Genomic DNA, 56,043 nt, shown 5'->3' on the forward strand with positions numbered 1-56,043 from the left:
TCCTGGGTGAAATGCCGCCTCTGTCGTGCCAACGACCTTCCCTTCCGGTTCTCCCCAACCCTAGTTGGGGACCTGTCCGGAAGATCCGGGGCGCCTCAGGGTGGTCGGCTTGGCGGTCGCCGGACTGGGTGGGGCGGCTGTGGCGGGGGCGGCGAAGGTCACGACCGCGCCGGTGGCCGCAGCCACCGCCAGTCCGACCACGCCCACCGTTAACGGCGCGCTGCGTAGGGGGGAGCTCACCCTGCTGGTCCTCGCTATTCGGTTAGGTTCGCCCGCTTTGTGCAGGCACGGCGAGTGACCATAACGGACTCAAGATCATCTTGACAACAGGTGTAACGTGCCGTCGATATATGCAGATATCTTCTTTTATCTTTTGTTGCTCCAAGGAGCCCGTCAGGACTCAGCCGACGGCCCTTCCCGCCGCACCCACGCGGTTGCTCAGAAGGGCGAACAGATAGGGGATAACCAGGGCCGCAGCATGCTGAGAGGGCACAAGTCCCGATACAGCACCGCTGCCGCTGGCCGCACCTGGCTGTGATCTCGGCCACAGGCTGCCGAGTGCTCCTGCAGATCGCGCCGCTGCTCCGCGGCAAGTACACGACATGGCGCGCTTCTTCCGGGGGTCGCCAGTGTGATCACAGGGTCGAACGGGCCGGTCGGCGGTCGACGGAGATCCTGGGCGGGACGGAGGCCAGAGTCGGATGTGAGTGGCCGTGAGGAGCCAGGTTCGGTGGGCGGCCGCCTCCGCTTCGGTCAGGTGGCGAGTGCGGCCTCGAGCATCCGCCGGACGACCGGGGTCAGTTCGGCCACGTCGGGCACCGGGCGGGTCGCGGCCGCCGCGCCGACGAGCCGGTCGTACAGCAGGCCGTCGGTCCAGGCCACGAGCAGTTCCGCAGCCGGATCCGGGCGGGGGGCCCCGAGCGCCGCCAGCAGGTCCGTCAGTCTTGACCGTGCGGCGAGCCCGGCGGCCTGCAGGTCGGCGCGCAGCTCCGGTCTGCGGGTCGCCTCCAGGCTGAGTTCGAAGCGGGCGAGCTGGCGGTCGCGCGCCTCCGTCAGCCAATGGTGCAGCAGTTCGGCCATCACGCCCGCGACGGAGTCCCGGTCCGGGGGGCCGGGGGGCGCCTCCCATCGGTCCATGTCGGCGACCGACAGTTCGGCCAGACGCAGGTAGCAGGCGCTGATCAGGGCGCTGCGGGTCCGGAAGTAGTAGGACGTGCTGCCGGTCGGCAGGCTCGCGGCGGCGTCGACCGCGCGATGGGTCAGGCCGCGCAGTCCGGCGGTGGCCACGGTGCTGATGGCGGCGTCGGCGATCAGTTCCCGGCGGCTGGGGGTGGACATGCCCGCACTCTATAGCTGTAGAGTGCGGGCCATTGGCCTCTACAAACGTAGAGGAATGAGATGGAGGGAGGCGATCGGCATGAGTGCTCGTCACGCTGTGGTGGCCGGAGGCGGCATCGGGGGCCTGACCGCGGCGGTGGCCCTGAGGCGCCACGGATGGCGCGTCACCGTGTGCGAACGGGCCGCCGCGCTCACCGGCGCCGGAGCCGGCATCGTGCTCGCGCCGAACGCCCTGCACGCACTGGCCTCGGTCGGCTTGGACCCCGGCCTGTGGGCGGGCGACGTCCTTCCGGGTCACGTCGGGCTGCGCACGCCCGACGGCACGTGGCTGCAGCGATCCGACGGCGATGACCTGTCCACCCGCTACGGGTTCCCCGCGCGCGCGGTGCACCGGGGCTTCCTGATCGACACCCTCGCGGCCGCCCTGCCGGGCGACGCCGTCCGCCTCGGCGTATCGGTGACCGGTGTGGACGACGCGGGGGACACCGTGGTCGTGCGCACGTCGGCCGGCGACCTGCGGGCCGACGTCGTCCTGGCGGCGGACGGCGTGCGCAGCGCGTTGCGCGGGCGGCTCTTCCCCGGTCACCCCGGGCTGCGTCACGCCGGTGAGGCCGGATGGCGAGCGGTGCTGCCCGGCGCGGGCCTGTCTGTCCGGCAGGCCGCCGAAACCTGGGGGCGAGGCGAGCGGTTCGGCGTCGTCCCCCTCGCCGATGGCCGTATCTACCTCTACGCCACCGCCGTTTCCGGCCCCGGCGCACGGCCCGCCGACCACCACGCGGAGCTGACCCGCCGCTTCGGCGCGTGGCACAGTCCGATACCCGAACTGCTCGAACGGCTGAACCAGCGTGATCCGGACCCGGTCGGAATCCTGCACCACGATTTCTACGAACTGGCCACGCCCCTGCCCCGGTTCCACGCCGGCCGGGTGGCGCTGCTCGGCGACGCCGCCCACGCGATGACCCCCAACCTCGGCCAAGGCGGCTGCCAGGCCATCGAGGACGCCGTCGTCGCGGCGCACCTCCTCGCGTCCGCCGGCGACGTACCGGCCGCGCTCGCCGCCTACACGAAGGCCAGACACCGGCGGACCACCCGGATCGCCCGCCGCTCCCGCCGCGCCGGCGAAATCGCCCGGCTCTCCCACCCCCTGGCCGCGTCCCTCCGGAACCTGGCCGTACGCGCCACGCCGCAGGCGCTGTCGCTGCGAGCACTGGACGCGGTCTTCGGCTGGCAGCCGCCTTCCGCCCCGTCGGCGTCCAGGAGCACCTAGCGTGAATCCCCGGGGAGCGGGGGCCGGTTGCTGTGATCGGCTGGGTCGGTGGTGTCGTCCGCGATCGTCTGGAGCCGGGCCATGTCCTCCGGGTGCAGGCCCGGCTCGGTCTGGACCGCTTCGAGGAGGAGCCGTACCTGGCGGCGCAGGGCAGGTACGCGCTCGGCGCGTCCGGCCTCAACTCGGGAAGCAGCCCCCGGCGTGTCCCCATCCCGTCATGTTCGCACCACCGGCCGTACGAACGTGGTGGGCGGGAGGATGATGTGCGCGCCGCATACGACGTCACCAAGGTCGTTCCCTGCCCCATCCCACCGCGTCGGCCGGTCCTATCCCCGTTCCGGTCATGACCCGGCGGCGGACGATGGTCTCGGCCTGATCCCCGCAGGGTTCGTCGCGGCCCGACGTGCTGGACGTCCTGGCCTCGGCGGGTATCTGGCCGGCCGGAACGCGAACGAGCCCTCTCAGAACTCGCTGAGAGGGCTCGGGTCGCGGGTCGCCGGTCAGCCGGTGGTGAGCCGGAAGGTGGTGACCACCTCGTGCAGGCGGCGGGCGGTGTCGGCCATCTGGTCGGCCGCCGCGCGGGCGGCGTCCAGGGACTGGAGCGTCCCGCCGGACAGGGTCGCGACCGTCTCGATGCTCTCGGCGATCAGGTCGCTTCCGCTCGCCACCTGGGTGACGCTGCGGTTCATCTCGCTCACGGTGGCGCTCTGCTCCTCCACCGCGGACGCGATCGTGACCTGGTAGTTGTTGATGTTCTCGATCACCGAGCTGATCTCGCCGATGGCGTCGACGGCCTCGGTGCTGTCGGTCTGGATCGCCTGGATGCGCCGGGAGATGTCCTCCGTGGCCTTGGCGGTCTCCTGAGCGAGGTCCTTGACCTCGCCCGCGACGACCGCGAAGCCCTTGCCGGCGTCGCCGGCGCGCGCCGCCTCGATCGTCGCGTTGAGCGCGAGGAGGTTGGTCTGCTCGGCGATCGAGGTGATCATCTTGATCACGTTGCTGATCTCCGCGGACGAGGCGCCCAGCTTGTTGACCGTCTGGTTGGTCGCGTTCGCCTTGGTCACCGCGTCGGCCGCGACCCGCGCCGCCTCGCTGGCGTTGCGGGCGATCTCGCCGATGGAGGAGTCCATCTCCTGCGCGCCGACGGAGACCGTCTGGATGTCGCTGCTGACCTGCTGGGCCGTGGCGGTCACGGCCTGCGCGCGGTCGGCGGTCTGCCGGGTGTCGTCGGTGGCCGCCGACGAGATCTCGCGGACCTGCTCGGACGCCGCCTGCACGGCCTCCGCGGTGGCCGTCATGGTGGCCACCGCCTCCCGGACCCCGTCGATGGCCGCGGTGACCGCGCCGTCGATGGCGGCGACCTCGTCGCGTCCCTCGCCGGCCCCGCCGCCCGTGTCGCCGGTGAGGTCCTTGGCGGCGAGCCGGTGCAGCCGCTCCATCGCCCGGTGCAGCGGACCGGTGATCGACCGGGTCACCGCCAGCGCGATCACGACGGCCGCGAGCAGACCGAGCGCGGTGACCAGCATCATGATCGTCCGAGCCCCTTCGGCCTCGTCGTCGACCGTCTGCATGGCGGCGTTCGTGCGCGTCTGCGCCGACGCGATCAGCGCACCCGTGTGCCCGAGGATCGCCTCGTAGGCCGGCACCGACTCGGAGCCGAGCACGGTGTTCCCGCCCTTGACGTCCCCGGCCGCGAAGGCGGCCCGGGCCTTGTCGAAGCCGGCGAAGTACGTCTGCCACGCCTTCTTCAGCTCGGCCAGCCTGGTCTTGTCGGCGGCGGTCAGCGCCCCCTCGTCGACCTGGCCGAGCAGCTTCTCCAGCTCGGTCTTGTACTTCGCGTACTGGACCTGGGTCTCGTTGGTCGGAGCCACCGCGTTCGCCGGTCCGATCGTCGCCACCTGCCACGCCGTGAGCGCCTGGGAGGTGGCGACCTGCGCGTTGAGGAAGTTGATCTCCTGCATCCTCTGCACGAGGTATCCCAGACGGCCGGTCGCGTGCGACGTGTCCTGCTGGTCCCGTGAGGCGTGGAAGCCCACCAGGACGCCGGATCCGACCAGTACCACCACCAAACCGAACCCGATTCCCAGCCGCGCGCCGATGCGCAGCCGCCGCACCGACCCCATGAGCCATCCCGACATGATCGTCCTTGAAGCGCGAGACAGCCGGATGCCGTCCTAGTGCCCGACCATCGGCTCGCCTCGTCCCCGACCTGAGCCTCCCGCCCGTGGCTCCCACCACATCGCGTCCGACCCGATCGGGGCTCGTCCCGGCCCCTACGCTGAGGCCATGCCGGACGACGAGAGCCTCCCCGCCCGCGCCTGCCGGTCTCGCCGTGGCCGGATAGCCGGCCGGCAGGCGGAACCCGCGCGAGGACGAGGAGGGGGCGGTGACATCCGACATGCCGTCGCGCATCCCCTTGACCGGCCGGGTGCTGAGCCGCGCCGCGTCCGGAGAGGTTCGACTGCGGGCGGCCGCGCCCCGCACGAGCCGGCGGCGCTGCTGCGCAAGGTCGGGCCCGGCGCCGGCCTGCCCGCCGACGTACTGGACGCGCTCGCCGCGCCCCGGCGTGCCGGGTCGGGGGAGAAGACCGGACGTGAAACGCGGACCAGGAACAGCCATCTGCAGAATCGGCAGGGACAACTCCGTGCAGAGCCGCACAATGCAGAGTCACGACCTCGCTTGCGGAAGGGGAACGTAGATGCTGCGCACGTTCTTCATCTACGTGGCCATGGCTCTCGGGCCGGTGGCGATGGCGGCGCCGCCGCTGATCACATGGGGCCACCTGAGGTTCAAGCGGACCGCCCTGCTGACCCGTGGTGTGGTGATCGAGCTGGAGTACCGGTCCCCAGCGCCGGACATCACGCGCCAGGTGCAGAAGATCCGCTTCCAAGTGCCGGACGGGCGGGAGTTCGTCCTGGAGGAGGAGGGCGGGAAGATGGCGGTCGGGGACGTCGTCGATGTGCTCTACGACCCGGCCGACCCGAGGCGCGCGATGCTGCCGTTCGAGAAGCGCTGGCTCGTCACGGGCTGCGTCCTGATGATGGGGCTGGGCGCCTTCGTCACCTGGCTCGTCTTCTTCGTCTGGCAGCCGCTCTCCCAGTGAGCAATGCGTCATCGGAAATGCCAGTGAGTCGCCCGACGGCACCGGGTGGCTCGGTGTTCCAGACCGATCCGGCTGCCGCCGTCCGTACCGCGACCGCCAAGGTCGAACGGATCCGCGCCCGCCGCAGCACCGGCACTGAACAACGACGACAGGACACGGCGCGATGACGACCGAGCCGACCACCGAACCGCCCCGGCCGGCGCCTGATCAGCCGCTGGAGCCCACCGCGATCTCGCGGGGCCGGGCTGCGGCCCCGACCCCGCACGCGGGCGGCGCGGCGGTGACCGGCCCGCCTGGCGCGGGGGAGCGGCCGCCGCCTCCGGCGCCGCTGGCGACCTCGGTCGGGGACATCCCCGGGCTGTCGCCGCGCCGGCGGCGGGGCGAGGGCGAGGTCGCGGCCGCGGTCGTGGACCTGGTCGACCGGCTCCCGCGACCGCAGCCGTGGAACACCGTCGCCGCGTGGCTGCGCTCGTTCGACTCGCTGGAGACCCGCCGGACCTACCTGGCCTCGCTGGCGGCGTTCCTGCGCTGGCTCGAGCTCGCCGCGCCGCAGTACGAGCTGTTCACGGTGACCGAAGACGTCCTGATCGCCTACAAGGACCAGATCGGCACCGCGACCGGCACCGCCGCCGAGCTGCTGCCCGGCGGCCGACCGCTCAGGCCGAGCACCGTGGCGCGCAGGATCGCGGCGCTGCGGTCGCTGTACGGCTACGCCGTCCGCCGCCACGCCCTGCCCCACAACCCGGCGAGCTTCGTCGACCCGCCCCGCACCCCCGGCAGCGGCACCACCCCCGCCCAGAGCAAGGACACCGCGGCCGCGCTGATGCGCGGCGCCGAGCACATCGCCGACCGGCACCCGGCCGACGCCGCCGCCGTGGGCCTGCTGCTGAACATCGGCGCGCGCGCCGCCGAGGTCATCTCCATGCCGGTGGGCGCGTTCACCAAGGACGGCGACCACCAGGTGGCGCGGTTCCGGATCAAGGGCGGCGCGGAGATCCCGGTTCCGATCACCCCGCGCGTGCACGCGCTGATCGAACCGCTGCTGCGGGGTCGCTCCCGGCACGAGTACCTTCTGCTCCGCGAGGACGGGCGCCCCTTCGACCGGTGGCGGCTACGGACCGCCCTGCGCCGCGCCGCCCGCGCGGGCGGAATCGACCCCGACACGCTGACCAACCACAGCCTGCGCGCCACCGCCATCACCCTGCTGCTGGCCGCCGGCGTCCCGCTCTGGGACGTGCAGGCTCTGGTCGGCCACGCCGACCCCCGCACCACCCAGCGCTACAACCGGACCGGCGCCCGACTGGACGGACACGCCTCCTACGCGATGGGCGGCCTCCTCGGCGACGAGTCCTGACCCCAGCTCGATGGCGATGGTCGCTATCACCCTGGTGACTTCAAGGGGTGAGAACCGGCCCGCAGTTCCGGCCCGCTTGGCAGGCTCGGTGGTCAAAGTGGCGCCAGGACCATGAGGACTTCGTCTCGGTCGTCGCCGGGAGCAAGGCGGAGTGCTCCCGGCCAGCGCCCGACCTCCGTCCAGCCGAGTCGGCGGTAGAAGGTCTCCAATCCGACTCCGGCTCGGGCGGCCAGGTGGAGTTGTTCCAGGCCCATCTCGTCTCGGGCGATCCGGCGAGCGCTTTGCATCAGGCTGGTTCCGATGCCGTGCCCGCGGAAGGCGGTGTGAGGGGCCCCTCACGGCGATGAGCTGGTCGGCGACCGGGCCGACGTGGGTTGCGTCAACGGGTGGGAACGGGAAGCCTGCGGCGCCACCGGCGTTGGTCACGGTGATCCAGCAGTCGATGAGCTCGTCAGTGAGGTCGGCGTCGATCTGATCAGGGCGGACGACTTGGTGGACGTCAGGGGCGCTGCTGCCGGTCATAGCGGGAGTCTGGCAGGCGAAGCCTGGCAATGGACGGGCAGATTAGGGGCAGGTCCGGCGTCGGCCCCGGCGCACCTGACCGGACGTCCACCTGCGGACGCAGATGGCGCACCGATCAGGTTTCCGGGCCGCGCCCGTCTGTACGTGTGAGATCGACTCACGGGAGGCTGGCACGATGCGGAAACTGTTCTTCGGCATGAACGTGACCCTGGACGGCTACATCGCCGCGCCCGGTGACGACATTGGCTGGAGCGGGGGCGAGGGACCGGACTCGTCGCCGAGCGCCGAGCTGTTCCAGTGGTGGTACGACCAGATGCGGGCGAGCGAGCTGTCGCTGTACGGGCGCAAGCTGTGGGAGACGATGAGCTCTTACTGGCCGACCGGTGACCAGCAGCCCGGCGCCACCCCGGCGGAGATCGAGTTCGCGCGCCTCTGGCGGGACATGCCGAAGGTGGTTTTCTCATCGACGATCGACAAGGTCGACTGGAACACCCGCCTGGTCACCGGCGATGCGGTCGCCGAGATCGCCCGGCTCAAGACCGAGGACGGCGGCCCGATGGACATCGGTGGCGCGACGCTCGCCGGGGCCGCCATGCGGGCCGGGCTGATCGACGAGTACGCGCTGGTCACCGTGCCGGTCCTGGTGGGCGGCGGCACGCCGTTCTTCACCGCGCTGGACAGCTGGGTGAACCTGAACCTGATCGAGACGCGGACGTTTCCCGGCGGCGTGGTGCTGACCCGATACGAGACGAGGCGATGAGCTCGGGCCTGCGGACACCAGATGCCCCGCCTGCAATGCCGACGGGGCATCTGGTGTCCGGCCGTCCGGCCCGTGCGCTGACTCGTCGATGATGAGGACTCGGTCGATCACAACGTCGGGGGCAGGCCCAGCCATGGTTTGTCGGTCACGTCGAATCCGGTGAGCTCGGCGATCCTCCCGTCGGGGATGTGCAGGACCGCGATGTTCAGCAAGCGGTATTCCGTGTCGTCGGGGGTGCGGAGGTACAGCGCGGCCGCAGGCATGCGGTTGACGGTCGTGGCGATGCAACGCCAGTCGTCCTTGCCGCGCTGGAAGAGCCCACCGGAGACCCAGCCGTCCACCGCGTCCTTGGCCGTGACGACCAAAGTGCCCGGATCGGGCAGCATCGTGAAGCGCAGGTCGGCGCGCAGCAGGGCCGTCAGCCCGTCGAGGTCGTTGCGCTCATGGGCGTCCATGTACGACTTCACCACGCCGCGTTCGGCGTTCGACAGCTCGTGCGTGGCAGGGCTCCGCCAGTCGAGGCGGCGGTCGGGCAGCTGCTCGCGCATCGTCACGCGCGCCCGCTGCAGTGCGCTGGTCACCGATGCGACGGTCAGCGCGAGGGCGTCGGCGGCCTTCGACGCCGGCCAGCCGAGGACGTCGCGCAGGATGAACACCGCCCGCTGCCGCGGCGGCAGGTGCTGGACGGCGACGATGAACGCCAGCTCGATCGTCTCCCGCGCCACCACCGATTCCTGCGGGTCCTCCGGGAGCATCCGGTCCGGGTAGGGCTGCAGGTGACGCACTTCCGAGCCCGCGCCCGGCAGCTCGGCAGGGACGGGCGTGCGGTCGTTGCGCTTCTCCAGGAAGTCGAGGCAGGCGTTCGTCGCGATCCGGTACAGCCAGGTCCGCAGGGCGGCGCGGCCCTTGAACGACTCCCGCTTGTTCCACGCCCGCAGGAACGTCTCCTGCGTCATGTCCTGGGCATCCTCGTAGTTCGCGAGCATCCGGTAGCAGTGCACCTGCAGCTCACGCCGGTAGCGCTCCGTGATGAGCGCGAACTGTGCCGTGCCATCTGAGCGGGCCGCCGCGATGAACGCGGCCTCGTCGTCGCCTGGCGGTCTGGCGGCGGTCATGGTCGTCCATCCTTTCGCGGGTGGCAAGGGGGCTACCAGAACCGACGATGTGGCGGAGGATTCCTGAGCGGTGAGCCGCTGACACCGGGCGGTTCGTCAAGCCGGATGGGTCGGGCCGATCCATGTGGACGATGTTCCACAGCACGATGCAGGTGAGCACGGGACCCAACGCGGACAGTTGGCTCTCCATGCCGTGTGCCTTGACAGAATTTCTCGCCGTGAGGGCGACTGGCGAAGGCGGAGTGGAGCTGTTGTTCCCGCAGCGATTCCGGTAGGTGGAGGCGAAGCGCCACCGGTGTCGGAGAAGTGTCGCGCGGCCATGGACGAGGCTTGGGCGCGGGTGACCTACCGGCACCATGCGCTGCGGATGGTGCCGGGAGCCGCGCCGCTCGGACCTTCGGTCACGCCGGACGCCGCCCGCCGGGTGGGATCGGGCGATCAGGCATCGAGGCGCTGCGGCCCGGGGCCGACCTCGCGGACGACGGTGTAGGTGGGAGCCCCGGTCATGCGGGGCTTGGCCTCCCCGGACAGGCCCTTCAGTGCCGTGTCGATGGCTGCCATCCGGCCGTCGGTGTCGGAGGTCTCCACGAAATGGCGGTAGTCCGCCTCGCTCGCCCAGTGCACGATGTTGTAGACGCGGCTGCCGTCGGTGCTCACATGGAAACGGGCCGAGCGGTAGCCGGGATGGAAGCGCACCCACCGCTCCTGGATCGCCGCGAACGCCTTCACGAGCTCGCGCTGCGTGTCAGGGCCGTCGACGGTGTAGTCGATGATCGAATAGAAACCGGGATCCGTGCTCACGGACACACTCCTCAAGGTCGGACGAGGCAACGCCCCCGGGCCGCATCCTGCAATCTCAACCGCAGTTGAGGTCAATGCCCGCGCGGGCCGACGCTTCTTCCGGCTGGATCGGGACGAGCGCCGGGCGCGCGGCGGAGTCCCGCGGTCATGTTGGGTTGGGTGTGCAGTGGGGCACCGTGCGGGTGCTGGGGGTCGTCCGGGTGGACTCGGATCGACGACTTTGGTCGGTGGGAGGTGGCCTGGTGGCCGTCGTGGTCAGGGGGGTGGAGGGGCGAGCCTTCGGATGGGACGACCGTCTGGAGGGTTGCTTTGTTGGATACGTCATCGGGTGCGCGGTCGGAGAAACGTGGATGGCCGGTCGCCGGGTTGGTGCTCGGGCTGGTCGTGGTGTCGCCGTTGTTCGCCGAGTCGCTGGCGGGTTATGACAGCACCACGGGGGATCCTGCGGCGCTGCTGGGCGGGCTGCTGTTCTTTGGTCCGCTGTACGGGTGTCCGGCGTTGCTCATCCGGGAGATCGCGCGGCGGTTCCGGGTGGGGTGGGGCGGGATCGCGGTGTTGTCGGCGGGGTTCGGGGTGCTCCAGGCGGGTGTCATCGACCAGAGCATGTTCGTTCTGACCTACCGCGACATCCCCTATTGGGACGACATGGTGCGGCCCACGCTGATCGAACCGCTGGGGTTCGCCGGTTACACCGCCATGGTGTTCATCGGCGGGCACGTGGTCTGGAGCTTCTGCACCCCGATCGTGCTGGTCGAGTCGTTGGGCGGGGCGCGGGCAAGGGTGCCGTGGCTGCGTTGGCGGGGGCTGATCGTGGCGGGGGTTCTCTACCTGGCGGTGGCCGCTCTGATCCTGGTCGACCACCTGCGCACTCAGGTCGACCACGCCTCGGGAGCACAGGTGGGCGGCGCTCTGACGGTGGTGGTGGTGCTGTTCGCGGGGGCGCTGACGCTGGGGCGCGAGCGCGGCGCGTCGCGGGGCGACCTGGCGGTGCCCTCTGTCCGGGTGGTGGGCCTGCTCAGCCTGGTGGCCGCGCTCGGCTTCAACTTCGTCCCGTACAGCTGGCCCGGAGTCGCCGGGGGGATGGCGCTGGCCGTCCTGGCTGCCGGCGATGCTGGTCGGCTCTCGCTCGGCACGCTGGACCGAGCGCCATGTCGTCGCGGTGGCCGGAGGGGCGGTGCTGGCCAGAGCCGTCACGGCGTTCTTCGCCACCCCGCTCGGTGACGTTTCAGCGGTCAGGCAGTACGCGCACAACACGGTGTTCCTGCTGGGCTCCCTCGCGCTGATCATCTGGGCCGCGCACCGCGCCGCCGGTCACCGAGCCGCCCCGGCGGGTTGCGAGCCTTCGCCAAGGTGAGGCCCGAACCGGCTCAGGCCGGCGGAGGGCGGGAAGGGTGTCTTGTGCCTGTTCGGGCGGGTATGACGTGACCTGACCGGGGGGTGAGGTTCGTGGGCACGGTTGATCGGGTGGCCGGTGACCGGGCGCACGTCGTCCCGGAGTTGGGGTGCCGGCCGAGCTTCCTGGCGGCTCTGCTGGACAATCTGGAAGACGCCGTGATCGCATGTGACGCCGAAGGGCGTCTGGTGTACCTCAACGAGCCGATGCGCCAGATCGTGCGGGCGGCGGAGTTGCCGGAGACGTCGCACGGCTGGTCCCGGGACTGGGGCCTGTTCGCCCCGGACGGGCGGCGAAGGCTGGAGGCGGAAGAAGTGCCGCTGGCCAGGGCCCTGGCCGGGGAGCAGATCACCGGGCAGGAAGTGGTGATCCGCCCGCCGGACGGAGCGGCCCGCCGGTACGCCATCAACGCTCAGCCGATCATCGACACCGATGGGCGGCGGCTGGGCGCGGTGGCCGTCGGGCACGAGATCACGGCCGCTCACCGCACGGCGGTGCTGCGCGCCGTCCAGCACGCCGTCACCGATGTGGTGGCCCAGGACGGCGGCGCCGCCGCCACGGCCCGCGGTGTGCTGGGGGCGGTCGCCGGTGTGCTGGGGTGGTGCTGCGGCGAGTACTGGCGGACCGACCCGGCGACCGCCACCATCACCCGGACCGCGTGCTGGATCAGACCGAACTCGGACCTGTCGCGGTTCACCGGCTCGCAACCGCTCACCTTCTCCCGCGGCCAGGGGCTGCCGGGGCGGGTGTGGGCCACCGGCCGCCAGATCTGGACCCGGGACCTGACCGCCGACGACCGCGGCCTGGTCCGCGCCCGGCAGGCTCGGCAGGCCGGCCTGCACGCGGCCATCGGCCTTCCGGTCCATCGCGGCGGCGCCGGGCCCGTCGAGGGCGTGCTGGCCTTCTTCAACGATCAGATCCTGTCCGTGGACGAGGATCTGGTGGATCTGCTGGAGGGCGTCTGCGCGCGCGTGGGTCAGTACATGGACCGGCACCGCGCCGACGAGCTGGCCCACGAGCTGGCCGTCAGCCGTGACCGCTTCGACCAGGTCATCGCTCAGCTCGACGACTTCATCTGGGTGTCGGAGCTCACCGCGGCGGGCCGGCTGCGTTCGATGTACCGATCCCCGAACTCCGCCGGGATCATGGGTGAGCAGATCGACCCCGACGACGACTTCACCCGCTACGTCCATCCCGACGACCGGCCGGTCTTCCAGGAATTCACCGCCGCCCTGGGCACCGGGGAGCCCGCCCAGGCCGAGTACAGAGTCATCGGCGTCGACGGCGTCACCCGGTGGATCTGGTCACGCGCCACGCCTCGCCGCGACGGGGCACGGCTGCTGGTCGACGGGATCTCCACCGACATCACCGAACGGCACGTCCTGGCCGACGAACGCGAACACACCCTGGCCCAGCAGCGCGAGCAGGTGCGCCGGCTCCGTCAGTTGGACGCGATGAAGGACGAGCTGATGGCGATGGTCAGCCATGAACTGCGCAACCCCATCGGCGTCATCCGGGGCTATACCGAGATGCTCAGCGAGGCGAGCGACCTGCCCGCCGAGTACTCCACCTTCGTCGAGGTCATCAACCGCAAGAGCGAACACCTGCAGCGCCTGGTCGACGACCTGCTGGACCTGGCCCGCCTGGAGGCAGGCATCGTGTCCGTCGACGCCCGCACCGTGGGACTGACCCGCCTGATCGACCAGGCCGTCGACGACCATCGGGCCGCCGCCGCCGACAACGACCTCACCCTGACCACCGAACTGCCCTCCCGCCTGCACGTCCACGCCGACCCCGTCCGGCTGCGCCAGGTCCTGGACAACCTGCTGTCCAACGCCGTCAAATACACCCCCGCCGGCGGCGCCGTCACCCTCACCGCCGCCCCCGCCTGCACCCGCTCCACCGGCAACAGCGACGTCATCGTGACCATCGCCGACACCGGCATCGGCATCCCGCCCGACCAGTACGACCAGCTCTTCCAGCGCTTCTTCCGCTCCACCACCGCCACCGAAGCCGGCATCAAGGGCACCGGCCTCGGCCTGGCCATCACCAAAGCGATCATCACCGCGCACGGCGGCGCCATCACCGCCGCCCCCCGCCCCGGCGGCGGCACCGTCTTCACCATCTACCTGCCCACCGAAGCCCCCACCCGCGAACACCCGCGACAGCGGTGATACCTGCCGATGTGCGCGAGGGCGAGGGGCCAGGATGAGACCTGGGGGACCGGAGGCCAGGGGCCGGTGTTCCCGCTCCCGGGTTCTCAGGACATGTCGAAGACGAGGCGGGCGGGGACCCGGCCGGCGAGCACCTCGGCGAAGCACTCGTTGACGTCCTCCAGGGCGCGCGACTCCGCGACGACCCGGGTGCGTCCCCGCGCGTGCAGATCGAAGCAGTCGGCGAGGTCGTTGCGGTTCCCGACGAGCGACCCCATCACCGAGATGCCGCGCAGGACGGTCTCGAAGACGGGCAGCTCGAGCCGGTTGTCCGCCGGCAGGCCCACGAGGACGAGCCGTCCGGTGGGGTTCAGGGCCGCGTGAGCCGCCCGCATGGCCGCGGGGGAGGGGACGGTGACCAGGGCGATGTCGACCCCGCCGAGGCTCTCCAGCTGCTCGGCCTGCCCGCTGCGGGCGTCGATGGTGTGGTCGGCCCCGAGGTCGCGGGCGAGCTGCAACTTCTCGTCCTCGACGTCGACGGCCACGGACGTGCACCCGAAGACGTTGGCGTACTGGAGCCCGAGGTGGCCCAGTCCGCCGATGCCGACGACCATCACGGTCTCGTTCGGCTGCGGGTGCGCCGCCTTCAGCGCCTTGTAGGTCGTGACGCCGGCGCAGGTGAGCGGGGCCGCGTCGAAGGAGCTGACACCGTCGGGCACCTTCACGGCGTGGCTGGCGTACGCGAGGGTGAACTGGGCGTAGCTGCCGTCCATCGTGTAGCCCATGTACGCGGGGGCGATGCAGTAGGTCTCCTCGCCCTTGATGCAGTAGCGGCACTGGCCGCAGGCGTGCCCGAGCCACGGCAGGGCGACACGGTCCTCCTCGCGGAGCGGTTCGGCGCCGTCCCCGACCGCGACGACCCTGCCGACGCCCTCGTGGCCGGGGATGAGGGGCATCTTCGGTTTGACGGGCCAGTCGCCGTTGGCCGCGTGGATGTCGGTGTGGCAGAGCCCGGCGGTCTCGATCTGGACGACGATCTGGCCGGGGCCCGGCTCCGGGACCGGGACGTCACGGATCTCCAGGCGTGCTCCGAGCTCGGGGACGACAGCGGCTTTCATGGAACTCCTTTTGTGGTGATGGGCCCCACGCCGCACTCCGGTGGAGCAGAGCGGCGTGGGCGCGGCGGCTGCGGGACATCGGGCCAGGCCGCGATGCCACCGCTTCGCGGCGATACCCGAGGACCCACGCGATCAATCTCTCGCCTCGGAGGTCCCTCGCGGTAGGGCCGAAGCGATCAAGGTTCGCGGGCCGTTCGTCCTGATTCCCGGCCGCCCGCGTCACGCGAGACGGCGCCAGGCGTCGTAGTGGTGCACGGCCAGCCCGGCGTAGGCGGTGTAGCGGGCCGCCTCGTCGTCCACGGTGCTCATCACCTGGTTCAGGGAGGCGGTGCCCTCCTCGAAGAAGGTGCAGTGGGGGCAGTCGGGCAGTTGTTCGGTCTCGACGGCGAGACGTACCGGCTTGCCGGCGTACTGCCCCCGGATCAGCATGTCCTTGCCCACGTCCATGAGCGAGTTCGGGCCGGTGGCGGTATCGCGGTAGCTCATGACGGTCACCGCGCCGACCCGGGCCAGGACGCGGTCGGCCAGGGTGGACGTGCCGACCGGGATCGTCCCGTACCAGAACGGCACATCGGCCTCCAGCGGCCGGGCGTCATCGTTCTCCAGTGCCTTGAGGACGCCGAGGAACGCATGAACCGTCCCGGAGCGGTCGATGTTCCAGGCCGGGAGCGCGTAGGGCTCGATGTCCACGTGGGTACGGGAGAACAGTCCCGTGGCCAGGGCGCCGCGCTGCCAGGCCAGGGCCGCGGCGGTGTCGAAGGTCCAGCCTGGATCCCCGCCCAGTGCCGACAGCCTGATGCGGGCGGCGTCGGCGAGGGTCTTGAGCTCGCGCAGCCTCGGCAGGTCGTCGCCGGCCGCCACGCCGGACGGCACATGGGCGAAGATCTCCTCCACTCCCCGGGCCGTCGCCCACTCGACCACGGCGGCCGGATCGGCCCGGCTCCACAACCACATCGCCCGCGGGGCCGTCGCGGCGTGCGCCCGCCCGTCCGGTACCCCTGTCAGTGCGGTCGCCAGTACGCAGGCGACCAGCGCCAGTCCCTTCCCGCGGCCGACCCATGGCCGCACCGGCCCTTCACTCATCGCGGTCTCCCCGATCGATCGCCGCCCTGCTCAACGGTTGGAATCTTCCTTCGGTCATTCCCTCACCGCGGTGAACATTCTCCGTGGTGTCTTCGGCCGGACCGGGGGACGAGATGCGCGCCCCGGGTCGCGGTGATGGCCATGTGTAGTTTTGTAGTGACAGAGAGTAGATTGTATGGGTTGGTTCGCGGTGATCGTCGAGCCGTGGCGGTGCCTTCGCCGCGACCGGTCAGGGCCGTCTCCCTGTCCGCCGCCGGCGCCGGGAGCGGGAAGGGTCCGGAGGGGAGCGGATGTGAGCGACAAGGCCCTGCTGCCGAGCATGCGGGTGGATGATCTTCTGGAGGAGCTGCAGGGTCGGCTGGACGCCTTCAAGTTCGCCCGGGACCGGGTGCACGCGCTGCTGGAGGCCGTCGTCTCGATCGGTGATCTGGATCTGGAGACGGTGCTGCGGCGGATCATCGAGTCGGCCACGCGGCTGGTCGACGCGCGCTACGGCGCGCTCGGCGTGATCGGTGAGGGCGGCACGCTCAAGCGGTTCATCACGGTGGGGATGAACCAGGAGGAGATCGCGGCGGTCGACCACTGGCCGCACGGGCTCGGGCTGCTCGGCCTGCTGATCAAGGAGCCGCAGACGCTGCGGCTGTCCGAGATCTCCGATCATCCGGCCTCCTACGGCTTCCCCGAGGGGCATCCGCCGATGCGCGGTTTCCTGGGCGTGCCCATCCGCGTGCGCGAAGAGGTTTTCGGCAACCTGTACCTGACCGAGAAGGCCGGCGGCGCGGACTTCGGTGAGGAGGACGAGGCCGTGGTCACCGCGCTGGCCGCCGCCGCGGGCGTGGCGATCGACAACGCCCGGCTGTACGACGAGACGCGGCGGCGCGAGGCCGAACTGCACGTGTTCGCCGGCGTCGTCGCCCACGACCTCCAGCGGCCGCTCAGCGTGATGCGCGGTTTCACCGAGCTGGTGCACGACGACCTGACCGGCCGGTCCGGCCAGGAGGACAACGTCGACTACCTGGAACGGGTGCTGAAGGCGACCTCCCAGATGAGCGTCCTGATCAACGACCTGCTCACCTACGCCACGGCCCGCGACGCCCAGCTCACGCCGATCACGATCGACGCGGCGCGACTGGTGCGGGAGATCGTCGATGAGCACATGTCCGCGGTCCGCGCCGAGCCGGCGGCCGCGACACCGGAGATCTACATCGGGTCGCTGCCGGCCGTCCACACCGACTACGCCCTGACATGCCAGCTGTTCAACAACCTGATCGGCAACGCGATCAAGTACACCCCGCACGGCCGGTCGGCCCGCGTGGACATCACCGGCGAACCGAGCGGTGAGGGCTGGGTGCGCATCATGGTCGCCGATCGCGGCATCGGCATCCCGCCCGGCCACCACGACAAGATCTTCAACAGCTTCCACCGCGCCGCCATCGACTATGCCGGCACCGGCCTGGGCCTGGCGATCTGCCAGCAGATCGTCCAGCGCCACGGAGGCACCATCACCGCGGGCGACAACCCCGGCGGCGGGGCGCGCTTCCTCTTCACCCTCCCCGCGCCGCCCCCCGGCGAGGAACCTACGAGTTTCCCCGGCGAGGAGTGCGCGGACTGAGCTCCGCAAGGCGTCCCACGAGCCGCGGGATCAGGGTGGAGCGGCGGCGGGGATCGTGAGGGTGAAGGCGGTGCCCTTGCCGGGCGTGCTGGTGGCGGTGAGGGTGCCCTCGTGGGCTTCGGCGATGGTCTTGGCGATGGTGAGCCCGAGCCCCACCCCCTGGATGGCCTGCTCGGCGGCGGTGCGGGCCCGGGAGAACCGGTCGAAGACATGGGCGAGTTCTTCGGGCGGGATTCCGATGCCGCGGTCGGTGACGGTGATGGCCACACCGGAGCCGGACTCCGCCGCGGCGGCGCCTACGTGCATGGTGATGGTGGTCTGGCGGGGGGAGAACTTGGCGGCGTTGGACAGCAGCGCGGCCAGGGCCCGGACCAGCAGCGAGCGGTCGGCGTCGATGGTGGTGAGACCGGCGTCGACGCGCAGGTCGAGGGGGTGGTGGCCGAGATCGGTCTCGGACGAGGCGCGCTGCACGGCCTCGTCGAACAGGTCGGCGACCGGTACCGGCGCGCGGCGGGGGGCCAGCGGATGGCCGGTGGCGGTGGTGTTGACGGCGAGCAGGTCCTCCACCAGCCGCTGCAGCCGCCGGGCGTTGTGGGTGACGGTGTGCAGCATCTTGCGCGTCGGATGGGGGACCGCGTCCTCGTCGTCCAGGACGATCTCCAGGTAGCCCAGGATGGTGGTGAGCGGGGTGCGGAGCTCGTGGCTGACGGTGGCCACGAACTCGTCCTTGGCGTGGTCGAGTTCCTTGAGGCGGGCGACGGTGGCCTGCTCCTGCCGGTAGGCCCGGCGCAGGGCCTGTTCGGCTCGGCGCCGGTCGGTGATGTCGTGGATGAACGCGTGGAAGACCCACGCGCCGTTCTCGTGGTTGGCCCACACCACGAGCTCGATGGGGAACTCGCTGCCGTCGGCGCGGATCGCGGCCAGTTCCAGCCGCCGCCCGAGGACGGTGGAGGCGCCGGTGGCCAGGAACCGTTCGCGGCCCGCCTCGTCGGCCGCCCGGAACCGCTCCGGCACGATCGTCTCGTGGACCATCTGGCCGATGGCCTCCTCCCGGGTCATTCCGAACATCCGCTCGGCGCCGGTGTTCCAGGCGATGATGCGGCCGCCGGCGTCCATGGAGACCAGTGCCTCCACCGACGTCTCGATGACGTGCTCCAGCCGCCGCCTCGCCTGGTCGGCGCTCTGCTGGGCGCGGTGCCGGTCGACCACCCGGCCCAGCTGGTGGCCCAGGTTGCCCAGCACCCGCAGCAGGATCTCGTCCGGAGTGATCACCTGCGGGTGGAAGAACTCCAGCACCGCGACCACCCCGTCGGAGGCGATGACCGGGACCGCCAGGGCCGTTCCGGCCTCCACCTCGCCCTGCTCGGCTCGGATGCCATCGGGATGGCGGCGCAGATCGTGCAGCCACACCGGCCGGCCCGACACCGCGGCCATGCCGACGCCGCCCACCCCCGGAGGGCACGAGACCCGCCCGCTCACCCCCCGCAGCACCGGGAACCGGTCGACGTCGCCCTCCCAGATCCCCGACGACTCGAACACGCCCGGCTCGTCGGCGGGCACGCACATGTGCCCGATCGGCCAGCCGATCATCTGGGTGACCACCCGCAGCGTCGGGCGCGCGGCCGCCTGGAGGTCGCTGCTGGTACTGATGACCTCGGCGACGCTCTCCAGCAGCGCCAGCAGCATGCCCTCCCTGCCGGTCTCCGGCACAACCCCTCCGCCCTGAAACACTCCGCCCGCCACCCATGTCCAGAGTAGTCATTCAACTACCCTGAGCATTCGGTGCCGCACCTCCGCCGTCCGGCGGCACGGTCGTGCGGATGGAGTCTCCGGGCGTCAGGAGAGGCGGAGCGTCGTCAGGCAGGTCGGCGCCTTCTCATCGGTGGTGATCTTCTTCTCGGCGGTCCTGCCGGCGTAGGTGATCCGCAGCGTCGCCTTGATGTCGCGGGGCAGCCAGAATCCGACGAACCCGTTGGCGTAGGTGGTGCGCGTCCCGTCGGCCAGGACGCGGCCGGTCGCGTCGTCGGTGATCTTCGCCTGCACCTCCTTGCCGCCCAGTTCGCCCTTGCACGTGGTCAGCGAGTGGTAGAAGCAGTCATGGGTGCGCTCGACGTAGGGCGCCACGGAGAGGTAGAAGCGGTCGCCGGGGATGTCCAGACCGGTCTCCGCGCCCCCGTTCGAGACCACGAGTTCGCCCGGACGGACCGACGCCCTCAGATCGGCCGGACGCTCCTGCAGACCCATCCGGTCGAGGTGGTCGATGACCTCCACGGCGGACTTGCCCGCCAGGCCGTAGGCGGCCAGCGGCGCCGGGCCGCCCGTGGCGGGCGCCGACCGCGCGGTGCCCGGCGCGGTGGCGGTCTCATCGGTCGAGGCCGCGCACCCGGCCAGCAGCAGCGCGGAGGCCGCGGTCGCGAAGACGAGTCGCTTCATGGTCGTGTCCCTTTGGTATCCGGTGCCGTGGGCGGGCGCATCGACCGCTCGCCGGCTAGGTGCTTCGGCGCCGTCTCGCGCGTGCGGAACGGCGTGGTCCTCAAGTCCGTCGATTCCAGTCTCCGTGAGCGGGAAGCGCGCCCACAGGGACGCAGGCCCCGGCCGGACAGGACCTTCGGCACCGGCCTCACCTGCGGGTTCTCAGCGGCCGGTGTAGTGGGGGTGCGTTTCTCCAGGAAGGAGCGGACGCCTTCGCGGTGGTCCTCGGTGGCGAACAGGTCGCCGAGGATCGTGCTCACCCAGGCGCCCAGATCGTTCCAGTGGCCTGGCGGCGGCTGTCGCCCCGCACATGGGGTGGGTCATCTGAACAGCTTCATCGACCACAGGAAGCCGACCAGGGCGATCCCGGCGGACCAGGCGACGGCCTGGTAGGCGCTGGTGCCGATGGCGGCGCCCATCAGCAGGCCGCGCAGGGTCTCGATGGCGGGGGTGAACGGCTGGTACTCGGCGAACCAGCGCAGGGCGGCCGGCATGGAGCCGGTGGGCACGAAGCCGCTGCCGAAGAACGGCAGGAGCATCAGCAGCAGGGGCGCGTTGCTGGCGCCCTCGGGGTTCTTGGCGGCCAGGCCCAATGCGACCGCCAGCCAGGTGAGCGAGAAGACGAACAGCGTCAGGAAGCCCGCGGCGGCCAGCCACTCGAGGGGTTCGGCGTTGGGCCGGAAGCCGATCGCCAGGGCGACGCCGATGACGACCGCGATGCTGATCGCGATGGAGATCATGCTGCCGACGACGTGCCCGGTGAGGATCGATGATCGGGAGATGTCCATCGTCCGGAAGCGGGCGACGATTCCCTCGGCCGTGTCCATGGCCACGGAGATGGCGGTACTGGTGGCGGCGCCGACGGTGGTCATCAGGATGATGCCGGGGGTGACGTAGTCGAGGTACCGGCCGCGGCCTCCTCCTCCGAGCCCGTTCCCGAGCGTGCCGCCGAAGACGTACACGAACAGCAGCAGGAAGACCACCGGCATGCCGATGAGCTGCACCGTCATGGCCGGGTAGCGGAGCATGTGCTTCAGGCGCCGGCGGATCATCGTCGCCGAGTCGGCCAGGGTGTGGGAGACGCGGACAGCGCCCATCGAAGCGCTCACCGGACCGCGCTCCCGTCCTTGGGGTCGCCGGTGAGAGTGAGGAAGACGTCGTCGAGATCGGGGGTGTGCACGGCCAGATCGGCCGGTTCGACGCCGGCGGCGTCCAGCCGGGCGAGCAGGTCGCGCAGCGAGGCGACACCGCCGTCGGAGGGGACCCGCAGTGTGAGGCGGTCGTCGTCGGAGGTGTCCAGGAAACCGGTGCCGAGCGCGCCGAGCGCGCCGGCCAGCGCGGTCTCGTCGGTGAACCGCAGGGCCACGTGGCCGCCGGGGATGAGCCGCTTGAGCTCCTCGGGGGTCCCTTCGGCGACCAGCGTCCCGCGGTCGAGGAGGGCGACCCGGTCGGCGAGCCGGTCGGCCTCCTCCAGGTACTGCGTGGTGAGGAAGATCGTGACTCCGTTGCCGGCCAGGTCGCGGATGATCCGCCACATGGTGCGGCGGCTGCGCGGGTCCAGGCCGGTGGTGGGCTCGTCCAGGAAGATGACGCGCGGGTCGCCGACGAGCGTCATCGCCAGGTCCAGCCGGCGGGCCATGCCGCCCGAGTAGGTGGACGCCGGCTTCTTCGCGGCCTCGGTGAGGTCGAACCGCTCCAGCAGCCGCGCGGCGAGCCGGCGGCCCTCGCGCCGCCGCAGGTGGTGCAGGTCGGCCATCAGGAGGAGGTTCTCCTCGCCGGTGAGGAGCTTGTCCACCGCCGAGTACTGGCCGGTGACGCCGATGGACGCGCGGACCGCCCGGGGGTTCGCGGCCAGGTCGTGGCCCGCCACCCGGACGTCGCCGCCGTCGGCGCCGATCAGCGTGGACAGGATCTGGACGACGGTGGTCTTGCCGGCCCCGTTGGGGCCGAGCAGGGAGAAGATCGCTCCTTCGGCGACGGCCAGGTCGATACCGTCGAGCACGAGGGTGTCGCCGTAGGACTTGCGCAGGCCGGTGACGGCGATCGCCGGGGGGTTCGCGCCGGTCATGGCTTGCCGATGGACTCTTGGTAGATGTCCGCGTAGGTGCGCGAGTCCTTGATCAGGTCGTCGCAGAAGGCGGCGACGTCGTCGCCGAGGAGTTCCCTGACCCCGCGGCCGGAGGCGACTCCCTCCTCGAAGAAGTCGACCATCTCCGACAGCAGGTCGCCGCCGAGCAGGTCGACCGGTCCGACCTTGAAGAGGTACTTCTGGATCTCCTTGTAGACGATCTGGTAGTCCGGCGGAAGCGCCTTGACCCGCGCCGTGTGCGCCCGCCACTGCTTCTTGCCCTCGATGATGTCCCGGATCCCCATGTCAGCCTCCCAGCCTGTCCAGTTTCCTCGCGACGTTCCTGTTCAACTGCTCGCGCCACCGGTCGCGATAGCCGCGGGCCCCTTCCCCGCCCGCCAGCGCCGCGCAGAAGCCCCCGATGTCGTCGCCGAGCACCTCGCGCACGCTCTGCCCGTCGGCCGCCGACTCTTCGAGCAGCCCCAGGGCGCCGTCGAGAATCGGCATCAGGTTCCGGCCCGTGAAGCCCGAGTAGGGGAGGAGATGTCCCTTCATCTCCTCCCACGCCGCCCGGTGGCCGGTCGGCAGCTTCTCGGCCCGGGTTTCGAACGCCTTCCATTCCCGGGTGAGATCGCCGCCTGTCACGGTCTCCCAGAACTTCATCTCCCGCCCTCCTTGAGCTTGTCGATCCGTGATGTGATGTAGTCCCATTTCGCCCAGAACGTCGCGAGTTCCTCGCGTCCCGCGTCGTTGAGCGCGTAGAACTTGCGCGGCGGGCCCAGCTCGGAGGGTCGTTTCGTCACCTGGACGAGCCCGTTCTTCTCCAGCCGCTGGAGGATGGCGTAGACCGTCCCCTCGACGACATCGGTGAAGCCGAGTTCGTTCAGCCGGCGCGTGATGGCGTACCCGTAGGTCTCCTCGCCGCCGATGATTTCGAGCACGCAGCCCTCGAGCGTGCCCTTGAGCATCTCCGTCAGCTGTTTGTCCATGAACCCCCCTGCTACTCAATGGCACTGACTACCACTACAAAGTAGCACTGACTAGCAGTACATAGCAACACTGACTAGCAGACCTCTGCCGGGGCCGGTACGGCGAGCGCGTGAGGGCGGGATGAGCGGCCGACCTGCGGCGCTAGGCTCGTGGTGATCACTTTGGGCTGATAATGGGGAGTTCAGGCATGAGCGGGGCGGTTGGAACACGTATTTCCGAAATCCTGGAGGATCGGGAGGCCGTACTCGGACGGTGGGTCGAACTGGTCACCGAAGGGGTGCGCGGGCGGATCACCGAACGGGAAGTGCGGACGGAGCTCGGCGAGCTCTACGGGCTGGTCCAGCGGGAACTCGCGGACGGCGACGAGTCGGCGGCCGGTGAGCTGCGGGCCGCGCTCCAGGAGATCTCGCGCAGCCGGGCGCGGCAGGGGTTCAGCCCGAGCGAGACCGCGGTGAGCGTGTTCGCGCTCAAGCAGGCCGTGCACGAGCGCATCGGGGCGGCGGGCGAGGAGACGGCGTACGCGCAGTTCATCGCGTTCTCCGGTTACGTCGACGAGCTCGGGCTGATGACGTTCGAGACCTACAGCGCCACGCGTGAGCAGGTCATCGCCGACCAGGCCGAGCAGCTGCTCGAGCTGGCGACGCCGGTGGTGAAGCTGTGGGACGGGATCCTGGGGGTGCCGCTGGTCGGGACGCTCGACTCCGCCCGGACGCAGGTGGTGATGGAGACGCTGCTGCAGATGCTCGTGGACACGGGTTCGCAGTTCGCGGTCATCGACATCACCGGGGTGCCGGCGGTCGACACCGAGGTCGCGCAGCACCTGCTGAAGACGGTGATGGCGGCGCGGCTGATGGGCACCGAGTGCGTGATCTCGGGGATCCGGCCGCAGATCGCGCAGACGATCGTGACGCTGGGCATCGAGTTCGGCGACATCGTCACCAAGGCGTCGCTCGCGGACGCGCTGGCGTACGCGCTGGCCGCCAGCGGTGTGCGGCTGGTCGAGGGGGCGGGCGCCTGATGGAGCGCGTGCCGATTCTGAAGATCGGTCAGATCCTGCTGGTGTCGATCCAGATCGATCTGCAGGACCAGACCGTCCAGGTGCTCCAGGAGGACCTGGCCGAGCGGATCGTCCGGACGGGAGCCCGGGGCGTCATCATCGACATCACGGCCGTGGACATCGTGGACTCGTTCATCGGCCGCATGTTCTCCACCATCGCGTCGATGTCGCGGCTGATGGACGCCGAGACCGTGGTGGTCGGGATGCGCCCGGCGGTGGCGATCACGCTGGTGGAGCTCGGGCTGTCGCTGGGCGGGGTGCGCACGGCGCTGGATCTGGAGAAGGGCATGCGGCTGCTCGGCGCGTCGCTGCCCAGCCTCGCGGACGGCCGATGACGGCCCCGCCGCAGGAGCCGGTGCCCATCACCTCCGGCGACGATGTGGTGCGGGTGCGGCAGGCCGTGCGGACGGCCGCGGCGGCGGCGGGCCTCTCCCTCGTCGACCAGACGAAGATCGTGACAGCGGCGAGCGAGCTGGCGCGCAACACGCTCGTGTACGGCGGGGGCGGTCACGCCCGGGTGGAGCGGGTCACCGACGCGCGCGGGCGGGCGGGGGTGCGGATCGCCTTCGGCGACGATGGACCGGGCATCCCGGACATCGATCTCGCGCTCACCGAGGGCTGGACGAGCGGGTCGGGGCTGGGGCTCGGGCTGACGGGCGCCCGCCGGCTGACCGACGAGTTCCACCTGGACACCGAAGTGGGCGGGGGCACGACGGTGACGGTGACGAAATGGGCGCGGTGACGGGCGCCGGCTGGATGAGCAGCCCCCCGGTCGGAGACGCGGCGTGGATCCGGGTGGAGGAGCCCAGCGCGGCGGCGGGCGTGCGGCGCCGGATCACGGCGCTCGCCGGCAGGCTGGAGTTCGCCGGCGAGCGGCTGGAGCAGGTCCGCCTGGCCGCGACGGAGGCCGCGACGAACCTGGCCGCGCACGCCGACCGGGGCGAGATGCTGGTGCGGATCGTCCGGGACGGGGACGCCGCGGCCCTGGAGTTCGTCTGCGTCGACCGGGGGCCCGGCATCGCGGACGTGGCGGCGGCGCGGCTGGACGGGCGCTCCAGCCGCGGGACGCTGGGGATCGGGCTGGGCGCGATCGAGCGGCTCGCCGACCGCAGCGGACTGCATTCGGTGCCGGGGACCGGGACGGTGCTGTTCGCCCGGTTCCGGCGGCCGGGCGATCCGGGCGACCTCGATCCGCCGGTCGCGGGGCTGACCCGTCCGATCGACGGGGAGGACGAATGCGGCGACGCGTACGCGGTGCGCCGCGCCGCCGGGACCGTCTACGCCGTCCTCTGCGACGGCCTCGGGCACGGGCCGCTGGCGGCGCGCGCGGCGCGGGAGGCGGTGCGGGCGTTCGAGGACGCCGTGCTGCCCGCCCCGCCCGGCGAGATCCTGCGCCGGGTGCACGAGCGGATGACCGCGACGCGCGGCGGCGCGGTGGCGGTGGCGGCGGCAGACCCGGCGGCGGGGACGGTGCGCTTCGCGGGGCTGGGGAACGTCGCGGGCTGGGTCGTCGGCCCCGAGCGGCGGCAGGGGATGATCTCGGTGCGGGGCATCGCGGGGACCCGCACCGGCCGGCTCCGGGAGTACTCCTACGAGCTTCCCCCGGGAGCGGCGGTGGTACTGCACTCCGACGGCCTGACCGGCCGCTGGGACACCGCCGGCCTCCCGCGCGGCGACGCGCTGCTGATGGCGGCGGCCCTGTTCCGGGACGCGGGGGACCGGCACGACGACCGGTCCGTGCTCGTGGTGACGACGGCGGGCGGCGCGGGCGGATGATCGACGACCTGCTGGCGCTGGAGATCGCGGCCGAGGACGACGTGTTCGCCTTCCGGCAGGCCGGCCGCCGGGTCGCCGCCGAGATCGGCTTCGAGCAGCCGGACCAGGTGCGGGTCGCGACGGCGCTCAGCGAGGCCGGCCGCGAGCTGCTCGCCTGGTCCGGGAGGGTCGAGGTCGCCTTCCTGGTCGGGCGGGGGGCGCGTCCGGCGCTGATCGTCGAGCTGCTGTGCGCGCCGCGCGCCGACGGGCTGCCGTCCTCCGAGGGATACCGGGCGGCCTCCCGCCTGATGGACGTCGTCCATGAGGAGCGGGGGGACCGCCTGCTGGTACGCCTCCGCAAGGAGCTGCCCGGCGGCGCCCCGGTCGACCGGAACGCGCTGGAGCGGCTGCGCGAACGGCTCCGGCATCTGCGTCCGGTGTCGGCGCTCGACGAGCTCCGCACGCAGAACGCCGAGCTGCTCATGGCCCTGGAGGACATCCGGCGCCAGCGGGAGGAGCTCCAGTCCCTCAACACCGAGCTGGAGCAGACCAACCGGGGCGTGATGGCCCTGTACTCGGAGCTGTCGGAGGAGCTGGAGCAGACCAACCGGGGGGTCGTGGCGCTGTACGCCGAGCTGGAGGAGAAGTCGGACCAGCTCCGCGAGGCGGCCGAGGCCAGGAACCGGTTCTGGGCCAACGTCAGCCATGAGCTGCGCACCCCGGTGAACAGCGTCATCGGACTCGTCCGGCTGCTGCTCGATCCCCACGCCGAGGCCCTCACCGGCGAGCAGCGCCATCAGATCGTCCTGATCGGCGAGTCCGGGCAGACCCTGCTGTCGCTGGTGAACGAGCTGCTCGACCTGGCGAAGGCGGAGCGCGGCGGGCTGGAACCGCGGCCGGCCCCGGTCGAGGTGCCGGCGCTGCTGCGGCTGCTGGCCGACCTGCTCGGCCCGATGGCGAAGGAGGCCGGGGCGGTGCTCGCCGTGGACGCCGCGCACGCCCCGCCCGTCCTGGTCACCGACGAGGTGATGCTGACCCGCGTCCTGCGGAACCTGGTGGGGAACGCGCTGAAGTTCACGCCCGGCGGGCGGGTGTCGGTGACGGCGCGGGCGGTGCCGGACGCGGTCGAGTTCGTCGTGTCCGACACCGGCGCCGGGATCCCGCCCGCCGATATCGACCGGGTCTTCGAGGAGTTCTACCAGGTACCGGGCACGGCCGCGGGCGGTACGGGCCTCGGGCTGCCGTACGCTCGGCGGCTGGCCCGCGCGCTCGGCGGCGACCTCGTCCTGGACAGCGTCCTCGGCGAGGGGACGACGGTCACCGTCCGGATCCCGCCGGACCCCCGTGGCGGCGGTGCGGACCCGGCCGGAGGATGAGGGACGTGAAGGCGAGCACGACACTGGTCGTCGACGACAACGACACCAAGCGGTACATCATCGGAAGCTGGCTGAAGCGCGCCGGGCACACCGTCGTGGAGGCGGCGTCGGCGGCGCAGACGTGGAAGGCGCTCGCCGCCGCGGACGTCGACCTGGTGGTCCTGGACGTCCGGTTGCCGGACGCCAGCGGGATCGAGGTGTGCGCGCGGCTCAAGTCGGAACCGGAGACCGCGTCCCTGCCGGTCATCCACATCTCGGCGACGGCGGTGCAGGTGGCCGACCGCGCGTACGGGCTGCGGCGGGGCGCGGACGCCTACCTGACCGACCCGATCGACCCGGAGGAGTTCCTCGCGACGGTCGAGGCGGTGCTGCGCTACTACCAGGCGCGGCGGCACGCCGAGCGGATCGCGGCGCTGCAGGCCGCCCTGACCCGCACCTCCCTCGCCGTCAACGCGGCCGAGACCTTCGAGGGCCTCGCGGCGGTCACCGCGCACGGCGCCTTCGAGATCTTCGGGGTGCCGGCGGCGGCGTTCATCCTGCCGCCGGACGGCCAGGCCCGCCGCACCGTGGAGCTCGGTGAGGGGGTGTGGCATCGCGTGTGCCCGCCGTCGCTGTTCGAGCGGCTCGCCGCGATGACGGGCCTCGGGGACGCCACCGGCACCGAGGTCGCCCTGTTCTCCGAGCGCAGATGGCGGGACCTGCTGCCCGACCACGCGGCCGAGGGCGACATCCTCGTGACGATGTCGCGGATCAAGCGCGGCCGCCCGCCGATCGCCGTCGCGATCGAGGCGCGGGGCGCGGCGGGCGAGGACGAGATCAACCTGCTGCGCCAGCTCGGCCAGACCCTCGCGCTGGCGATGGAGGCGCTGCGCTCCTTCACCGAGGAGCACCTGATCTCACTGACCCTGCAGCGCAGCCTGCTGCCCGCGGCCCTTCCCGCCGTGCCGGGGTGGACGTTCGCGGTCCGGTACGAGCCGGCGAGCGACCAGGCCGAGGTGGGCGGCGACTTCTACGAGGTCATCGACCTGGACGGCCGGGTGCTGGTCGCGATCGGCGACGTCCAGGGCCACTCGCTGCACGCGGCGACGGTGATGGCGGAGATCCGGCACGCGCTGCGGGCGTACGCCCAGGAGGGCCATGACTCCGTCACGATCCTGCGGCTCCTGAACGGCGTCATGCAGCGCTACCACGGCGACCAGACGGTCACCATGTGCCTGATGACCCTGGACCCGGTGACCGGCGCCCTGCACGTCGCGAACGCCGGGCACCTCGCGCCGCTCCACATCGCGGACGGCCGGGCGCGGTACGGCCCCGGCGGCGGCGTCCTGCTCGGCTTCCCGGTGGAGGAGGTCGGCATCGAGGAGACCGTCGTCCCGCCGGGCGGCACCGTCGTGCTGATCACCGACGGCCTGATCGAGGACCGCGGCGTCTCGCTGTCGGTCAACCTGGAGCGGCTCCGCACCGTGGCGGCGGACGTGGACGCCGACCTCGAGTGGTTCAGCGACCGCATCCTCGCCGAATTCGGCCATCGCGAGGACGACGTCGCCCTCGTCGCCCTCCGCCGCGAGCCCTGACCCGCAAGCGGGCGGCGGCGTCGCGTCCGACTGGAAAGGGTGTCAACAGGAGAAGGGCGTCCAGTACCTGCGCAGTACGCGAGGTATCCCCCTGGTGCAGTCGTAGCCGCCGTCCCACTCCAGCACCCGCCACTCTCCCTGCCTGCCGACCTTCTTGAACACCGCTCCGCAATCGGTGTCCTTGGTCTCGAGGTCGTCGTAGTAGACGCAGACGAGCGCGTAGTACCTGTTCTCGACCCGCCCGTAGTGGGCGTCGGACTTGCGTTCGATCCGCTGGTGGCCGCGGGTGCCGAAGTAGGTCCTCTCCCACAGTCTTCCGAGGTGATGGCGCAGGTCGTCCGACATGTGGAGGTTCGCCTCGACTCGCGGCCGCGCGCCGGCAGGTGCCGCCACCAGAAGGCCGCCGGCGGCGATGACGGTGGCAATGCCCATGCTGAGAAGTCGTTGCATCGTGCCCCCCGAACGCTCCGCCGTCGGCAATCAGCGGAACACTCCAGATCGATACCCGTCGCAGCGACACGGCGCACACCACGATCCGCTGTCCGTCCATGACCACGAGCGGGACCTTTCACCTCCGCCCGCCTTTGTCACATGCCGCGGGCGTGGCGGTCAGCGGCCCTGGATCCGGACGGGCGCCCAGCGGTTGGCCAGCAGCCGGATGCGGCCCTTGCCCTTCGGCGGGACATAGGCCAGAACCTCGTACCGTTCCACGGTGGTGAGGCCGCGGCGCACGCTGGACCGGCCGATGGTCGGACGCAGCATGTCCCCCCAGTTCGGATGCCGCCAGTCGAAGGCACCGCCCCTCCCGGTGTTGCGGTAGGCGCGGTGGCTTTCCACCGCCGACCACACCAGGGCGCCCCCGGACGTGGTGCGCACCGCGTACACCGGCAGGGTGGAAGGCCGGTAGGCCGCCGCGAGGTTCCAGCCGCTCCTCCTGAAGTCGGCCCGGTCGCGCCGCATGCCCGCGGACGCGGAGGCGACCCACGAGGGGACCGCGAAGACCCTGGCCCGCGGCGACCGGACGCCCTGATTGAGGACCTGCACGAGGGCGGCCGGCACCTGGGCGGGCGGAAGGGCCAGCGTGGCGTCCTGGAGGGGGACGACGTCGGGTTCGTCGGCGACGTCGATGCCGGGGCCGAGCGGTCCGCGGACCGGCTTGGTGGCGAGGGTGGTGTAGGCGGCCCGCCAGGGCCCCCCGGGCGCCTGCTGCTCGAAGAGGATGATGTCGCGCGTGACGGGCCTGGTGCCGGTGTCGGTGAGCGCGGCGAAGAACCAGCGCGGGTGCCCGCTGAACTTGGGGGACGCCCCGAGCGCCTGCGTGTACCTGACCTTCCCGATCCGGATCCGGTTGGCCTTGAAGATCCTGTACTTGGTGGTCTCCATGCCGAGCGAGGAACCGGTGAAGACGGACGCGGCCATCACCGGGTCGAGGCGCGCGCGGACCTGGTCGGCCCCCCGCATGTACGCGGCCACGACGGCCTTGGCCTCGGCCTGGGTCAGCGCCGGCGTCGGCGGAGCGGGCGGCGGTGTGCTCGCGGTGACGCCCGTCCCGCCACCGGCGGGGGAGGAGCAGGCGGCGGCCAGGCAGGCGACCAGCGCGAGGGCGCCCGACCGGGCGGACGGGGACGGGGACATCGTCGGCACGGTGACTCCACGGAAGGAAGGGATCTTCACCTCGTCAGCGAACCGATGATCATTTGCGTCACACCCCAGGCGTTCCCCGGTCATCGACCTGGGCGCTCAGAGGGAACGGTGGTTCAGGCTCAACGGGACTCACGCCGACCATGTGGGCTGAGCACTGTGCACGCAGGCTAAAGCTCCGTGCACTCACGCGTAAGACACCCATCCGGGGCGGCCCGCACACTGTGGTGAGCACGACTGAGACCGAAACTCCCAGGAGAGGGGATCACCCGTGCGCACGTCACGAAAGATCGCTGCCGTGGTGGCGGGAACGGCGCTCGCGACCCTGACCACGGTGACGCCCGCTCATGCCGAGCCGCCGCCGCCCAACTGCCCGCGCGGCTACTTCTGCCTGAGCGGCGAGCCCGGCGCCCCGACCACATGGAAGACCGGGGGCAACTGGACCGGCCGTCGCGCGGCCATCTACATGTTCAACAACGGCTACCCGCTCCAGGGCCTGGACCACGTCTACGTCACCTACTACCGAGGTGTGGACAATTCCGGCCCCTACACCACGTGCCTGCACTACTACCCCGGGCCGGGCGCCTACTCCTCCTACACCCCGAACGACCCCATCATCATCACGAGAATCCGCTGGGGCGGGGAGTGCTGATCGCGCAAGTGCAAGGACCTCCCCCGGTGTCCTGGCGTTCACGGAGTGAGCGACGCTGCGGGCCGTCCGGCCGGACGGCCCGCAGCGCGGCCGTGGCTCAGAGCGTCACGGAGACTTCCGAGCAGTGCTCCTCGTAGGGCGGGTCGTTGTCGTAGGCCCTCATGCAGAGCCGGTACTTGACGGTCTGGCCGCCGAAGACCATCGGTGCGTCGGTCCAGCGGATCCGCTGGGGACTGCCGGACAGCACTGCGAGAGGTGGCCCCTCGATGGCGGGGACCGCGGGGAGCGGGGAGGCGCCGAGCAGCATCAGCGGGAGCGGTGTCCAGTCCTCACCCGGTCGCTGACGGGCGATGCTGGTGTCGACGGTCGGGCCCTTGTAGTCCCAGTAGATGCGGGCCTTGAGGCCCTCGGCGTCGGTGTAGGGCTCGGCGGTGAGGTGGTTGTTGTTGTTGACGTTGAGCCCGCACGTCGGGGGGTCACCCGGCAGGGCCCTCGGGATCCAGTTGATGCTGCCGACGGGGATCGGCACGGACGCCGCCACGGCGGCCCGCACCGTTCCCGGGGCCGCGGTCATCGCGGCGGGTGACGTCGCCGTCCGGCCGGTGGTGCCCGCCGCCTCGGCGGGCCGCCAGGCGAGGTGAGGCCGCTGGGAAATGGCGGCCGGCGCCGGGCTCGCGGTCGCCGTCCGCGCGGCGGACGCGGCCGTCGGCAGCGCCGACCGGGGCACGCGAACGAAACGCGGCCGGTAGATCGAGGCGTCCAGGGTGTTCTCGTCCAGGCAGCCGTCCTGACTGACCCTCGAGGTCAGCATGTTGTAGCTGAGCACGATCTCACTGGAGGTGGTCAGAGCGGGCTGCATGCGCGCGGCGTACCCGGGCAGGACCGACTTGTAGTTCGGGATCGAGTACAGGTGCGTCGCGGCTCCGCTGAAAGCGGTGGGCGTGCTGGAGGCGTAGGCGACGACATTGGACCCGTAGTTCTGCGTCACCAGCAGGTAGGTGCTCCCGAGCTTGGCGACGCTGAACTCACTGAACAGGCCGTTGGCCAGAGTGAGGCCCGCCGCCGGCGTCATGATCTGCCACGTCCCGCCGAACTGGCCGGTCGGCACCCGGGCGATGTGCAGCCTGCGGCCGTTGAGCGTGCAGTTGGGCGCCGTCCCGGTCCACAGTTCCTGGACGCCGTAGATGTAGGTGTAGCCGCCGTCGTTGAGCAGTGCGGTTCCCCAGGAGATGGGATTCGCGGCGCTCTCCTGATGGTTGACGATCTCGGTGGACTGCAGGGCGGGCAGGCCGCCGGACGGAAGGCTGAATTTCGCCACGACGGTGTTCTTGGGCTTGCTGAAGACGTAGCAGCCCTCCGCGCCGAAGGACATGCCCGTGTAGAACCGGACGAGCTGGCCCTGGTGGATGATGCCGTCCCCGGCCCATCGCTTCTGCCTGACGGCAGGCGGATCGTTGTCGGTCCCGGTGTTGGGGACCAGCGGCTTGGCGTTCCAGTTGTTGCCCTCGCCGGGCACCGTCACCGTGCGCAGGGTGGCGCCGGCCGCCGACGAACTGGCGATGACCATCGAATTGGCCACCATCGCCGTCTGGAACGGCGGATGGAACCCCTCCGGAGTCACCGGACCGCGCATGGTGTCGCTGAACGCGAACGACACCCGCCCGTCGGGCAGTTTCACCCCGATCGTTCCATCGCCGCCGCTCCACTGAGCCGTCGCGGTGTCACTGTTGTTGACGAAACTCGTCCAGGTGCTGTTGCGCGTGGTGTCGGGCGTCGCGGCGGCGGCGGGCCCGCTGAACGGCCCGACCAGCAGGCCGCCGGTCAATGCGAACCCCGCGCACACCGCGATTACCGACCGGCTTCTTCTCCGCACCCGAGCGCGAATGCCACGATCCACAGGAGCTCCCATCCGACCGCTCCCGTGCCCGACCGCAGCGGAGAGCCTCGGAGGAAGCTTGATCATTGAGAAGGCGATGCGCCAGACCCAAGATCCATACGTTCCTGGCCGCTTCCGGCCCCCCATCGACGTTTCCCGCACATTCCGGCATCGTGATCAGGTACGACCGGCACCGGCCTAAAGGACGAGGTTGTTCTCTGATGAACACCGCGCCGCCGGACAGCGTGCGGATGAAGGAGCTGGAGCAGTTCCTGCAGGCCGGGTGATGGATCACGACTCGCCGATGTCACTGTTCTCCGGCTGGCGCGGGAGTATCTGATCTTCGCCAGGACGATCCGGCCCGGCGTGATTCCTCAGATCGGCCGGACGCCTGCCGATGGGTCGGAGTGTCGGTCGGACGTCTGAGGATTCTGGTCACCGCGACGCTCGTGCTCGCGGTGCTGGACGCCGTCCTGTACTCGACCTCGCCGGGCAACGTCCTGCATCTCGCCCTGTACGCGGCGATCTGCGGGCTGGCCTGGTGGGCGGCGGTTCGGCTGGCCCCGGCGCGGGACCGGCCGCCCTGGCTGCTCATCGCGTCCGCCCTGACGCTCTGGATGGCCGGCGATGTGATCGAGGTGCTGTCCCTCGATCCGGGCACGCCGCTCCCCGTGATCGGCGCGAGCGACGCCCTCTGGCTGTCCGGCTACCCGCTGGTCGCCGCCGCCGTCTTCCTGATGGCCCGCAGGCGCGCTCCCGGGCGGCTCCGCGCCGGCCTGCTCGACGCCCTCACCGTCACCGTCGCCGCGGCGCTGGCGTCCTGGCAGTTCTTCGTCGAGCCGTTCCTGAGCGGCGGGTTCGCCGAAGCCGTCGTGCCCGCCCTCTACGTCGTGTGCGACATCGTGCTGCTCGCCGCGGGGCTGCTGCTCGCGCTGTCGGCCGACCAGCGCGGCACGCCGATCCGTCGCCTGCTCTGTGCCGTCTCCCTCTACCTGGCCGTCGACCTGGGCTACAACCTGCTGCCGTACGTCCTCGGCCCCCAGTACGTGGAGAAGCTCGGCGCCGCACTGCTCCTCGGACATGTCGTGTTGATCTCGGCGCTGCTGCACCCCGCCCGCGCCGAGCTGACCCGTCCCGCCCCGCCCAGCCACCATCTGCATCCGGCGCGGCTGGTCTTCCTGCATCTCGCCCTGTGGACGATCCCCGTCCTGTTCCTGAGCCGCACCGGCTTGACCGTCCAGGGGTATATGACGGCGGCGGCCAGTGCCCTCTGCGCGACGTTCGTGCTGGGCAGGTTCACCTCGGCGGTCCGGGAGCTGGAGCGCGTCCGGGCGCGCCTCGTGGACCAGGCCAGCAGCGACCCGCTCACCGGCCTGCCCAACCGTTCGGCCCTGCACGACCACCTGCGGCACGTCATGCGGACCGGCGGCGTGGCCGTCCTCTACCTCGACCTCGACGGCTTCAAGCAGATCAACGACGCGCACGGCCACGAGGCCGGCGACACGGTCCTCATGGCCGTGGCCGAACGTCTCTCCTCCGCCGTGCGCGAGACCGATGTCGCTGCCCGGCTGGGCGGCGACGAGTTCGCCCTGCTCTGCCCCGGCCTCTCCCACGACAACGCCGTGGCCCTGGCCCGACGCCTCCTGCACCAGATCGCCGAGCCCGTCCCCTTCCACGGCCAGAGCCTTCACGTGGGCGCCAGCATCGGCATCGCACTCCACCATGCCGGAACATCCGAGACCAGCCCCCTCCTCATGCTCCGCGCCGCCGACACCGCCATGTACACCGCCAAGCGCGAGGGCCTCGGCTGGTCCCTCGCCGAACCGATCCCCGGCTGACCCCCACCGACGATCCAGGTCGTGCCGGCCTGGGCGGGTCGCTAACCGCTTGGTGCAGTCCTGACGCGATGACGCTGCGGCTACCAGCCCGGGGGCAGCGAGATGGAGTTGGACGACCGGATGCGGATACTCCAGGACCCCGGCGTCCTGTGGTTCCAGATCACCGGCGGCGAACCCCTCGTCAACCGATACTTCCACGAGGTCTACACGCGCGCGTGGAACCTCGGGATGATCACCAGCATCTTGTCGAACGGCTCCCGGCTCCACGACAAACGGGTCTTCGACCTGCTCGAGCGTCGCCCACCCCCGCAGGAGATCACGGTCAGCATCTACGGCGCATCCGAGGCTTCCTACGACGCGCCACGCGGACACGAGGTGCCTGGAAGGGCAACGCCCACGAACTCGACCAGATGCAGGCGCTCGCCGAACAGCTGTGCCGGGGCCGCAGGGGCCTGGCCAGCCCGATCGGCGGAGCCGCTGCTTCCTGGGCATCAGCTTGACTTGTTCGCGCAACTCACGAACCTGCTCGGGCGAAAAGGCATGAAGCACTCCCGCCAGGTGCGGAAGGGGTCTTGTGTTGACCGGTGACGGCTTCCGCCCCCCGGTGGACCACCCCCGCTCGCGCGGGGAGAACAGGACGTCTGCCAGGAGTGCGACCGGTGTGGCCGGCCGGACCACCTCCGCTCGCGCGGAGAGAACCGGCACCCTGCGCTACGCCGACACCGCAGGGAAGTACCGTCGGCGACCATCTCACCCCAGCTGTCCGTGCTACGGGGGGAACCTCAGGGCCCTGTCATCCGGGTGTAGTTCCGGCTCGGTTTGGACCGCTCGAGCAGAGCCGCATCTGGCGGCGCAGCGTCGGTACATGCTCGGCACGATCGTGACCGCGGTCGGTTGGGTCACGAGGACGTCCGGCGCCCCGCGGTGAAGATCACGAAGAGCATGAGGCCGGCCAGCGCACCCGCCACCTCTGCGCGCACACGGGAATCAGCCATCTGTAAGTCCGCCGGACGGCGAACGCCGGGGCCGTTACCTGCCGCCGGAATGTCAAAAGCCCGTGAGGGCCCCGCTGGCCTCCCAATACGCCTCGATCCGGTGGCCATCCGGGTCCGTGCATGTGAACGAGACGTAACCCGGATCTTCATACTGCTCGACGATGTCCACTCCGTCCGTCTGCATTCGGCTGAGCAGGTCCTCTACTTCCTCGGGCGCGAAGAGCCGGAAGGCGAAACGGAGGAAGGCGGCCGGAGGCTCAGCGTCCTGGCCACCGTGTAAGGCGAGCTCGAAGCCGTCGGCATTGCGAACGATGATCGTGCCGTGGCCGCCCACATGCGCGGAGGTGAATTCGAAGTAGGTCTCATAGAACCGCCGGCTGCGCTGCTCGTCACGGACCGGTAAGCCAAGCTGCATCACATGCATGACACAGCATGTAACGCTGGGGCGGCCGCCGTAAAGGGCGCCGATCAATGCGGCTGAGTCATTGCGCGGTGCGCGGCTTCTCAGAGCATCCGTGACCGTGAAGGATGAGCCGCATGATGCGCTCCTATGTCGTGACGGGCGGCGGCCGGGGGGTCGGACGGGCGATTACCGAGCGGCTGCTCGACGATGGTCACGCCGTCGTGGTCCTCGAGCTCGACTCCCATGCCCTGGAATGGACGGCAGGTCATCCCGCCGGCGACCGCCTTCGCACCGTCATCGGCAGCGCCGACGACGACGCTGTGACAGAGCGGGCGGCGGATCTCGCGGAAGCCGCCGGAGCCTTCTCGGGGTGGGTCAACAACGCCGCCGTGTTCCGCGATGCCGCACTGCACTCGGCGTCCGCCCGGGAGGTTCTCGGCCTGATCTCCCTGAACCTCGATCCGGTCGTGGTCGGCTGTGCGACCGCCGTCCGGCGCTTCCTGCGGGACGGGACGCCGGGCGCGATCGTCAACGTGTCGTCCCATCAAGCGCAGCGGGCCGTGCGCGGAGCACTGCCGTACGCCACGGCCAAGGCCGCGATCGAAGGGCTCACCCGCGCCTTGGCCGTCGACTACGGTCCGCGCGGCGTGCGGGTCAACGCCGTTGCGCTCGGGACCGTCGCCACCGAACGCTACGCGTCGTTGCTGGCCGGTTCGCCGCCGGAGTCCGCCGCCCGCGTGGAGGCCGATATCGCCCGCCTGCATCCGCTGGGACGTCCGGGCCGCCCCGGCGAGGTCGCCGCTGCCGTCACCTTTTTGCTGTCGGACGACGCGAGCTTCGTCAACGGCGCCATCCTGCCGGTCGACGGCGGACGCGCGGTCCACGGGCAGGACCCCGAGGAGACCTGACAAAGCGGCAAGGTCCTGTCGCGCAGTCGTTCTTGAAGAGGCTTCCGCTCAGGGCGTCGGGTACGTGTTGGCGGCTGCTCCCAGCGCTCAGGGACTCGCCCCCGCTCAGTGACGCCGTTGCGCCACCCCCTCACAGAAAGCCCTTCCCGAACCGGCGGTCAGGTAGGGGTGTGCGGCGCGGAGCATTTCCGGCGACGGAATAGGAGGATCCACCCCACGCCGGCACCCCCACGGACCAGCCTTTGACATCCCTGTCTGTCGGGCTCGCCGCAGGTGCTCGCCCGGATTCCCGCAGGTGCCGAATGCGGATGATCCGCGCCGTGGGATCGGTGTGCTCTGTGGATCGTCGGGTATCGGCCCGTGACGCCTCAGAACCGAACATGTGGAGTCATCCGATGCTGATCGCTTGCTTGGCGGTGATCCCGGCCGCTTTCGGTTGGCTGTTGATGATGGAGCGCCTGGAGCGGTGGATACTGCCGCACGAGAACGGGAACGGTGGTCGACAGCCGAGTCGGCAGGCACGAAACCTGGCCTATCAGTCATGACCTTGTCCACCGGCCGGTTGATGTCACCAGTCCGGTCGCGGGAGCGGTGGTGTGATGAACCAGGCCGTGGCGCCGTCTACCCGACCGAGGCTGCGGTTCCAGGACACCCAGCGGAACTTCCGGACCGAGTAGCCGATGTTGTAGTGAGTCTCGGTATCCGGACCGCAGCCGGCGGAGGTGACGGTGGTGTCTCGGTAGATGAGCGTGGTGGAGCACCCGGTGGGATGAACCTCGATGGCCAAGCCGCGATTCTCCCGCTGGCAGAGCGACATGAATTTGTTGCGGTTGGTGACCTTGATGTAAGCCGTTGAAGTCACGGCCTGGTCGTTCGCGTCGGTCCAGTAACGCCAGCATGAGTCGGTGCTGTGCGCCGCGTCGCACCATCCGTGGACCGCTGCCTCAGCGGGCGCCGGAACGGCGACCAACGCACTCGATGCCGCGGCCACGGTCACGCCGACGGCTACCAGTCGCCGACGTCGCTTTGCGGGTTTCTCCATCGTTGGGGCTCCTCTCCCTGGGCGGGCACGCGTCCGGTCCGCGCGTCGGATGCGGATCTGGGCACCCTGCCCGGGCTTCGGTTGTCTCGCCTGCTCTTACTCTCTAGAGGCTGCAGCGCGCGGGCGATTCCGTCTTTCGCGTAAGTGCACAGCTCTATGGCCAGCGTGCACAAAGGGTCCAGGGTCCGGAGACGCCGGAACAGGGCACGCGTAAGGAAGTGTCTGATAGATGAGCCTGATCGGGGTGGCGGGCGCGGTTCAACACCTCAGAAATGGCTTCGGGTATGCAGGAACCATGTGCTGAACTGCGGTTTCCACTGGGGCAGAGGTGGGGCTCAGCTCTGAGAGAGGGCGTTGGTCGTGAGTGGGGTGTCGGGGATGCAGCGGGGGTGGTGGTGGATCTCGTCGATGACGACCCTTCCGGCGACTCCGAAGACCTCGCTCAGCAGGTGCGGGGTGAGGACGGCGGACGGAGGGCCGTCGGAGTGGATCGCGCCCTGGTGGAGGGCGAGGACGCGGTCGGTGAAGCGCGCGGCGTGGTCGAGTTCGTGCAGGACGGTGACGACGGTCAGTCCGCGTGCGGAACGGAGTTCGCGGACGAGTTCGAGGACTTCGAGCTGGTGCCGGATGTCGAGATGCGCGGTGGGCTCGTCGAGGAAGAGGATGTCGGCTTCCTGGGCGAGCGCGAGGGCGAGGCGGGCGCGCTGCCTTTCGCCGCCGGACAGGGTGTCGAGGACGCGGTCGGCCAGGTCGGTGAGGCCGGTGAGGGCGAGGGCCTCTTCGGTGGCCGGGTCGTGTCCGGTGGTGCGGAGCATGCCGAGGGGGCCCTGGCCGGGGTAGCGGCCCTGGTGGACGAGCTGCCGGACGGTGAGGCCGGGGACCGGGGGGAGGGTCTGGTGCATGACGGCGATGCGGCGGGCGATCTGTCTGCGGGGCATCCGGGCCAGGGGGAGCCCGTCGAGCTCGACGGTGCCGGCGTCCGGGGTCAGGACTCCGGCGAGCAGTCTGAGGAGTGTGCTCTTCCCGCTGCCGTTGACCCCGACCAGCGCGACCGATTCGCCTTTCTCGATGGTCAGGTCGATCCCGGAGAGGAGGGGGTGGACGCCGTGCCCGAAGCTCAGGCCGAGGGTTGTCAGGCTCACGGGTTCTTCTCCCTGGAGACGATGGCGATGAGGATCGCGGCTCCGGCCAGCGCGGTGATGACGCCGGCCGGCAGGCCGAGGCGGTGGCCGAGCTCGGTGCCGGCGATGAGGCGGGTGAGGGCCTGGGCGGCGGCGTCCGCTCCGACGAGGACCGCGGCTCCGAGCAGCGCGGCCGCCGGTACGTGGCGGTCGGGGCGGCCATCGGTGAGGCGCCGTGCGGCGTGCGGGACGACCAGCCCGATGAACGCGAGGGCTCCGGCGAGGCTCGCCGCGCACGCGGTGAGGGCGACGGCGATGCCCAGGACCAGCAGGCGGGCCCGTCGTGGCGCCAGTCCGAGGGAGGCGGCGTGCTGGTCGCCGCCTTGCAGGATGGTGGTGACGGGGGTCGCCGCCCACGCGACGCAGATCCACAGGGGGATCCACCAGACGGCGATGACCAGGTGGTCCCAGACGCGGCCATCGACGGAGCCGATGAGCCAGCGCAGGGCGTTGCCGAACCGGCCGGGCTGGTAGGCGAGCAGCAGCGTGACGAGCCCGCCCATGAGCGCCGACCCGAGCAGGCCCGCGGTGACCGTCCGGCCCGGTCCGCCGCCCGCGGCGAGCAGCCAGGTCACCGCTCCGCCCAGGACACCGCCGACGAGCGCGGCGCCCAGGCCGCCGAGTGCCGAGTCCAGGGGGACGGGCCCGAAGGCGGCGGCGGCGAGCACGCCCAGGATCGCTCCGGGGTTGACGGCGGTGAGTTCGGGGGCGGCCAGCGGGTTGCGCAGGGAGGTCTGCAGGAGGTGGCCGGCGACGCCGAGGGCCGCGCCCGCGAGCGCCGCGGTGACGAGCCGGGGCAGGCCGAGCTCCCACAGGATCCGCTCGTCCAGCGTCGCCGGGCCGCCGCCGGCGAAGGCGAGGAGGTCGCCCGGCTCGCCGCCCCCGGCGCTCACATGCAGGAAGGCGGCGAGTACCGCGAGGAGGGGGAGAAGCGCCCTGGTCATCGGGCGCCTGTGCGCAGGAGGGCGGCTCCGGCGAGGACGCCGATGAGGACGGTCCAGGCGCCGAGCGGCGTCTCGACGGGGGCGAGGGCCAGCCGGGCCACCTGGTCGGCGGCCGTGGTGATCGTCGCGCCGAGGGCGGCGGTCCAGAGCATCCAGGTGCGGGCGTCGCCGTCCGGCCGGATCCTGCGGGCCAGGAGCGGCGCGACGAATCCGACCCAGGCGATCGGGCCGCAGGGCCCGGTGACGGCGCCGACCAGCAGCGCCGCGACGGCCAGGACCCCGGCGCGGGCGGTGCCGGCGCGGGTGCCGAGGGCGGTCGCGGTCTCGTCGCCGAGGCGGAGCAGCCCGAGCGCGGGGAGGGTCAGCAGGGTGAGGGGGACGGCCAGGACGAACCAGGGGAGCGTCCGGGAGACCTGGTCCCACAGGATGCCGTTGAGGCTGCCGACGAGGTAGCGGAAGAGCAGGTCGTACTGGAGCCGGTCGGCCGTCGCCATGATCGCGAGCAGGAGCGCCTGGACGGCCGCGGTGACGGCGGATCCGATGAGCAGGACCCCGCCGGCGGTGCGGGCCGCGCGGGCGGCGGCGAGGGTGAGCGCTCCGCCGGCGGCGGCGCCCGCGAGCCCGACGAGCGGATGGAGGGCGGGGGAGACGGGCAGCGCCCAGACGACGCAGGCGGCGACGGCGACGGCCGCGCCGGAGGAGACGCCGAGGAGTTCGGGGACGGCGAGCGGGTTGCGCAGCGCCTCCTGGAGCAGCAGTCCGGCCACGGCGATGGCGGCGCCGCCGAGCAGCCCGAGCAGGAGCCGGGGCAGGCGAAGTTCCCACAGCACCACGTACTCCAGGGAGGCGTGGTCGGCCAAGGCGGCCGGGATGCGCTGCGGCGCGATCACCGGGGTGCCCAGGCACAGCCCGGACAGGATCAGCAGCACCGGCACGACCGCCGGGAGGGCGAAGCGGAGCGGGGGCACGGCACGGCCGTGCCCCCTGACGTGAGACGAGGTCACCCGCCGGCCTTCGCGATGGCCTCGGTGAGGATGATGCCGAACGCGCGGGTGCCGCGGCCGGACGCCCACAGTTCGGGCCGGACCTCGTAGACCTTGCCCGTGGCGACCGCCGGGATCCGCTTCCAGACGGGGTTGGCGCGGTAGGTCTCGGTGACGGGCTTGGAGCCGCCGAACGAGAACGACTGCACGAAGACCACCTGCGGTGCCTTGGCCAGGATCTCCTCGAGGCTGTAGGCCTGCGCGGTCTCGAACCCGCCGCCCTTGCTGGGCCACGGGTAGTCGAAGTATTGGGACAGGAAGTTCCCGAGCACGTCGTCGGTGGTGTTGACGCCGATGGAGCCGCCGCCGTACATGGCCAGGACCCTCTTGTCCTTCAGCCCGGCGGCTTCGGCCCTGGAGTCCCCGTCGGCGAGTTTGGCGCGGAAGGCGTTCTCGGCCTTGGCCTGCTGCTCGCCGCGGCCGGTCAGGGCGGCGAGGCCGCGAAGGTAGCCGATGGAGTCCTCGTAGGACTTCACCTTGACGTTCCACAGCGGCGCGAACTTCTCCACCGCGGGGGCCAAGCCCTCGTGCACGCCGGCCAGGCCGATCACCAGGTCGGGTCGCGCCTTGGCGATGGCGGTGACGTCCTCGCCGCCGAAGCCGCCGGGGACGACGGGCACCTTCGCTCCGGCGGAGCCGAGGTAGTCGGGCCGGGTCAGCAGTTCCGGGGTGGTCGTGCCCGCGGGGGTCAGGCCGAGCTCGACGAGGATGTCGTCGCAGATTCCGGTCAGGCAGACGATCCGCTCCGGGGCCTTCTTCAGCGTGAGGGTCTTGCCGGCGGGGTCGGTGACGGTCAGGGACGCCGCCACCGGGGTGGCGGAGGCCACCGGGGTCGCGGGCGCGGAGGCGGCCGGCGTCTTCGCGTCCGAGCCGCCGCACCCGGTGACGGCGAGCGCGAGGAGCGCGGTCGCGGCGATCAGGCTTCTCATCGGCGGCCCGTCCTGCCGGCGGGGCCGACGCCCGGCGGTGGTGGGGGCGGCCGTGCCGCGAGAAAGCGCCGTGAAGCGCATCAGGCCTCCAGAAAGGTGATCATGTCTGGTTGAACACGATAATGACTATCATTATCGTCTTGGGTGCGCCAACGCCGATGGTGCGAACGATGCGCAGCCCATCCGCCGTCGCCACATCCGGCACGTCCCCGAGGTGAAGGAGCCACATGATCGTCCACAGGCGCCTGCTGCGGCTGTCCGGCGCCATCAAGGCGCCCATGGCCGCGTGCGTCGGGCTGGGCCTGGCGGTCTCGGCGGCCTACGTCGCGCAGGCGCTCCTGCTCGCGGGTGCGCTGGCCGCACTGGCCCGCGGCGACCACGACACCGCCATCACGCTTCTGGCCTGGACGTTCGCCGTGATCGCGGGCCGGGCCGTGCTCCTGTGGGCACGCGAGACCGTCACCGTCTGGGCGGGTGCCCTCGTCCGGGCCCGGCTGCGCGACCGCCTGGTCGAACGGCTCGGACTGCTCGGTCCGGCCTACCTCACCGAGGCCCGCACCGGTTCGGTGCAGACCACCGTCGTGGACGGCGTCGAGGGCCTGGACGCCTACTTCAGCCGCTACCTGCCCCAGGTCGTCATCACGTTCTGCGTCCCGGTGGTGCTCGTCGGCTGGCTGTTCACCGTGAACGCGGCGGCGGCGACGGTCCTGGCCGCCGCCGTCGGGGGCGTCCTGGTGATCCCGCGGCTGTGGGACGTGACGCTGCTGCGCCGCGGCCGGGCCCGCTGGACGGCCTTCGCCGATCTGGCCGCCGACCACCTGGAGGCCATGCAGGGCGTCGCGACCCTGCGCGCGTTCGGCGCCGTCGGACGCCTCGGGGCCGGGCTCGCCGCCCGCGCCCACGACCTGTACACCACCACGATGCGGCAGCTCAGAGTGTCGCTGGTCGAGACCGGGGTCAGCGCCTTCCTCGTCCAGGCGGGTACCGCCGCCGCCGTCCTCGCCGCCGTGTGGTCGTCCTCTCCCGGCGCCGGGCCGGTGTTCGCCGTCCTCATGATCACTGCCGAGTGCTTCCGCCCGGTCCGGCAGCTGTCGGAGTACTGGCACGCCGGCTACCTCGGCATCACCGCCGTCGACGGGCTCCAGGAGCTGCTGTCGGCCGAGCCCGCCGTCGCCGACACCGGCACGAGGACCGCGTTCCCGTCCCACCCGGAGATCGTGTTCGATCGCGTCACGTTCACCTATCCCGGCGCGTCCGCCGCGGCCGTGCGCGACGTGACGTTCATCATCCGGGCGGGGGAGACCGTCGCGCTCATCGGACCGTCGGGAGCCGGCAAGAGCACCGTCGCCGCGCTCCTCCAACGGCACTACGACCCCGGCTCCGGAAGCATCACGATCGGTGGCTCCCCGCTCGCCGACCTCCCCCTGAGCCGCCTGCGCGCCGGCATCGCCGTGGTGGCCCAGGACACCTACCTCTTCCACGGAACGGTCGCCGACAACCTGCGGCTGGCCCGCCCCGACGCCTCCGACGCCGACCTGGAGAGGGCCGCGCGGGACGCCGACGCGCACGCCTTCATCACCGCCCTCCCCGACGGATACGCCACGGTCCTCGGCGAGCGCGGCGCGACCCTCTCGGGCGGGCAGCGCCAGCGGGTCGCCATCGCCCGCGCCCTGCTCGCCGACGCGCCCGTCCTCCTCCTGGACGAGGCGACCTCACATGTCGACGTCCACGGCGAACAGGCGCTGGCCCGCCTCAGGAGGGGCCGCACCTGCCTGCTGATCGCGCACCGGCTCTCGACCGTCCGGGACGCCGACCGCATCGTCGTCCTCGAACAGGGACGGATCACCGAGACCGGCGACCACGACGCCCTCACCGCCGCCGGCGGCTCCTACCACCGGCTCCTCGCACTCCAGGAGACCCGCGCATGACCGCGTCCCCCCTGTGGTGGCTGGCCCGCACGGTCGGCGAACACCGCCGCGCCTTCGCGGCCACCCTCGCCTCGCACCTGCTCGGCCGGCTCGCCACCCTCGGCGTCGCCGTCACCTCGGCCTGGCTCGCCGGCCACGCCGTCGCGGGGCGGCCGACGCCCCTGAGCGCGTTCGCCGGGATCCTCGCCGGACTCGTCCTCCTCGCCGCCCTCGCGACCTGGTGGGAGACCTACGTCGCCCACGACCTGGCCTACCTGCTGCTCGCCCGGCTCCGCGGCAAGGTCTACGACGCCATCGCCCGCATCAGCCCGTCCCGCCGGCTCGGAAGGCGCAGCGGCGACCTGTCCGCGACCGTGCTCTCCGACGTCGAGACCCTCGAGTGGCTCTTCGCGCACACCCTCGCCCAGTCCCTCACCGCCGGCACGGTCCTCACCCTCGGCACCGTGTTCGCCGTCCTCCTCGACCCTCGGCTCCTGGTCGTGTCGCTGCCCGTGACCGTGTGCGTCCTGACCCTCCCGCTGTGGTCGCGCCGGATGTCGCGGCGGCACGGCGAGGAGCTCCGCGAGGCCACCGCGGAGCTGACCGCCGACGTCGTCGACACCGTGCAGGGGATGCGTGAGCTCACCGCGTTCACCGCCCTGGAACGGCGACGGGCGCTGCTCACCGAACGCACCCGGCGCCTGGCCCGCGCCCAGGCCGCCAACGCCGGGCGCGGCGGCCTCGAAGCCGCCCTCCTGGACCTGCTCGTCTCCGCCGCCGCAGTCGGAACCCTCCTGGTCGTGGCCGCGCTCATCCGCTCCGGCGACCTGCCGCTCGCCCACGGCCCCGCCGCCATGGTCCTCGCCGCCGGCTCCCTCGGCCCCGCCACCCAGGTCGCCCTGCTGCTCAAGGAGTACGGCACGCTCCGCGCGGCGGCGGGCCGCGTCCAGGCCCTCGTCACCGCGCCGGCCGAGGTGTCCCCGCCCTCCGACGGCCCCGCCCCCGCCCCGGCCCCGGACGTGGTCTTCGAGGACGTGCACTTCCGGTACTCAACCGACGGACCGGACGTTCTGCGCGGCGTCTCGTTCACGATCCCCCACGGCAGGACCGTCGCCCTCGTGGGCAGATCGGGCGCCGGCAAGACGACCTGCGTCTCCCTGCTGCTGCGCTACTGGGACCCCGACCGCGGGCGCATCCTCCTCGGAGGCACACCCCTCGACCAGATCACCGACCTTCCCTCCCGCATCACCGTCGTCCCCCAGGACGTCCACCTCTTCGCGGGGACGATCGGTGACAACGTCCGCCTCGGAGCCCCGTCCGCCGACCCCGCACCCGCCCTGGCCCGCGCCCAGCTCACCCTGGACCCGGACACCAAGGCCGGCGAACGCGGCGTCATGCTCTCCGGAGGCCAGCGCGCCCGCGTCGCCATCGCCCGCGCCCTGGCCGTCGACGCCTCCGTCCTGATCCTCGACGAGGCCATCGCGAACCTGGACCCCGAGAACGAGGCCCGGCTCACCGACGCCCTCGAAGCCGCCGCCCGCGACCGCGCCACCCTGGTGATCGCCCACCGCCTCTCCACCATCCGCCGAGCCGACCACATCGTCGTCCTGCACGACGGCCACGTCGCCGAGCAGGGCACCTTCGAGGAGCTCATCGCCAACCCCGAAGGCCACCTCTCCCGTCTCTTCCGACCGAGCGCGGCTACTTGCCGCCTTCGGTGAGGGGCGGGCATGGATGGTGCGATTGACACGCACACGCCTGTCAATCCGGCCAAGCCTCCAGCCTGGCAGCCTTCTTGAGGAAGACGATGCCGTCGATCGCGTCGAGCCGGGCCGGGTCCAGCGGGAAATAGGCCCGATCGTGGGAGATGCGCGGGGCGGGCCTCGTGATGGCTTCGCTCAGGCGGCGGGCGTCGATGACGGAGTGGTCCCACGGGAGGGAGGACAGAAGGCCCTCGACGGTGTCCGGCGCCGGGGCGTGGTCGCTCACCGTGCCGAAGGCCGAGGCCAGGAAGGCGTACCGGTCGCCCAGATGCGTCGCGGTGATCGCTCCCGCGCTCCACCACTCCAACTGCTGGTCGCCGAACGGCACGAAGCTCTTGTTCCGCTGCAGGTGGAGGTTATGGCCGAAGACCAGGGCCGGGCCCTGCTCGGCGACGGCACGCAGGTTGGCGGCCATCATCGCGTCCCGCAGGGCCGACAGCCTGGCCATCCGGGCGGGGGACGTGTCGGCCATCCAGTGGTGGTAGCGGAGCAGGCCGGTGGCGGTGCGCCCGTACAGTGCCGCCCTCTCCCCGTCCCGCGCTCTCAGCCGCGGCGCCTGCGTGTCGAGCAGCGCCACCAGGTCGTCGGTGATCAGTCGCAGCCGCTGGGCGTCGGGGGACCGGCCGATCGACCGGGACGGATCCATGACCGTGGCTTCGTCCGCCCATCGGTCGTCCGGGCCGAGCAGCGTGTCGAGGGTTTCCATCGAGTACGGGAGCGGGCCGTCGAGGAGGCCGTGGAGGCCGGTGAGCGCCTGGCGCGGGCTCGCCGCCCAATACTCCAGCGGTCCGTCGAAGCCATGGAACCGGAGCTTTTCGTCATGCTCCTCGTTGTACGCGCGCATCCAGCGCACGAGCTCGCGGTTGGCCGGTGACGCGCCGAAGCCGTGGCTGATGCCGCGTTCCATGACGTCGTCGAGCGTGCCCGTGCCCGTCGTGATGTGGTCGTCGACCACGAGTCCCATGAGGCAGTCGCTCTCGATCGCGAACGATCGGTAGCCCTCGTGCTCGACCAGATGCCGGAAGATCTCGTTGCGCACCTCGCCGAGCTCCCCGACGAAATGCCTGGCCTCGCCCAGGCCGAGCAGCAGGGGCTGGGCGGGCAGCGACCGCAGGAACGCCGAGACGCTCGCGCCGTCGAGCGGCCGGGCCATTTCCCTGATATCCATGCCTTCAACGGTATCGTTTAACCTTCGGTGTAAACTTTTCCGGGAAATCCCCTCTCTCATAGCGATGGACCTTCAATCGGTGATGCATCCGTGAGGCCAGTGGACCTGGCGCGCGAGCACGGCCTGTCCACCCAGGCGATCAGGAACTACGAGGACGCCGGCATCCTGCCCACCGCCGAACGCACCGTCCACGGCTACCGCACCTACACGCCGCTGCACGCGCACGCCCTGCGCGCCTTTCTCGCCCTGGTGCCCGGGCACGGCCACCGGACGGCCACATTGATCATGCAGGCGATCAACCGGGGTGCCACCGAGGACGCGCTGCGGCTCATCGACGAAAGCCACGGCCGACTCCTCGACGACCGCCGCACCCTCCAGGCCGTCGAAGCCGCGCTCCGCGATCTGGCGCCCGTGCCGCAAGAACGCGGCGACACGTTCATCGGCCCCCTCGCCAGGAGGCTCGGCCTCCGTCCGGCCACCCTGCGCAAATGGGAGAACGCCGGGCTGGTCCGGCCGCGCCGCGACCCGCGGACGGGCTACCGGATCTACGACGCGGCCGACGTGCGGGACGTCCGGCTGGCCCACCAGCTCAGGCGGGGCGGTTACCTGTTGGAGCAGATCGCCCCGCTGATCGCTCAGGTGCGCTCCGCCGGAGGCGTCGCCCCGTTGGAGTCGACACTGCGCGACTGGCAGGCTCGCCTGTCCGCCCGGGGCCGCGCCATGCTCAAGGGCGCCACCGGCCTGGACGCCTACCTCCGCGCTCGCGAACCCTGACCCCGCCACCCCGCCCGAACAGACGCCCAGGCCAGGGTGTTCCGTATGGCTGTTCCGGTGAAGGCCCCTTCCGGACCACGTGGACGGGTGAACGGAACCCGGGTCGGCTACGCGCGCTGCTCCATCGACGAGCAAGACGTCGTGATCCAGATACGCCGCGTCCAGTGAGGCTGTGCCCGCCCCCGGTCATGCCGGACACTCCTCTGTGGTGAGCCGGTGCGGACTGCGGGTCAGTCGGCCGGTCGGGGGATCACCGTTCCCAATGATCTGGTGACCTTGAAGCCGGCCGCCGGGCACCTGATCTCCCCATTCGGACCCAACGCGGCGGGTACGGCCACCTGGGGCTGCCTGAAGGTGCCGCCCACCGCCACTCCGCTCAGCGGCTTGTCGGTACAGGTCCTGATGAGGCCGGCCTCCTTCAGCTCGATGCCGTCGGCCCGGGGGTTCAGCACGATCGTGACCGCGGTCGGTCGGGTCACGAGGGCGTCCGGCGCCCCGGGCCTCGACCATCTGGACGACGGAGACGCCGAGGGCGAACGGAAGGTCTGGGACTACACGCTGTACTACCGTCCTCGCCGGACCGGCGGCTTCTCCGTGCGCGGAGTGGTCGGTCCGGGCGACATCGCCGGCCGCATCCTCCAGCGACTCGGGCAGACCGAGAGCTGACCGTCGCCCACCGGGCGGCGCGGATGCGCGGCCGATGTGGGGCGGCCGCGCATCCGGGCCTTCACGGCGGGACGTCAGACGCTGCCGGAGGTGCGGCTGACGTTCTCCAGGCGCCACTCGGCGGCGGGGTCGGCGAGCGGCCGGGACAGCAGGTGGGCGTTGCCGTCGACGCCGCGGAACGCGATGTGGCGCTCGGTCTGGCTCAGCCAGACCGAGTAGCCGTCGCGCGTGGCTGGCATGCGGGGGAGGGCGATCGTCTCCGAGACCCAGCCGTCGCCCGCGGACCGCAGGATCTGGATGTCGTCGTCGTAGCCACCCCAGACGAGGGACCAGGTCAGCTCCGACCCCACGGGGACGCGGTGCATCGCCAGGAACCTGGCGTGGGGAAGGCCCAGTTCGGCCGACAGGTCACGGGTGTGCCAGACGCCGTCGGAGCCCTGGAAGAACATGCGGATGTTCTGGATGTGGTCGATGAAGAACAGGCGGTGCTCCTCACCCGGGCGGGCCGCGGCGCAGATCGGGCTGTCCGCCACCAGGAGGGGTTTCTCATCCTGGGTCGCCTGGTGGAGGGAGAGCTGTGACCAGCCGTCCGGGCCCTCCTGCAGCATGCGCAGCTCGTCGCCCTCGTCGGTGTAGGTGACGAACTCCCACCCGGTGTCGCGGTTCAGGTACGGGAACAGGCCGCTGTCCAGGGGCCTGCTCGCGCCCGGCTGCGTGATGTCCTCCCACTGCCAGGGCAGGCCGGGCCGCTGGGAGAGCCGGATGACGCGCCCGTCCGCGGTCTGGTACACGACGCGCTGGGTGGCTCCGTTGCGGTAGGCGGAGGGCGTTTCGATCCCGGGCGGCGCTCCGGAGGCCGCGCACAGGTCGGCCCAGGCCCACGACGCGCCGTTCCACCACAGCTGGTGGATGTGGTCGTCCTCGCCCCGGTAGACGTAGGACGGGACGCCGTCGGCGGCGTGGAAGGGCGAGTGGGCCGAGCGCTCGGCCATCCGGGGCGCTCCGGGGACGCCGGCGGTGAGCTGGACGAAGGCCCAGCCGTCGCCGTCGGGGTGGTTCACCAGGAGGTGCCCCTCACAGTCGCGGTAGGCCAGATGGTTCTGCCCGGGAAGCGCTTCCATGCCCCGGGGGGCGAAGAAGGGCATGCGGCCGTACAGGGACCGGAAGCCGTTGATGTCGTCCGTCTTGGGGATGCGGTACCACGTGGCGTTTCGGGCCATCAGCGCCTTCTTGCTGCCGTGGGCGAGGCCGAGGGCGTGGCCGATCTCGTGGGTGGCGACGTACACGAAATCGGCGCCGGAATTGTCCGGGGGCAGGGGGTCCAGGTAGCCCGGGGCGATCCAGCGGATGTCCCTGTTGAAGATGATCGGCAGCTTGGTCGGCTTCTTCTTCCACGGATTCAGGTCGCCGGGGAACTCGGTGACGGCGAAGACCGTCCGGAACAGTCCGGTGTCGAAGTCCGGGTGGTCGCCGACGGAGATGACCAGATCGGCCTTCTCGGCGTCGAAGACCCGGGTGAGCGTGGGGGCCTGCGTCCATCCCGCGAAGAGGATCTTGAACCATTCGGTGAAGGCGTTCTCCAGGAGCTGGATCTTCAGCTCCAGGGTGAACTCCGGATGCCCGATCGGCATGTGCATGTCGCCGAGGTAGTACGTGATGTTGGTGTAGCGGTAGTGGCGTCCGTCGTAGGTGTTGAAGCCCGCCGGCAGGACCGCGTCCGGAGTGCCGCAGCCCGGCGAGGTCAGGTGCCCCACGGTCGTCGTGTCCGGGGCGGCCGTGACGGGCAGCTCGTGGTACGTCTGGTACGAACGGAGCGCCTGGGAGAGGGTGCCCTGGTGCCCGGCCTGGCGGAGCAGGTTCGCCACCGCCTCCAGCGGCACGTCCGACAGGGTCGGCTCGATGAGCGAGACGGTGCCGTCGCGGGTGTCGCCGACGTAGGCGGTGCCGTCCTCCCCGACGGTGACGCCGTACGGCCCGTTCCCGGTCTTGACCACGTCCAGGACCAGCGGGTTGTACGGGTCGGTCAGGTCGGCCAGCTGGGCGCCGTCGTCGGTCGCCATCCACGCCCGGGACAGATGCGGGTGGGCGGCCAGGTCCCGGACGCCGCGCGCGGTGCCGGCCGATCCCAGCCGCTCGCCGGTCCCGGGGTCGTGCGCGCCCACCAGGGGGTGCACTCCGCCGCCGCCCAGCGAGCCGACGTACACCATGCCGTCGTGCGCGACGGCGACGGCGTTGGGCTGCAGGTGCGCGGGGGTCATGGCGGCCGTCCGGACCGAGCCGTCGGGACCGATGACGGCCAGCGCGTCGATGGGCTCCTGGTCGGACCGCAGGCACAGGGCGGCCATGACGTCGCCGTCCGCGGCGACGGCGATCCGGGTCGGCGGTGCGGGCAGGTCGATGGTGTGCCGCTGCGAGGGGTCGGTGGCATCGATCACGATGAGCCGGCGGTGCGGCCAGTCGGCGGCGTAGATGCGGTCGGCCACGGGGTCGACCGCGATGTGGAGCAGCCCGAAGCCGACCGGGATCTCCTCCATCCGGCCGGTGGCCAGGTCGCACCGTGTGATGCTGCGGCTCTCCTCGCCCCAGTTCATGACGTACGCCTGGTTCCGGGGCTGATGCCAGGCCACCGCCCTCGGCATGTGCCCGACCGGCAGCGGGTCGGCGACGGGCTCGAGCGTCCGGGGGTGCAGCATGTGCAGCTTCCCCCACCCCGACGCGCCGTAGTGCGCGACCAGGAGCGCCGGCCCGGCCGCGGCCAGGCCGTGCACCGAGCCGGGGTCGTCCGGAGTGCCCAGCCGCACCTGGGTCTGCGGCCGTTCGAGTCGTGGAGCCATGTTCTTCTCCCATGCCGGGTGTCGGAGGAATTTCGCCGCGGTTGGGACGGCACGGGGTGAGGGGCCCGCGGCGAACGCCGGTCGAGGGCCGCGCCCTCTGCTCCGGCATGCCAAGGCTCTCCGCGGACGGCGGCGCGGACATCCGTGAATGCCGCCGAGTTCTCGGGTCGTCCACGTACACCGGCGGAGCGGGCACTACGAGGCGCGATCCGGCGCAGCGTCGGACGAGGGGGACCGTCGCGGTCAGTGCTACCGCTGAGCTGGGCGAACTCGATCGCGTGTACGTGCTCGCGCGTTCCTTGCCGACACCGGGTTCGCGTGACGGCCTCCGCTACCGGTCGCGACCAAATGATCGCTTTCCGTAGCCGTTAGAGTGGATCGGACCAGCGCCTGACGTTCGCCGGGGGAGACGAGTGACCGTCGCGATGGATGAACGACATCCCCGGGCCGACCGGAGCACGCTGGTCCTGCCGTTGCTCATCGCACTGCTGGTGACCACGCTCGGGCTGGGCGCGTCGGTGGCGGCCGGGATGACGCTGGACCGGACCCAGCGGCGCGCCGCCGAGCAGGCCATGGACCGGCGGATGGATCTGGTGAGCCAGGCGGTGAGCACCGAGGCCGGCCGCTACGTCGACGCGCTGCGCATGCTGGCCGCCGCCATGGGGGCCTTCGAACAGCCGACGGACGCCCGGTTCGGCCGGGTAGTGGCGCCGCTGCGCGACATGCGGCTGGCCGGAGCCACCTCCATCGCGTTCCTGGTGCCGGCCACCGACGAGCAGATCCCCCGGGTGCAGGCCCGCTGGCGGGAGCGGGGGCTCCCGGATCTGGTCCTGCGGCCGGCCGGCGCGGACCGCGACCACATCTTCTCGGTCTTCAGCCGGTCACTGGACGGCCGGCGGGTTCCGGCGGTCGGCATCGACTTCACCGAGGTGGAGGCGTCCGTCCACGCCTTCGCCGAGGCCCGCCGGAGCGGCCGGGTCGCGGTCTCCGACACCTATCATCTGCTCCGCGACCGTGACCTGCCGGTCCAGCGGCGGCAGCTGTCGTTCGTCCTGACCGCCCCGGTGCACGGGCCGCCCGACGCCCGCGGACGGCGGCCGTTCGTCGGGTGGGTGCGGCTGGGGCTGCGCGGCCAGGACTTCATCGGCGCCACCCTGCGCCACATCACCCAGGGCGCCGCCGATGTGCGGCTGCTCGCCCACCACGGCGCGAGCCCGCCCGTGACCGTCGCCACCCTGACCGCCGAGGCGGCGGGCCGCCGCGACCTGCGCCGCAGCCGCAGGATCCCGGTCGCGCAGCGGTCCTGGGTACTGGAGCTGCGGGCGCCGCGGGCGCTGCTGCCCGGCGCCGACAGCCCCCTGCCGGCGGTCGCCCTCAGCGCGGGGGCCGTGGTGAGCCTGCTGCTGGGCGCGCTGACCTTCACCATGGTCAGCGGCCGCGCTCGGGCCCAGGCCCAGGTCGTCGCGGCGACCGCCGAACTGCACGCGGAGCTGGACCGCGGCACCGCCCGCGAGGAGGAGCTGCGGGCCGCCCGGGACGAGCTGGCCTCCCACGATGCCTACCTCATCCAGATCCTGGACGCCATCGACGTCCCCGTCATCACCTGCGATACCGACGGGGTGGTCGTGCACGCCAACCGCGCCGCCCGCGAGGCCCTGCCCGACACCGGCGGCCGGCCGCTGACGATCGCCGAGGACCTCGCGGAACCCGCCCTGGCCTATCCCGACGGCACTCCGATACCGGCGCGGGAAACGCCGCTGGCCGTCGCCCTGCACGGTGAGAACGTCGACGACATGGAGGTGGTCGTGACCCCGCCGGACCGGCCGCGGAGCGTCATCATGGTGCACGCCCGTCCGCTGCGCCGTTCCGACGGCCGCGTCACCGGCGCGGTGACCTCCGCGTTCACCATCACCGCACTGCGCGAGCGCGAGGCCGAACTGCGGGCCTTCGCCGGCATCGTCGCCCACGACCTGAAACGCCCCCTGACGGCGGTGCGCGGTTTCGCCGAACTGGTGCACGAGGACCTGTCCGCGCGGGGCGGCCACGAGGAGCATGTCGCCCAGCTGGACAGGGTGCTTGCCGCCACGGACCGCATGCGCCGGCTGATCGACGACCTGCTGGCCTACGCCGCCGCCCGGGACGCCACCGTGACCCCCGTGCGCATCGATCTGACCGCCCTGGTGCGCGAGCTGCTCGAGGAGCATCTGGCCGTGGCGGCACCCGAACCCGTCCCGCGGGTGGAGGTCGGGGACCTGCCGCCCGTCCGCGCCGATGCGGCGCTGGTGCGCCAGCTGCTGGACAACCTGATCGGGAACGCGCTCAAGTACGCCCCGCCCGGCCGTCCGGCCCACGTCGAGATCACCGGCCGGCACTGCTCCGGCGGCCGGGTCTGCGTGCAGGTCGCCGACCGTGGCATCGGCATCCCCGCGGGTGAGCACGAGGCCATCTTCACCGGGTTCCACCGGGCCGCGACCACCTACAGCGGCACCGGGCTCGGCCTGGCCATCTGCAAGCGCGTGGTCGAGCGTCACGGCGGCACCATCCTCGCCGAGGACAACCCCGGCGGCGGTGCACGCTTCCGCTTCACCCTGCCCGCCGCCGACGACGCGTCACCGCCGAGCGGAGCGGCGTGACGACCTCGCCGCCGGTGGCCGGGGCCGTGCGTCAGGAGGGTGGCGCGGTCTCCGCGGGGAGGGTGAGGATGAAGGTGGTTCCCTTGCCCGGTGTGCTGATGGCGGTGAGGGCGCCGTTGTGGGCTTCGGCGATGGTGCGGGCGATGGTGAGTCCGAGGCCGATGCCCTGGACGGCCTGGTCGGTGGTCGTGCGGGCGCGGGAGAACCGGTCGAACAGGTGGGGGAGCTCCTCGGCGAGGATGCCGATGCCGCGGTCGGTGACGGCGATCGCCACCCCCGGGCCGGCGGGGCCCGTTGCCGGGGTGCTCCCGGCGTGGAGGGTGATGGTGGTGTGGCGGGGAGAGAACTTGGCGGCGTTGGAGATCAGCGCGCCCAGGGCCCGGAGCAGCAGGGCGCGGTCGGCGTCGACGGTGGTGACGTCGGGGTCGACGCGGATGTCGATCGGATGGTCGCCGGCGGTGGAGGCCGCGGCCTGCTCGGCGGCCTCGTTGAGCAGGCCGGTGACCGGCACGGGTGCGCGCTGGGGGATCAGCGGGCGCTCGGCGGTGGTGTGGACCGACAGGAGGTCTTCGACGAGCCGCCGCAGCCGCTGGGCGTTGTGGTCGATGGCGCGCAGCATCCGGTCGCGCTGCTGGGGGGGCGGCGGGTCGTCGGGGTCGAGGACGACCTCCAGGTTTCCCAGGATGCTGGTCAGCGGGGTGCGGAGTTCGTGGCTGACGTTGGCGATGAACTCGTCCTTGGCCCGGTCGAGCTCCTCGAGGCGGGCGACGGTGGCCTGCTGCTGCCGGTAGGCCTCGCGCAGGGCCCGCTCGGCGCGGCGCCGGTCGGTGATGTCGTGGATGGCCAGGTGGAAGGTCCAGGCATCGTTCTCCAGGGCGGGCCACACCATGAGCTCGATGGGGAACTCGGTGCCGTCGGCGCGGACGGCGGTCTGCTCCAGCCACTGTCCCGGCACGTCGCTGGTCCCGCTGGCCAGGACCTGCTCCCTGCGCGCGATGTCGGTCGCCCGCTGGTGTTCCGGCGAGATCGTCTCGTGCACGCTCCGGCCGAGGGCGTGGTGGCGGGGGATGCCGAACATCTGCTCGGCGGCGGTGTTCCAGGAGATGATCCGGCCGTCGGCGTCCACCGAGACCAGCGCGTCGGCCGAGGTCTCGACGAGCTGGTCCAGGCGGTGCCGGGCACGGTCGAGGTGCTGCTGGGTGCGGCGCCGGTCCAGCATCTGCCCCAGGTTGCGGCCCAGGGTGTCCATCACCCGCAGCAGCACCTCGTCCGGAGGGATCACCTCCCGGGTGAAGAACTCCAGCACGCCCGCCACGCCGGTGGAGGAGACGAGCGGTACCTCCAGGACCGTCCCGGCCTCCCCGCGCTCGTCCTCCCCGGCCTGCACGAAGTCGGGGTGGTGGCGCAGGTCGTGCAGCCACACCGGCTCGCCCGACCGCACCGCCCGGCCGACGCCGCCCACCCCGGGGGCGAACCGCAGCCGCGCACTCGCCCGCCGCAGCGCGGGGAACTGCTCGACCGCGCCCTCCCAGACCCCGGCCGACACGAACTCGCCGGTCGCCTTGTCCGGTACGTACAGGTGCCCGACGGGCCAGCCGAGGACCTCGCACACCACCCGCAACGTCGCCCGCGCGGCCTGCCGCACATCACCGCTGGAATCGATCACCTCGGTGACGCGGTCCAGCAACGTCACCAGCATGTTGTCCCTGGCCGAATCCGCCACACCACCCCCCGACCCACCCTTGCGGAGACCCTTCACCATCTGCTGATTGCTCTATACCGAATGTAACCGCTGGTAGTCGCACGGGTCGCCCTCCGGCCGCGATCGGGGCGCCGCGTGCCATGTGCGGGCGGTCCTAAGGCGCCGCGGGCTCCGGGGCGGGCACGAAACGGCCGGCGGGGCCCTCCGCCGGCTCGATCCGCCAGCGTGGCGGG

The 56,043-nt window shown here is 71.5% G+C and carries 49 protein-coding genes and 2 pseudogenes (1 of these 51 only partly in view); 23 read left to right on the forward strand and 28 right to left on the reverse strand.

Annotation, left to right across the window (positions count from 1 at the left end):
* Positions 1 to 753: 753 nt before the first annotated feature.
* Entirely contained in the window at positions 754 to 1,338 is a 585-nt protein-coding gene (locus tag IE99_RS0121970; protein WP_030174006.1) for a TetR/AcrR family transcriptional regulator, read from the reverse strand.
* 79 nt (positions 1,339 to 1,417) lie between these two features.
* Here IE99_RS0121970 and IE99_RS0121975 point away from each other — a divergent pair, with 79 nt between their 5' ends.
* Positions 1,418 to 2,605 carry an FAD-dependent monooxygenase gene (locus tag IE99_RS0121975; protein WP_030174010.1) on the forward strand — a complete coding sequence of 396 codons (1,188 nt, stop codon included), beginning with the start codon at positions 1,418 to 1,420 and terminating at the stop codon, positions 2,603 to 2,605.
* A 500-nt stretch (positions 2,606 to 3,105) separates the two neighbouring features.
* Here IE99_RS0121975 and IE99_RS0121980 read toward each other — a convergent pair whose 3' ends face one another.
* A complete protein-coding gene (locus IE99_RS0121980; RefSeq protein WP_051712994.1) occupies positions 3,106 to 4,743 on the reverse strand; it encodes a methyl-accepting chemotaxis protein in 1,638 nt (545 codons plus the stop codon).
* Positions 4,744 to 5,303: 560 nt separating this feature from the next.
* Between IE99_RS0121980 and IE99_RS0121985 the strand changes: the two genes are divergently transcribed.
* Both IE99_RS0121985 and IE99_RS0121990 read left to right on the forward strand, forming a co-directional pair.
* Complete coding sequence (locus IE99_RS0121985) at positions 5,304 to 5,708, forward strand: DUF3592 domain-containing protein (protein ID WP_030174016.1); 405 nt, start codon at positions 5,304 to 5,306, stop codon at positions 5,706 to 5,708.
* Between the two features lie 163 nt (positions 5,709 to 5,871).
* Positions 5,872 to 7,062, forward strand: a complete 1,191-nt coding sequence (locus IE99_RS0121990) for a tyrosine-type recombinase/integrase (RefSeq protein ID WP_030174019.1) — start codon at positions 5,872 to 5,874, stop codon at positions 7,060 to 7,062.
* 92 nt (positions 7,063 to 7,154) lie between these two features.
* On the opposite strand, the pseudogene IE99_RS33710 reads toward IE99_RS0121990, so the two are convergent.
* A pseudogene (locus IE99_RS33710) lies at positions 7,155 to 7,376 on the reverse strand (N-acetyltransferase family protein); the annotation flags it as partial.
* A gap of 383 nt (positions 7,377 to 7,759) precedes the next feature.
* Between IE99_RS33710 and IE99_RS0121995 the strand changes: the two are divergent.
* Positions 7,760 to 8,344, forward strand: a complete 585-nt coding sequence (locus IE99_RS0121995; RefSeq protein WP_030174020.1) for a dihydrofolate reductase family protein — start codon at positions 7,760 to 7,762, stop codon at positions 8,342 to 8,344.
* 107 nt (positions 8,345 to 8,451) lie between these two features.
* On the opposite strand, the gene IE99_RS0122000 is transcribed toward IE99_RS0121995, so the two are convergent.
* Both IE99_RS0122000 and IE99_RS0122010 read right to left on the reverse strand, forming a co-directional pair.
* Positions 8,452 to 9,459 (reverse strand): RNA polymerase subunit sigma-70, encoded by a 1,008-nt coding sequence (locus IE99_RS0122000; protein WP_030174022.1) that lies wholly within the window; start codon positions 9,457 to 9,459, stop codon positions 8,452 to 8,454.
* Between the two features lie 438 nt (positions 9,460 to 9,897).
* Entirely contained in the window at positions 9,898 to 10,260 is a 363-nt protein-coding gene (locus tag IE99_RS0122010; protein ID WP_030174024.1) for an antibiotic biosynthesis monooxygenase family protein, read from the reverse strand.
* Between the two features lie 366 nt (positions 10,261 to 10,626).
* Between IE99_RS0122010 and IE99_RS0122015 the strand changes: the two genes are divergently transcribed.
* Positions 10,627 to 11,481, forward strand: a complete 855-nt coding sequence (locus IE99_RS0122015) for a hypothetical protein (RefSeq protein ID WP_051712996.1) — start codon at positions 10,627 to 10,629, stop codon at positions 11,479 to 11,481.
* Between the two features lie 225 nt (positions 11,482 to 11,706).
* On the forward strand, positions 11,707 to 13,827 hold the full coding sequence (locus tag IE99_RS30600) for an ATP-binding protein (protein ID WP_169744469.1): 2,121 nt from the start codon (positions 11,707 to 11,709) through the stop codon (positions 13,825 to 13,827).
* Positions 13,828 to 13,913: 86 nt separating this feature from the next.
* Here IE99_RS30600 and IE99_RS0122025 read toward each other — a convergent pair whose 3' ends face one another.
* On the reverse strand, positions 13,914 to 14,924 hold the full coding sequence (locus IE99_RS0122025; RefSeq protein ID WP_030174030.1) for a zinc-dependent alcohol dehydrogenase: 1,011 nt from the start codon (positions 14,922 to 14,924) through the stop codon (positions 13,914 to 13,916).
* A 219-nt stretch (positions 14,925 to 15,143) separates the two neighbouring features.
* Positions 15,144 to 16,007 carry a hypothetical protein gene (locus tag IE99_RS0122030; RefSeq protein ID WP_157610436.1) on the reverse strand — a complete coding sequence of 288 codons (864 nt, stop codon included), beginning with the start codon at positions 16,005 to 16,007 and terminating at the stop codon, positions 15,144 to 15,146.
* Positions 16,008 to 16,326: 319 nt separating this feature from the next.
* On the opposite strand from IE99_RS0122030, the pseudogene IE99_RS33715 reads away from it, so the two are divergent.
* Together IE99_RS33715 and IE99_RS33720 are read left to right on the forward strand one after the other, a co-directional pair.
* Positions 16,327 to 16,899 (forward strand): annotated as a pseudogene (locus IE99_RS33715) (GAF domain-containing protein); the annotation flags it as partial.
* A 3-nt stretch (positions 16,900 to 16,902) separates the two neighbouring features.
* Positions 16,903 to 17,619: a sensor histidine kinase gene (locus IE99_RS33720; RefSeq protein ID WP_425423849.1), complete on the forward strand. Its 717-nt coding sequence runs from the start codon at positions 16,903 to 16,905 to the stop codon at positions 17,617 to 17,619.
* Positions 17,620 to 17,649: 30 nt separating this feature from the next.
* Here the strand turns inward: IE99_RS33720 and IE99_RS0122040 are convergent, their stop codons facing one another.
* From IE99_RS0122040 to IE99_RS0122070, 7 genes are all read right to left on the reverse strand, one after another.
* Positions 17,650 to 19,329 (reverse strand): ATP-binding protein, encoded by a 1,680-nt coding sequence (locus tag IE99_RS0122040; protein ID WP_030174037.1) that lies wholly within the window; start codon positions 19,327 to 19,329, stop codon positions 17,650 to 17,652.
* A gap of 126 nt (positions 19,330 to 19,455) precedes the next feature.
* The gene (locus IE99_RS0122045; protein WP_030174039.1) at positions 19,456 to 20,052 is read right to left on the reverse strand and encodes a CueP family metal-binding protein; all 597 of its coding nucleotides are present in this window, start codon (positions 20,050 to 20,052) and stop codon (positions 19,456 to 19,458) included.
* A 359-nt stretch (positions 20,053 to 20,411) separates the two neighbouring features.
* Positions 20,412 to 21,188 carry an ABC transporter permease gene (locus IE99_RS0122050; RefSeq protein WP_030174041.1) on the reverse strand — a complete coding sequence of 259 codons (777 nt, stop codon included), beginning with the start codon at positions 21,186 to 21,188 and terminating at the stop codon, positions 20,412 to 20,414.
* Between the two features lie 8 nt (positions 21,189 to 21,196).
* Positions 21,197 to 22,159, reverse strand: coding sequence for a daunorubicin resistance protein DrrA family ABC transporter ATP-binding protein (locus tag IE99_RS0122055; RefSeq protein ID WP_030174044.1), 963 nt, complete (start codon positions 22,157 to 22,159; stop codon positions 21,197 to 21,199).
* The gene (locus IE99_RS0122060) at positions 22,156 to 22,464 is read right to left on the reverse strand and encodes a DUF1048 domain-containing protein (RefSeq protein WP_030174046.1); all 309 of its coding nucleotides are present in this window, start codon (positions 22,462 to 22,464) and stop codon (positions 22,156 to 22,158) included. The genes IE99_RS0122055 and IE99_RS0122060 overlap by 4 nt, the downstream gene beginning before the upstream one ends.
* A gap of 1 nt (position 22,465) precedes the next feature.
* Entirely contained in the window at positions 22,466 to 22,822 is a 357-nt protein-coding gene (locus IE99_RS0122065) for a DUF1048 domain-containing protein (RefSeq protein WP_030174049.1), read from the reverse strand.
* Positions 22,819 to 23,148 (reverse strand): PadR family transcriptional regulator, encoded by a 330-nt coding sequence (locus IE99_RS0122070; protein ID WP_030174052.1) that lies wholly within the window; start codon positions 23,146 to 23,148, stop codon positions 22,819 to 22,821. The genes IE99_RS0122065 and IE99_RS0122070 overlap by 4 nt, the downstream gene beginning before the upstream one ends.
* A gap of 188 nt (positions 23,149 to 23,336) precedes the next feature.
* Here IE99_RS0122070 and IE99_RS0122075 point away from each other — a divergent pair, with 188 nt between their 5' ends.
* The 6 genes from IE99_RS0122075 to IE99_RS0122100 are packed head-to-tail and all read left to right on the forward strand — an operon-like array spanning position 23,337 to position 28,911.
* Positions 23,337 to 24,167 carry an STAS domain-containing protein gene (locus IE99_RS0122075; RefSeq protein WP_030174056.1) on the forward strand — a complete coding sequence of 277 codons (831 nt, stop codon included), beginning with the start codon at positions 23,337 to 23,339 and terminating at the stop codon, positions 24,165 to 24,167.
* The gene (locus IE99_RS0122080; RefSeq protein WP_037559914.1) at positions 24,167 to 24,541 is read left to right on the forward strand and encodes an STAS domain-containing protein; all 375 of its coding nucleotides are present in this window, start codon (positions 24,167 to 24,169) and stop codon (positions 24,539 to 24,541) included. The genes IE99_RS0122075 and IE99_RS0122080 overlap by 1 nt, the downstream gene beginning before the upstream one ends.
* The gene (locus tag IE99_RS0122085) at positions 24,538 to 24,948 is read left to right on the forward strand and encodes an ATP-binding protein (RefSeq protein WP_030174061.1); all 411 of its coding nucleotides are present in this window, start codon (positions 24,538 to 24,540) and stop codon (positions 24,946 to 24,948) included. The genes IE99_RS0122080 and IE99_RS0122085 overlap by 4 nt, the downstream gene beginning before the upstream one ends.
* Positions 24,936 to 25,982 (forward strand): anti-sigma regulatory factor, encoded by a 1,047-nt coding sequence (locus tag IE99_RS0122090; RefSeq protein WP_030174064.1) that lies wholly within the window; start codon positions 24,936 to 24,938, stop codon positions 25,980 to 25,982. Before IE99_RS0122085 ends, IE99_RS0122090 begins: the two co-directional genes overlap by 13 nt.
* Positions 25,979 to 27,337, forward strand: coding sequence for a sensor histidine kinase (locus IE99_RS0122095; protein WP_051712998.1), 1,359 nt, complete (start codon positions 25,979 to 25,981; stop codon positions 27,335 to 27,337). Before IE99_RS0122090 ends, IE99_RS0122095 begins: the two co-directional genes overlap by 4 nt.
* The gene (locus tag IE99_RS0122100) at positions 27,334 to 28,911 is read left to right on the forward strand and encodes a fused response regulator/phosphatase (protein WP_030174070.1); all 1,578 of its coding nucleotides are present in this window, start codon (positions 27,334 to 27,336) and stop codon (positions 28,909 to 28,911) included. The genes IE99_RS0122095 and IE99_RS0122100 overlap by 4 nt, the downstream gene beginning before the upstream one ends.
* Positions 28,912 to 28,953: 42 nt before the next feature.
* Here the strand turns inward: IE99_RS0122100 and IE99_RS0122105 are convergent, their stop codons facing one another.
* Together IE99_RS0122105 and IE99_RS0122110 are read right to left on the reverse strand one after the other, a co-directional pair.
* Positions 28,954 to 29,343: a hypothetical protein gene (locus IE99_RS0122105; protein ID WP_030174073.1), complete on the reverse strand. Its 390-nt coding sequence runs from the start codon at positions 29,341 to 29,343 to the stop codon at positions 28,954 to 28,956.
* Between the two features lie 177 nt (positions 29,344 to 29,520).
* The gene (locus tag IE99_RS0122110) at positions 29,521 to 30,546 is read right to left on the reverse strand and encodes a DUF8094 domain-containing protein (RefSeq protein WP_483852547.1); all 1,026 of its coding nucleotides are present in this window, start codon (positions 30,544 to 30,546) and stop codon (positions 29,521 to 29,523) included.
* 277 nt (positions 30,547 to 30,823) lie between these two features.
* Between IE99_RS0122110 and IE99_RS0122115 the strand changes: the two genes are divergently transcribed.
* Positions 30,824 to 31,204, forward strand: a complete 381-nt coding sequence (locus IE99_RS0122115; protein WP_030174079.1) for a hypothetical protein — start codon at positions 30,824 to 30,826, stop codon at positions 31,202 to 31,204.
* A gap of 97 nt (positions 31,205 to 31,301) precedes the next feature.
* Here the strand turns inward: IE99_RS0122115 and IE99_RS0122120 are convergent, their stop codons facing one another.
* Complete coding sequence (locus IE99_RS0122120; protein WP_030174082.1) at positions 31,302 to 33,029, reverse strand: hypothetical protein; 1,728 nt, start codon at positions 33,027 to 33,029, stop codon at positions 31,302 to 31,304.
* A gap of 458 nt (positions 33,030 to 33,487) precedes the next feature.
* Here IE99_RS0122120 and IE99_RS0122125 point away from each other — a divergent pair, with 458 nt between their 5' ends.
* Positions 33,488 to 34,918 (forward strand): GGDEF domain-containing protein, encoded by a 1,431-nt coding sequence (locus IE99_RS0122125; RefSeq protein WP_051713002.1) that lies wholly within the window; start codon positions 33,488 to 33,490, stop codon positions 34,916 to 34,918.
* A gap of 102 nt (positions 34,919 to 35,020) precedes the next feature.
* Entirely contained in the window at positions 35,021 to 35,506 is a 486-nt protein-coding gene (locus tag IE99_RS0122130) for a radical SAM protein (protein ID WP_030174088.1), read from the forward strand.
* A gap of 459 nt (positions 35,507 to 35,965) precedes the next feature.
* On the opposite strand, the gene IE99_RS0122140 is transcribed toward IE99_RS0122130, so the two are convergent.
* The gene (locus IE99_RS0122140; RefSeq protein WP_157610437.1) at positions 35,966 to 36,337 is read right to left on the reverse strand and encodes a VOC family protein; all 372 of its coding nucleotides are present in this window, start codon (positions 36,335 to 36,337) and stop codon (positions 35,966 to 35,968) included.
* Between the two features lie 116 nt (positions 36,338 to 36,453).
* Between IE99_RS0122140 and IE99_RS0122145 the strand changes: the two genes are divergently transcribed.
* The gene (locus tag IE99_RS0122145; protein WP_211258884.1) at positions 36,454 to 37,224 is read left to right on the forward strand and encodes an SDR family NAD(P)-dependent oxidoreductase; all 771 of its coding nucleotides are present in this window, start codon (positions 36,454 to 36,456) and stop codon (positions 37,222 to 37,224) included.
* 568 nt (positions 37,225 to 37,792) lie between these two features.
* Here IE99_RS0122145 and IE99_RS0122150 read toward each other — a convergent pair.
* The 5 genes from IE99_RS0122150 to IE99_RS0122170 all read right to left on the reverse strand — a co-directional run bounded on the left by IE99_RS0122150 (position 37,793) and on the right by IE99_RS0122170 (position 42,363).
* The gene (locus IE99_RS0122150) at positions 37,793 to 38,266 is read right to left on the reverse strand and encodes a hypothetical protein (RefSeq protein WP_157610438.1); all 474 of its coding nucleotides are present in this window, start codon (positions 38,264 to 38,266) and stop codon (positions 37,793 to 37,795) included.
* A gap of 335 nt (positions 38,267 to 38,601) precedes the next feature.
* Positions 38,602 to 39,408: an ABC transporter ATP-binding protein gene (locus IE99_RS0122155; protein ID WP_030174100.1), complete on the reverse strand. Its 807-nt coding sequence runs from the start codon at positions 39,406 to 39,408 to the stop codon at positions 38,602 to 38,604.
* Positions 39,405 to 40,391: a FecCD family ABC transporter permease gene (locus tag IE99_RS0122160; protein ID WP_030174103.1), complete on the reverse strand. Its 987-nt coding sequence runs from the start codon at positions 40,389 to 40,391 to the stop codon at positions 39,405 to 39,407. The genes IE99_RS0122155 and IE99_RS0122160 overlap by 4 nt, the downstream gene beginning before the upstream one ends.
* Positions 40,388 to 41,359 carry an iron chelate uptake ABC transporter family permease subunit gene (locus tag IE99_RS0122165; protein WP_211258885.1) on the reverse strand — a complete coding sequence of 324 codons (972 nt, stop codon included), beginning with the start codon at positions 41,357 to 41,359 and terminating at the stop codon, positions 40,388 to 40,390. The genes IE99_RS0122160 and IE99_RS0122165 overlap by 4 nt, the downstream gene beginning before the upstream one ends.
* Before the next feature lie 32 nt (positions 41,360 to 41,391).
* Complete coding sequence (locus IE99_RS0122170; protein ID WP_030174109.1) at positions 41,392 to 42,363, reverse strand: ABC transporter substrate-binding protein; 972 nt, start codon at positions 42,361 to 42,363, stop codon at positions 41,392 to 41,394.
* Between the two features lie 227 nt (positions 42,364 to 42,590).
* Here IE99_RS0122170 and IE99_RS0122180 point away from each other — a divergent pair, with 227 nt between their 5' ends.
* Positions 42,591 to 44,291, forward strand: a complete 1,701-nt coding sequence (locus IE99_RS0122180; RefSeq protein ID WP_030174114.1) for an ABC transporter ATP-binding protein/permease — start codon at positions 42,591 to 42,593, stop codon at positions 44,289 to 44,291.
* Positions 44,288 to 45,991 (forward strand): ABC transporter ATP-binding protein, encoded by a 1,704-nt coding sequence (locus IE99_RS0122185; RefSeq protein WP_037559915.1) that lies wholly within the window; start codon positions 44,288 to 44,290, stop codon positions 45,989 to 45,991. Before IE99_RS0122180 ends, IE99_RS0122185 begins: the two co-directional genes overlap by 4 nt.
* Positions 45,992 to 46,031: 40 nt before the next feature.
* Here IE99_RS0122185 and IE99_RS0122190 read toward each other — a convergent pair whose 3' ends face one another.
* Positions 46,032 to 47,201 carry an erythromycin esterase family protein gene (locus IE99_RS0122190; protein WP_030174118.1) on the reverse strand — a complete coding sequence of 390 codons (1,170 nt, stop codon included), beginning with the start codon at positions 47,199 to 47,201 and terminating at the stop codon, positions 46,032 to 46,034.
* 90 nt (positions 47,202 to 47,291) lie between these two features.
* Here IE99_RS0122190 and IE99_RS0122195 point away from each other — a divergent pair, with 90 nt between their 5' ends.
* The gene (locus IE99_RS0122195) at positions 47,292 to 47,975 is read left to right on the forward strand and encodes a TioE family transcriptional regulator (RefSeq protein WP_030174120.1); all 684 of its coding nucleotides are present in this window, start codon (positions 47,292 to 47,294) and stop codon (positions 47,973 to 47,975) included.
* 230 nt (positions 47,976 to 48,205) lie between these two features.
* Here the strand turns inward: IE99_RS0122195 and IE99_RS0122200 are convergent, their stop codons facing one another.
* Entirely contained in the window at positions 48,206 to 48,427 is a 222-nt protein-coding gene (locus tag IE99_RS0122200) for a hypothetical protein (protein WP_030174123.1), read from the reverse strand.
* A gap of 4 nt (positions 48,428 to 48,431) precedes the next feature.
* On the opposite strand from IE99_RS0122200, the gene IE99_RS0122205 reads away from it, so the two are divergent.
* Entirely contained in the window at positions 48,432 to 48,641 is a 210-nt protein-coding gene (locus IE99_RS0122205) for a hypothetical protein (RefSeq protein WP_157610439.1), read from the forward strand.
* A gap of 74 nt (positions 48,642 to 48,715) precedes the next feature.
* Here IE99_RS0122205 and IE99_RS0122210 read toward each other — a convergent pair whose 3' ends face one another.
* Positions 48,716 to 51,475 carry a matrixin family metalloprotease gene (locus tag IE99_RS0122210; protein WP_157610440.1) on the reverse strand — a complete coding sequence of 920 codons (2,760 nt, stop codon included), beginning with the start codon at positions 51,473 to 51,475 and terminating at the stop codon, positions 48,716 to 48,718.
* A 413-nt stretch (positions 51,476 to 51,888) separates the two neighbouring features.
* On the opposite strand from IE99_RS0122210, the gene IE99_RS0122215 reads away from it, so the two are divergent.
* Entirely contained in the window at positions 51,889 to 54,108 is a 2,220-nt protein-coding gene (locus tag IE99_RS0122215; RefSeq protein WP_051713006.1) for an ATP-binding protein, read from the forward strand.
* Between the two features lie 31 nt (positions 54,109 to 54,139).
* On the opposite strand, the gene IE99_RS0122220 is transcribed toward IE99_RS0122215, so the two are convergent.
* Both IE99_RS0122220 and IE99_RS30605 read right to left on the reverse strand, forming a co-directional pair.
* A complete protein-coding gene (locus IE99_RS0122220; RefSeq protein ID WP_030174134.1) occupies positions 54,140 to 55,807 on the reverse strand; it encodes a sensor histidine kinase in 1,668 nt (555 codons plus the stop codon).
* A 157-nt stretch (positions 55,808 to 55,964) separates the two neighbouring features.
* Positions 55,965 to 56,043, reverse strand: partial view of a pentapeptide repeat-containing protein gene (locus IE99_RS30605; protein WP_157610441.1) — the 3' end only. It continues 1,286 nt past the right edge of the window; only the last 79 of its 1,365 coding nucleotides appear in the window; the start codon falls outside the window, past its right edge; the stop codon is at positions 55,965 to 55,967.

It is taken from the genome of Spirillospora albida (assembly GCF_000718255.1).
GTDB lineage: Bacteria > Actinomycetota > Actinomycetes > Streptosporangiales > Streptosporangiaceae > Spirillospora > Spirillospora albida.

What these genes read in the sequence shown, in the direction of transcription:
- IE99_RS0122110 (WP_483852547.1), bottom strand. Translation starts at nt 30,546, where the DNA reads ATGTCCCCGTCCCCGTCCGCCCGGTCGGGCGCCCTCGCGCTGGTCGCC.
- IE99_RS0122055 (WP_030174044.1), bottom strand. Translation starts at nt 22,159, where the DNA reads ATGACCGGCGCGAACCCCCCGGCGATCGCCGTCACCGGCCTGCGCAAG.
- IE99_RS0122160 (WP_030174103.1), bottom strand. Translation starts at nt 40,391, where the DNA reads ATGACCAGGGCGCTTCTCCCCCTCCTCGCGGTACTCGCCGCCTTCCTG.
- IE99_RS0121990 (WP_030174019.1), top strand. Translation starts at nt 5,872, where the DNA reads ATGACGACCGAGCCGACCACCGAACCGCCCCGGCCGGCGCCTGATCAG.
- IE99_RS0122070 (WP_030174052.1), bottom strand. Translation starts at nt 23,148, where the DNA reads ATGGACAAACAGCTGACGGAGATGCTCAAGGGCACGCTCGAGGGCTGC.
- IE99_RS0122185 (WP_037559915.1), top strand. Translation starts at nt 44,288, where the DNA reads ATGACCGCGTCCCCCCTGTGGTGGCTGGCCCGCACGGTCGGCGAACAC.
- IE99_RS0122140 (WP_157610437.1), bottom strand. Translation starts at nt 36,337, where the DNA reads ATGCATGTGATGCAGCTTGGCTTACCGGTCCGTGACGAGCAGCGCAGC.
- IE99_RS0122170 (WP_030174109.1), bottom strand. Translation starts at nt 42,363, where the DNA reads ATGAGAAGCCTGATCGCCGCGACCGCGCTCCTCGCGCTCGCCGTCACC.
- IE99_RS0122095 (WP_051712998.1), top strand. Translation starts at nt 25,979, where the DNA reads ATGATCGACGACCTGCTGGCGCTGGAGATCGCGGCCGAGGACGACGTG.
- IE99_RS0122145 (WP_211258884.1), top strand. Translation starts at nt 36,454, where the DNA reads ATGCGCTCCTATGTCGTGACGGGCGGCGGCCGGGGGGTCGGACGGGCG.
- IE99_RS0122220 (WP_030174134.1), bottom strand. Translation starts at nt 55,807, where the DNA reads ATGCTGGTGACGTTGCTGGACCGCGTCACCGAGGTGATCGATTCCAGC.
- IE99_RS0122190 (WP_030174118.1), bottom strand. Translation starts at nt 47,201, where the DNA reads ATGGATATCAGGGAAATGGCCCGGCCGCTCGACGGCGCGAGCGTCTCG.
- IE99_RS0121995 (WP_030174020.1), top strand. Translation starts at nt 7,760, where the DNA reads ATGCGGAAACTGTTCTTCGGCATGAACGTGACCCTGGACGGCTACATC.
- IE99_RS0121985 (WP_030174016.1), top strand. Translation starts at nt 5,304, where the DNA reads ATGCTGCGCACGTTCTTCATCTACGTGGCCATGGCTCTCGGGCCGGTG.
- IE99_RS0122080 (WP_037559914.1), top strand. Translation starts at nt 24,167, where the DNA reads ATGGAGCGCGTGCCGATTCTGAAGATCGGTCAGATCCTGCTGGTGTCG.
- IE99_RS0122075 (WP_030174056.1), top strand. Translation starts at nt 23,337, where the DNA reads ATGAGCGGGGCGGTTGGAACACGTATTTCCGAAATCCTGGAGGATCGG.
- IE99_RS0122210 (WP_157610440.1), bottom strand. Translation starts at nt 51,475, where the DNA reads ATGGCTCCACGACTCGAACGGCCGCAGACCCAGGTGCGGCTGGGCACT.
- IE99_RS0122065 (WP_030174049.1), bottom strand. Translation starts at nt 22,822, where the DNA reads ATGAAGTTCTGGGAGACCGTGACAGGCGGCGATCTCACCCGGGAATGG.
- IE99_RS0122090 (WP_030174064.1), top strand. Translation starts at nt 24,936, where the DNA reads ATGGGCGCGGTGACGGGCGCCGGCTGGATGAGCAGCCCCCCGGTCGGA.
- IE99_RS0122000 (WP_030174022.1), bottom strand. Translation starts at nt 9,459, where the DNA reads ATGACCGCCGCCAGACCGCCAGGCGACGACGAGGCCGCGTTCATCGCG.
- IE99_RS0122150 (WP_157610438.1), bottom strand. Translation starts at nt 38,266, where the DNA reads ATGGAGAAACCCGCAAAGCGACGTCGGCGACTGGTAGCCGTCGGCGTG.
- IE99_RS0121980 (WP_051712994.1), bottom strand. Translation starts at nt 4,743, where the DNA reads ATGTCGGGATGGCTCATGGGGTCGGTGCGGCGGCTGCGCATCGGCGCG.
- IE99_RS0121970 (WP_030174006.1), bottom strand. Translation starts at nt 1,338, where the DNA reads ATGTCCACCCCCAGCCGCCGGGAACTGATCGCCGACGCCGCCATCAGC.
- IE99_RS0122025 (WP_030174030.1), bottom strand. Translation starts at nt 14,924, where the DNA reads ATGAAAGCCGCTGTCGTCCCCGAGCTCGGAGCACGCCTGGAGATCCGT.
- IE99_RS0122030 (WP_157610436.1), bottom strand. Translation starts at nt 16,007, where the DNA reads ATGAGTGAAGGGCCGGTGCGGCCATGGGTCGGCCGCGGGAAGGGACTG.
- IE99_RS0122045 (WP_030174039.1), bottom strand. Translation starts at nt 20,052, where the DNA reads ATGAAGCGACTCGTCTTCGCGACCGCGGCCTCCGCGCTGCTGCTGGCC.
- IE99_RS0122100 (WP_030174070.1), top strand. Translation starts at nt 27,334, where the DNA reads ATGAGGGACGTGAAGGCGAGCACGACACTGGTCGTCGACGACAACGAC.
- IE99_RS0121975 (WP_030174010.1), top strand. Translation starts at nt 1,418, where the DNA reads ATGAGTGCTCGTCACGCTGTGGTGGCCGGAGGCGGCATCGGGGGCCTG.
- IE99_RS0122050 (WP_030174041.1), bottom strand. Translation starts at nt 21,188, where the DNA reads ATGGGCGCTGTCCGCGTCTCCCACACCCTGGCCGACTCGGCGACGATG.
- IE99_RS0122085 (WP_030174061.1), top strand. Translation starts at nt 24,538, where the DNA reads ATGACGGCCCCGCCGCAGGAGCCGGTGCCCATCACCTCCGGCGACGAT.
- IE99_RS0122060 (WP_030174046.1), bottom strand. Translation starts at nt 22,464, where the DNA reads ATGGGGATCCGGGACATCATCGAGGGCAAGAAGCAGTGGCGGGCGCAC.
- IE99_RS0122105 (WP_030174073.1), bottom strand. Translation starts at nt 29,343, where the DNA reads ATGGGCATTGCCACCGTCATCGCCGCCGGCGGCCTTCTGGTGGCGGCA.
- IE99_RS0122130 (WP_030174088.1), top strand. Translation starts at nt 35,021, where the DNA reads ATGGAGTTGGACGACCGGATGCGGATACTCCAGGACCCCGGCGTCCTG.
- IE99_RS0122180 (WP_030174114.1), top strand. Translation starts at nt 42,591, where the DNA reads ATGATCGTCCACAGGCGCCTGCTGCGGCTGTCCGGCGCCATCAAGGCG.